Genomic DNA, 55757 nt, shown 5'->3' with positions numbered 1-55757 from the left:
AACTTCGTCGTCACCGGCAAGGCCAAGGCGGCGATCCGGCGCTATGTCCGCCAGGAGCAGCGCGACCAGTTCGCGGCGCTCGGCAAGGAGATGCTGGAGCGGCAGTTCCGCAGCGAGGGCTACGAGCTGACCGAGAAGGGCCTCGTCGGGGTCCTCAAGAAGCTCAAGCAGGACAGCGTCGCCGACCTGCAGGTCGCCGTCGGCCAGGGCAACCTGACCGCCCGCGAGGTGCTGGTCGCGGTCTATCCGGCCGCCAAGGAGGCCAAGCCCGGCAAGATCGTGCCGCTGGTCCGTGCGCGGCGCGGCAAGCGCAAGGACGGCGCGCTGCCGCTCAAGGGCCTGATCCCCGGCATGGCCGTGCATTTCGCCGCCTGCTGCCATCCGCTGCCGGGCGACCGCGTCGTCGGCATCGTGACCACCGGCAAGGGCGTCACGGTGCACACCATCGACTGCGACACCCTGGCCCAGTTCCAGGACCAGCCGGAGCGCTGGATCGACCTCTCCTGGTCCTCGAACGCCGGCGAGGAGCCCTTCACCGGCCGGCTCCACGTCGTCGTCGCCAACGAGCCGGGCAGCCTCGGCGCCCTGACCACGGTGATCGGCAAGCACGAGGCCAACATCTCGAACCTCAAGATCACCAACCGCTCGCTCGACTTCTTCGAGATCCTGATCGACCTCGAGGTCGAGGACCTGAAGCACCTGACCCACGTCATTGCAGCCCTCAGGGCGACGCCGGCAATCTCGTCGGTCGAACGCGCGCGGAGCTGAGCCGCCGGCGGTCCTCTCGGCCGCGGGACGGCTTGCCGGCCCGGCGCCCGCATCACAGAATGTGGCGGAGATGCTGTTCCGACGGGCGCGCCCCCTGCCTTTCCACCAGCGGCTGCTCGGCCTGATCTGGCCGCGCTCCGGCTTTCGCCGCACGGCCCGCTACGTCGCGCACCGCCTGGCGCGCCTGCCGGGCACGCCGCACCGCATCGCCGCCGGCTTCGCCTCGGGGGCGGCGATCTCCTTCACCCCGCTGGTCGGCTTCCATTTCCTGGGCGGCGCGCTGCTGGCCCTGGTGCTGCGCGGCAACCTGCTGGCCTCGGCGATCGGCACGGCGGTCGGCAACCCCTGGACCTTTCCCTTCATCTGGGCCTGGATCTACGGCCTCGGCCGCTGGATCCTGGGGCAGGCCGGCCACATGGAAGGCCTGCCGCGCGGCTTCTCGATCACGCACATCTTCGACAATTTCTGGGGTATCTTCCTGCCGATGATGGTCGGCGGCCTGCCGACGGCCCTCGTCGCCTGGTTCGTGTTCTACATCCCGGTGCGTCGCCTGGTGGCGGGCTACCAGGCGGCCCGGCGCCGGCGGCTGGCCAGGCGCGGCCGACAGCGTCACGCCGGCAAGCCGCGCCATCGCTCGGCGGCCGGCAACGCTCTGGAGGGCGAGACATGACGGTGACCTACGGCTCCGGGTTCTACGGTCAGGGCCCGGCGCGCCGGCTGCGTCTCGGCGTCAACATCGACCACGTTGCGACGATCCGCAACGCGCGCGGCGGCGGCCATCCGGACCCGGTGCGCGCGGCACGCCTGGCCGCGACCGCCGGCGCCGACGGCATCACCGCGCACCTGCGCGAGGACCGGCGCCACATGACCGACCGGGACATCGAGCGCCTGGTCGCGGAGATCGAGCTGCCGCTCAACCTGGAGATGGCGGCGACCCCCGAGATGCTGGCGATCGCTCTCCGCCACCGGCCGCATGCCGCCTGCATCGTGCCCGAGCGGCGCAGCGAGGTGACCACCGAGGGCGGCCTGGACGCCACCGGCGGCCGCGCCGAGCTGCTGCCGGTCGTCGGCCGGCTGGCCGCCGCCGGCGTCCGCGTCTCCCTGTTCGTCGATCCCGAGCCGCACCAGCTCGAGGCGGCGGTCGCGCTCGGCGCGCCGGTCGTCGAGCTGCATACCGGGGCCTACTGCGAGGCCTGGCTGGAGGCGGGGGGCGGCGCCGCGGTCGAGCGCGAGCTGGCACGCCTGCGCCGGGCGGCGGCGGCGGCCGAGGGCCTGGGCCTGGAGTGCCATGCCGGCCACGGCCTGACCTTCGAGACCGTGCCGCCGGTCGCGGCGATCGCGACGATCGTCGAGCTCAACATCGGCCACTTCCTGATCGGCGAGGCGATCTTCGGCGGCCTCGACAGCACGATCCGGCGCATGCGCGCGGTCATGGACAAGGCGCGCGCCGAGGCCGGCGGCGCGCTCGGGGCCTGATGGCCGGCCGGGCGGGCCCCGATCGGGCGTGCGACCCACCGACGCAGCGGCCCGGTGCGGGGCCGCGGCACGCGACCGATAGGGCAGGGTGGGCCCCGGCCCGGCGCCGCCGGCCGGCGGCCGTCGGGCGGTCAGGGGCGGGCGGCCCGATCTGGGCGGTTCCTTCACAGGCGCAATGACGCTATATCCGCGGCGCGATGCGGTTTTGACCCACGGCCGATTCGGCCGGGGCCGGGCAGCGGTCCGATCGGCAGTGGAAACGAGGCTATGACGGAAGAAAAGCAAGGGGGTACGTTCGGCGAGACGGTCAGGACGGTGGTCTATGCCGTCCTGATAGCGATCGTGCTGCGCACCTTCGCCTACGAGCCCTTCTCGATCCCCTCCGGCTCGATGCTGCCGACGCTCAAGATCGGCGACTACCTCTTCGTCTCGAAGTTCTCCTACGGCTACAGCCACTTCTCGCTGCCCTGGGGCTGGCCGCCGTTCAAGGGCCGCGTGCTCGGCTCCGACCAGCCGGTGCAGCGCGGCGACGTCGCGGTCTTCATCCTGCCGAGCGACGGCAAGACCGACTACATCAAGCGCATCATCGGCCTGCCCGGCGACACCATCCAGGTCAAGGAAGGCCGGCTCTACATCAACGGCAAGATCGTCGACCGCCAGCTGGTCAAGCAGGACATCCACTCGGACGCCGGCGGCTTCCCGCAGACCGTCACCGAATACCAGGAGACGCTGCCGAACGGCGTCAAGCACATGATCTGGGAGCGCGACGACCGCTCGATGCTCGACAACACGCCGGTCTTCACCGTGCCCCCGGACCACTACTTCGCGATGGGTGACAACCGCGACAACAGCGCCGACAGCCGCACGCCGCAGGTCGGCTACGTGCCGAAGGAGAACCTGATCGGTCGCGCCGAATTCCTGTTCTTCTCGGTCGACGGCAGCGCCCACTTCTGGGAGATCTGGAAGTGGCCGACGGCGATCCGCTGGGACCGCCTGTTCCATGGGATCGGATAGCATCGCGCAGCCGCGCAGCCTGCCGCCCGGCCTGGCCGCCCTCGCCGAGCGGCTCGGCCATGCCTTCGCCGAGCCGGACCTGCTGATCGAGGCGCTGACCCACTCCAGCCGCGGCGGCCGCCGCTCCTACGAGCGGCTCGAGTTCCTCGGCGACCGGGTCGTCGGCTTGGTCGTCGCCGAGCGGCTGCTGGTGCACTTCCCCGACGAGCCCGAGGGCGCCCTGGCCAAGCGCCACGCCATGCTGGTGCGCGGCGAGACCCTGGCGAGCATCGCCCAGGCGCTCGACCTCGGCCCGCTGATCAAGGTCTCGCCCGGCGAGGCCGAGAGCGGGGGCCAGAAGAACCCGGCGATCCTGGCCGACGTCTGCGAGGCGACGGTCGGCGCGCTCTACCTGGACGGCGGCCTGGAGCCCGTGCGGCAGGTGCTGCTGCCGCTGATCGACCCCCTGATCGAGGCGGCGACCGAGCCGCCCCAGGACAACAAGACCCGCCTTCAGGAATGGGCCCAGGGTCGCGGCCTGCCGCTGCCGCGCTACGAGGGCGTCGGGCGCAGCGGCCCCGACCACGAGCCGCGCTTCCTCGTCTCCGTCGAGGTCGAGGGCCTGCCGCCGGCGCGCGGCGAGGGCCGCTCCAAGCGCGCCGCCGAGCAGGAGGCCGCCGGCGCCCTGCTGGCCCGCGTCGCCGGCGCCGAGCCATGACCGCCGAAGCCCCCGAGCCGGCCGGCGAGCGCCCCGGCGGCCGCTGCGCCGTCGTCGCCCTGGTCGGTGCGCCCAACGCCGGCAAGTCGACGCTGCTCAACCGGGCGGTCGGCGCGAAGGTCTCGATCGTCACCCACAAGGTCCAGACCACCCGCACCCGGGTCCGCGGCATCGCCATCGCCGGCGACAGCCAGCTGGTCTTCGTCGACACGCCCGGCATCTTCACTGGCGCCAAGCGGCGCCTGGAGCGCGCCATGGTCGCGGCGGCCTGGCACGGCGTCGAGGATGCCGACCTGGTGGTGCTGCTGCACGACGCCCAGAAGGCGCATCTCGACGACGAGACGCGCTCGATCCTCGAGGGGCTGGCCCAGCGCGGACGGCGCGTCGTGCTGGCGCTCAACAAGATCGACGCGATCAAGCGCGAGACGCTGCTCGGCCTCGCCGCCGAGTTCGAGCAGGCGGCCCGCTTCGAGCGCATCTTCATGATCTCGGCACGCGACGGCGACGGCGTCGACGACCTGCTGGCCTGGCTCGCCACCCAGGCGCCCGAGGGCCCCTGGCTCTATCCCGAGGACCAGCTCTCCGACCTGCCGCAGCGGCTGATCGCGGCGGAGATCGTGCGCGAGAAGCTGTTCCTGGCGCTGCACCAGGAGCTGCCCTACTCGCTGACCGTCGAGACCGACAGCTGGGAGGCCTTCAAGGACGGCTCGGTCAAGATCCAGATGACCGTCTACGTCCAGCGCGAGCAGCAGAAGCGCATCGCCGTCGGCCAGGGCGGCCGCACCATCCGCCTGGTCCGCGAGCAGGCCCAGCGCGAGCTGGAGGAGATGCTGGAGACCCGCGTCCACCTGTTCCTCTACGTCAAGGTGCGCGAGCGCTGGCTCGACGACCCGGCGCGCTACCGCGACTGGGGCCTCGATTTCGACGGCTGACAGCGACGCGGGCTTTGCCAGGAGCCGCCTCGACCCCACCTTGAGCGCCATGCAGAGCCGAACCGTCCGCGCCCGCCACCCCGCCCTGCGCGACGACATCGCCGATCTCTCGACCCGCCGGCCGCTGCCGGGCCCGGGGCTGGAGCATCTCGACCCCTTCCTGTTCCTCAACCATCACGGCCCGCAGGTCTATCCGCCGGGCAACCGCGGCCTGCCCTTCGGGCCGCACCCGCACCGCGGCTTCGAGACCGTGACCTTCATCCTCGACGGCGAGCTGGCGCACCTCGACTCGGGCGGGCCGGAGGGGAGCGTCCGGGAGAGCGTCATCCGGGCCGGCGGGGTGCAGTGGATGACCGCCGGCCGCGGCCTGGTCCACGCCGAGCTCTCGCCCGAGGACTTCAAGCGCCGCGGCGGGCCGCTGGAGATCCTGCAGCTCTGGGTCAACCTGCCGGCGCGGCTCAAGATGACCGAGCCGCGCTACGTCGGCCTGCAGCGCGAGGACATTCCCGCGATCGCGGCGGACGAGGGCCGGGTCGGGCTCGACCTGATCGCCGGCGCGTGGGACGGCCGGACGGGGCCCGTCGAGCCGCTGACCGACCTCTGGATGGCGACCCTGCGCTTCGCGCCCGGCGGGCGGATCGCCCTGCCGATCGCCCGTGGCCGGACGATCTTCCTCTATCTCGTGCGCGGCGCCCTCGCGGTCGGCGGGCAGGAGGTGGCGCCCGGCCATCTGGTGGAGCTCGAGGACGACGGCGACGGGCTGGCGCTCGCGGCGCCGGGCGAGGCCGTGGCGCTGCTCGGCCACGGCGCGCCCTTCGGCGAGCCGATCGTCGCGCACGGGCCCTTCGTCATGAACAGTCCCGCGGAGATCCGCCAGGCGATCCTCGACTACCAGGCCGGCCGGCTCGGCGGGCTCGCCTGAGCCGCCGCAGGGGGCTACCCTCGACGCCATGCTGACCTGGAGCGACGAGGCCTTCGTCCTGGCGGCACGGCCGCACGGCGAGAGCTCGGCGGTCGTGCAGCTGCTGACCCGCGACCATGGCCGCCACGCCGGCCTGGTCAAGGGCGGGCAGGGGCGGCGCCAGCGGCCGGTGCTGCAGCCCGGCAACCGGGTCGCCGTCAGCTGGAGCGCGCGGCTCGCCGACCATCTCGGCAACCTGACCCTGGAGCTCGAGGCGGCCAACGCGGCGCACTGGCTCGACGACGCCGGGCGCCTCTCGGCGCTCGCCTCGGCGGCCGCGGTCTCCGAGGTGGCGCTGCCCGAGCGCGAGCCGCATCCGGCCTGCTTCGAGGCCTTCCAGGCGCTGGTCGAGTCGCTCGGCGGCGCGCACTGGGCCGAGGTCTACGTGCAGTGGGAGCTGCTGCTGCTGCGCGAGCTCGGCTTCGGCCTGGACCTCTCGAGCTGCGCCGCGACCGGCGGCAACGACCAGCTGGCCTACGTCAGCCCGCGCAGCGGCCGGGCCGTCTCGCTGGCCGCGGCCGAGCCCTACCGCGACCGCCTGCTGGCCCTGCCCGGATTCCTGGCCGGGCGGGGCGGCGGCGGGCCGGTCGAGATCGCCCAGGGCCTGAGGCTGACCGGCCACTTCCTGGAGCGCCACGTCTTCCATCCGCGCGACCGCGCCCTGCCCGCGGCGCGCCAGCGCCTGACCCAGCGCTTCCCGGCGCCGCTGGACGCCGCCGGGCCGGCCGGCGTCGCGTGATCGGCCGCGCTTGACCGCACGCAACGCCGGCGCGACAAACCGGGCAATGAACTCATCGCATCCGACAGGCGCGGGGCCGCGCCGGATCGTCGTGGTCGGCGCCGGCATCGTCGGCGTCTGCTGCGGGCTGTGGCTGCAGCGCGACGGCCACCAGGTGACGCTGCTCGACCGCCAGGGGCCGGGCGAGGGCGCCTCCTTCGGCAACGCCTCAATCTTCGCCACCGAGTCGGTGCTGCCGGTCGCCATGCCCGGCATCGTCGGCCGGGTGCCGCGCATGCTCGCCGACCCGCTCGGGCCACTGGCGATCCGCTGGGGCTACCTGCCGCGCCTCGCGCCCTGGCTGCTGCGCTTCCTCGCCGCCAGCCGGACCTCGCGGGTCGAGGCGATCTCCGAGGCCCTGGCGGCACTGCTCGACGGCTGCCTCGACGACTACGAGCCGCTGCTCGCCGAGGCCGGCCTCGCCGACACGGTGGTGCGGCGCGGCTGGATCGGCGCGCACCTCGATCCCGCCAAGCTGGCCGGGGCGCGGCCCTCGGTCGCCCTGCAGCGCGCCCACGGCGTCGAGGTCGAGGAGCTGGGCGCGGCGGCGCTGCGCCAGCTGGAGCCGGCGCTGAGCCGCGCGCTCGCCGGCGGCTTCTACTACCCCGAGGTCGCCCACAGCCTGGATCCCTACGCCATGGTCGTCGGGCTCGCCCGCCGCTTCGTCGAGGACGGCGGCGAGATCGCGCGCGTCGAGGCGCGCGGCCTGGCGGTCGAGGAGGGCCGCGTCGTCGCGGTCAGGACGGCCGCCGGCGACAGACGCTGCGATGCCCTGGTCGTGGCGGCGGGCGCCTGGTCGCGCGGCCTGGCCGCCCAGGCCGGCGCCCCTGTGCCGCTCGACACCGAGCGCGGCTACCATCTGACGATCCCCGAGCCGGGCGTGACGCTCAACCGGCCGATCTACTCGACCGAGTTCGGCATGGCCTGCACGCCGCTCGCGACCGGCCTCAGGCTCGGCGGCACGGTCGAGCTGGGCGGCCTGGAGGCGCCGCCGGACTGGCGCCGCGCCGAGGTGCTGGCCGCGCGCGGCCGCAAGCTGTTCCCGGGCCTGTCGGTCGAGGGGGCCAGCCGCTGGATGGGCTTCCGCCCCTCGATGCCGGACTCCCTGCCGGTGATCGGCGCCAGCCCGAAGCTGCCGAACGCCTTCCTCGCCTTCGGCCACGGCCACCTCGGCCTGACGCTCGGCGCCCGCACCGGCCGCCTGGTCGCCGACCTCGTCGCGGGCCGCCGGCCGGTCGTCGATCTCACGCCCTACCGGCCCGGGCGGTTCTGAGGGGCGGGTCCCGGCCTCTTTCGTCATCCCCTTCGCGGGAATGATGGGGAGAAGGATGCGCCAGACATTGTAGGCTGGGCCACGGCCCGCTACCATATCTGGGCAGTCTGGAGGTTTCCTGTATGAGCCCGAACGTTCCCGCCGAGGCCGGCGAGGTGCGCGATGTCCGTCTGGTCGAGGCGCTGAGCGAGCGCTACCTCGCCTACGCGCTCTCGACCATCATGAGCCGCTCGCTGCCCGACGTGCGCGACGGCCTGAAGCCGGTGCACCGCCGGCTGCTCTTCGCCATGCGCCAGCTGCGCCTCGACCCCGACGGCGGCTTCAAGAAGTCGGCGCGCGTCGTCGGCGACGTCATCGGCAAGTTCCACCCGCACGGCGACCAGTCGATCTACGACGCCCTGGTGCGCCTCGCCCAGGAGTTCTCGCTGCGCTATCCGCTGATCGACGGCCAGGGCAACTTCGGCAACGTCGACGGCGATAACGCCGCGGCCATGCGCTACACCGAGGCGCGCCTGACCGCGGTCGCCGCGCGCCTGCTGGAGGGCATCGACGAGGACACGGTCGACTTCCGCCCGACCTACGACGGCGAGTCCGAGGAGCCGATCGTGCTGCCGGGCGCCTTCCCGAACCTGCTGGCCAACGGTGCCCAGGGCATCGCGGTCGGCATGGCGACGGCGATCCCGCCGCACAACGTCGCCGAGCTGGCCGACGCCCTGATCCACCTGCTGAAGCACCCGAGCGCGACGATCGAGAAGCTGGTCGAGCTGGTGCCCGGCCCGGACTTCCCGACCGGCGGCGTGCTGGTCGAGAGCCGCCAGAACATCCTCGAGGCCTACCGCACCGGCAAGGGCGCCTTCCGCCTGCGCGCGCGCTGGGAGGTCGAGACGATCAAGGGCGGCGGCTACCGCATCATCGTCACCGAGGTGCCCTATCAGGTCGCCAAGGCGCGGCTGATCGAGAAGATCGCCGAGCTGCTGAACGCCCGCAAGCTGGCCCTGCTGGGCGACATCCGCGACGAATCGGCGGCCGACATCCGCCTGGTGCTGGAGCCGAAGAGCCGCAACGTCGAGGCGGCGGTCCTGATGGAATCGCTGTTCCGCCAGACCGACCTCGAGGTGCGGATTCCGCTCAACCTCAACGTCCTCGACGCCTCCAACACGCCGAAGGTCATGGACCTGCGCCAGGCGCTCTTCGCCTTCCTGGAGCACCGCCACGAGGTCCTGGTCCGGCGCACCCGGCACCGCCTCGGCAAGATCGCCCAGCGCCTGGAGGTGCTGAGCGGCTACATCATCGCCTTCCTCAACCTCGACGAGGTGATCCGCATCATCCGCGAGGAGGACGAGCCGAAGGCCGAGCTGATCCGGGCCTTCGAGCTGACCGACAACCAGGCCGAGGCGATCCTCAACATGCGCCTGCGCAGCCTGCGCAAGCTCGAGGAGATGGAGCTCAGGCGCGAGCACGAGGCGCTGACCGCCGAGCAGGCCGACCTGACCGACCTGCTGGGCGACGAGGAGCGCCGCCGGCTGACCCTGGTCGCCGAGATGCAGCAGCTCAAGAAGGACTTCGCGCCCTCGACGCCGCTCGGCAAGCGGCGCACCGAGCTGGGCGACGTGCCGAGCGACGTCGTGGTGCCCCTGGAGGCGGTCATCGAGCGCGAGCCGATCACCGTGCTGCTCTCGGCCAAGGGCTGGATCCGCGCGCTCAAGGGCCATCTCGACGACGTCTCCGAGGCCAAGCACAAGGAAGGCGACAAGGGCCGCTTCTCCCTCAAGGCCCAGACCACCGACAAGCTGCTGATCTTCGCCACCAACGGCCGCTTCTACACCCTGGGCTGCGACAAGCTGCCGGGCGGCCGCGGCTTCGGCGAGCCGCTGCGCCTGTCGATCGATCTGCCGAACGACCAGGAGATCGTCGAGCTGCTGGTCTATCGCGGAGAGGAGGCCAGGCTGCTGGTCGCCTCCTCCGACGGCCGCGGCTTCGTCGTGCCCGAGAGCGAGATCGTCGCGCAGACCAAGAACGGCAAGCAGGTGCTGAACCTGGCGCCCGGCGCCGAGGCGGCGGTCTGCCGGCCGATCGCCGAGGGCGACGACCAGGTCGCGGTGATCGGCGAGAACCGCAAGCTGCTGGTCTTCCCGCTCGAGCAGCTGGCCGAGATGACGCGCGGCCGCGGCACGACGCTGCAGAAGTACCGCGACGGCGGCCTCGCCGACGCCAAGACCTTCCGCCTCGCCGAGGGCCTGACCTGGGCCGCCGGCCCGGGTCGGGTGCGCACCGAGACCGAGCTGACCGACTGGCTCGGGACCCGCGCCCAGGCCGGCCGCCTCGCCATGCGCGGCTTCGCCGCCTCCGGCAAGTTCGGCTGAGCCTCCGGGCCGGCGCCGCCCGGCGGCCGCGCGACGTCGCGCCGTCGGGCCTCGCGGCCAAATGAGCTGACGAAGTGGCGCAAAGACCCTATCTTTGAGTGTGTCGCAGGTCGTCGCTTCCGCACGGCCGGCCGCCGCGCTGGAAGCGCCCGACTTGGCCGACGGCCCCTCGAGCTCAAGGAGAGAGGTGCTGACATGGCCACGGAAAACCACATCCGGAACCCGCTGGAATGGGTTCTCTATCAGTTCGGCGGCGACGCCGGGGCCGGCCACGGGGCCCCGCCGATCGCCGACCGCGAGGCGGCACGCCTCACCGTCGCGCGGATCGGCGCCGCCGACCTGCGCGAGGCTCTGCGCAAGGGCTTCATCGACTTCGCGGCGAACCGCTCCGACGTCCTGCTGCTCTGCCTGATCTATCCCTTCGCCGGCATCGCGCTGGCCTACGCCGCCACCGGCCAGGGGCTGGTGCCGATGATCTTTCCGCTGATCTCCGGCTTCGCGCTGCTCGGCCCGATCGCCGGCATCGGCCTCTACGAGATGAGCCGCCGGCGCGAGCAGGGCCATCCGGTCAACGCCGGCACGCCGCTCGGGGTGCTGCACTCGCCGGCCTTCGGGCGCATCGTCACGCTGGCCCTGCTGCTCTTCGCGGTCTTCCTCGCCTGGCTGGTCGCGGCCTACGTGATCTACCTGCTGACCCTCGGCCCGGAGCCGCCGGCCTCGATCCGCGGCTTCGCCGGCGACACGCTGACCACGGCTGCCGGCTGGGCGATGATCGTCGTCGGGCTCGGCATCGGCGGGCTCTTCGCGGTGCTGGCGCTGGCGGTCGGCGCCTTCTCCTTCCCGCTGCTGCTCGACCGCAACGTCACGGTCTGGCTGGCCATGGAGATGTCGGTGCAGGCGGTGCTGCGCAATCCCGGCACCCTGGCGCTCTGGGGCCTGATCGTGGCGGCCGGGCTGCTGCTCGGCTCGATCCCGCTGCTCGCCGGGCTGATCGTCGTGCTGCCGGTGCTCGGCCACGCGACCTGGCACCTCTACCGCCGGGTCCTGCCGCGCTGAGCGCTGCGGACCGCTTCGGCCAAAGAGAAACGGCCCGCTCTTCCGAGCGGGCCGTTCTTCGTTGTGCTGCCGGGCGCCTCAGTTGCCGAAGACCACCGTCGGCAGCCAGGTCGCGAGCTGGGGGAAGACCGCCAGGATGAAGAGGGCGGCGATCTGGATCAGCACGAAGGGCACGACGCCCTTGTAGATCTGCAGCGTCGTGATCTCCGGCGGGGCGACGCCGCGCAGGTAGAACAGCGCGAAGCCGAAGGGCGGCGTCAGGAACGAGGTCTGCAGGTTCATCGCGATCAGCACGCCGAGCCAGACCGGGTCGATGCCGTAGCGGAACAGCGCCGGCGCGACCAGGGGGACCACGACGAAGGTGATCTCGATGAAGTCCAGGAAGAAGCCGAGGAAGAACATCACCAGCATGACCACCAGGATGGCGCCCCAGGCGCCGCCCGGCATGCCGGTCAGGAAGTCGTGGACCATCGCCTCGCCGCCGAGGCCGCGGAACACCAGGCTGAAGGCGGCCGCGCCGATCAGGATCACGAAGACCATGGCCGAGACGTTCGCCGTGCCGACCATGACCTCCTTGAGCACGCCGCAGCGCCAGACCCGCCAGAGGCTCATCAGGATGCCGTAGAGGATGCCGACGCAGAGCAGGGCGGCGACGACGATCCAGATCATGTCGCTGGTCGGGATCGCGTCGCGGGTCACGCGCAGGTCGACGAAGGCGGTCAGGATCAGCACGCCGACCAGGCACAGGCCGGCGCCGTAGATCGACCAGCCGTGGCGCTCGTCGAGGCGCAGGCCGGCCAGCATGAGGGCGCCGATCGCGCCGACGCCGGCCGCCTCGGTCGGGCTGGCGATGCCGGCCAGGATCGAGCCGAGCACGGCGACGATCAGGATGACCGGCGGCACCAGGGCATGGGCGACCTGGGCGATGATCTGGGCGCGGCTCTTGCCCTCGCGTGTCAGGTCCGGCGGCAGCGCCGGCGAGGTCTCCGGCCGCATGAAGGCGATGAACAGCTGGTAGACGATGTAGAGCCCGACCAGGGTCAGGCCGGGCAGCAGCGCGCCGGCGAAGAGGTCACCGACCGAGACGGTGCGCGGCGAGAAGTTGCCCATCGACAGCTGGGTCTGCTGGTAGGCGTTGGAGATGACGTCGCCGAGCAGAACCAGGACGATCGAGGGCGGGATGATCTGGCCCAGCGTGCCGGCGGCGCAGATCGAGCCGCAGGCCAGCTTCGGGTCGTAGCCGTTGCGCAGCATGGTCGGCAGGGACAGCAGGCCCATGGTGACGACCGTGGCGCCGACGATGCCGGTCGAGGCGGCCAGCAGCATGCCGACGATCGAGACCGAGATGCCGAGGCCGCCGCGCAGCGTGCCGAACATCCGGCCCATGTTCTCGAGCAGCTCCTCGGCGACCTTGGAGCGCTCCAGCATCACGCCCATGAACACGAAGAGCGGCACCGCGATCAGCACCTCGTTGGTCATGGTGCCGAAGATGCGCTGCGGCACGGCGCTGAAGAACGACAGGTCGAAGTGGCCGAGCAGCCAGCCGACGCCGCCGAACAGGATGGCGACGCCGCCCAGCGAGAAGGCGACCGGGAAGCCCATCAGCAGCACGACGCAGGCTGCCAGGAACATCAGAAGATCGAGACCGCCATGTTGCATCAGTGGGCACCCCCCGTCGCCGGGCCCGCGTCTTCGCGCAGGCCGGCCAGCACCAGCATCGAGCGGAAGGCGAGGGCGATGCCCTGCAGCACGACCAGCACGACGAAGATCAGCATCGAGGTCTTCAGCAGGAAGATGCCCGGGATGCCGCTGGTCTCGCGCGAGCCCTCCAGGATCTGCCAGGAGCTGACCACGTAGGGCAGGCTGTAGGCCCAGATCAGGCAGCAGACCGGGATCAGCAGCGCGAAGACCCCGAAGATGTCGACCACCGCCTTCCGGCGGGCCGGCGCGCTCCGGTAGAAGATGTCGACGCGCACGTGCCCGCCCTGCATCAGGGTGTAGCCGGCGACGATCATGAACAGGAAGCCGTGGGCGTAGATCAGCGACTCCTGGGTCATGATCGAACCGATGCCGAAGACGTAGCGCATCAGCACCAGGATGAACTGGACCAGCACCATGAAGAGCGTCAGCCAGGCGACGCCGAGGCCGATGCGCGTGTTGATCCAGTCGATCGCGTCCGCGGTCCCTTCCAGCCCGGCCGCGACGGGCACGATCAGCAGGGCCGCGGCCAGGGTCAGCCAGCCGCCGAGGCCGATCGTGCCGAGCAGCGGCAGGCCGAACCAGATGTGCGCGGACAGGAACAGCAGGAAGCCGGTCACGCCGGCCAGGGTCGCCGCGCCGCGTGCCGCGCAGCGCCGGCCGAGCAGGACGAAGGCCGGCGTCGCCAGCGCGGCCAGCGGCAGCAGCAGCACCAGCAGCGGATAGATGTAGAACAGGTAGTGGGTCCAGAAGGCGTGCTTCTCCTCCTGGGCGCGCGCCAGCTCGGCCTTGCGGTCCACGATCTGCTGGGCCGCGCGCTCGGCCGCCTGGGTCCAGCGTTTCGCGTCGCGCTTGGCGCGCGAGTCGTCCGGCTTGGCCTCGAGCTCGGCCTGGGCCGCGGCGGCCTTCTGCCTGGCTTCCTCGGCCTTCTGCTCGGCCTTGCCGACCTCGTCGTGCCGGCGCTGGAGCTCGGCCTGCACCGTCGCCACCGCGCCGGCATGGCTCTCGCCGACCGCGTCGAAGCTGAGGCCCAGGACGCCGAGGCCGGTGTAGCTCTCGGGCGCCGCGTCGCCGCGCTGCCAGCTGGTCCAGGGCAGGAAGAAGCAGACCAGCACCACGACGGCCAGTGCCACCGTCGCCTTGGTCCGCCAGCCGCCGCCGCCGGTGTCGTTTTCGCTCACCATGATGACCCACCCGGGGACGGCTGCCGCACCGTCCAGCTCCCTGTCGTCCGGCCCCGGCGGGCGCGGACCTTGTGGTTCGTCGCGCGGTGGGGCCGGGCCCTGCCGCTATGGCGATCGGCCCGCGGGGGTCGATTCCCGCGGGCCGATGCCGTCTTCACGAGCCTGTCGCGGCTCAGCTCATGGCCGCTTCGCGCTTGTTGGCGTAGCCCTGGTTGGCCAGCCTGGTCCAGCTCATCGACTTGTCGCGGGCGTCGAGGAAGGAGTTGTAGATCCGGTCGACCAGGTCGCTCTCGGTCGCCATCTCGCCGAGCACCTCCTCCGAGGCCTTGGCGAAGGCCTTGTAGATCTCGTCCGAGAACTCGCGCAGCTGGACGCCGTGCTGCTCGATCAGCTGCTTGAGCGAGTCGCCGTTGCGGGCGTTGAACTCGGCCATCATGGCGTTGTTCTCGGCCAGGCAGCAGTCGGTGATCAGCCCCTGGTCGGCCTTGCTGAAGGAGTCCCAGACGCCCTTGTTCCAGGTGCACTCCAGCATGGAGCCCGGCTCGTGGTAGCCCGGCCAGTAGTAGAACTTGGCGACGCGGTAGAAGCCGAAGGCCATGTCGTTCCACGGGCCGACCCACTCGGTGGCGTCGATCGCGCCCGACTGCAGGGCCGGGAAGATCTCGCCGCCCGGCAGCGCGACCACGGCGGCGCCGAGCTTGCGCAGCACCTCGCCGCCGGCACCCGGCATGCGGAACTTGAGGCCCTTGAAGTCCTCGACCGACTTGATCTCCTTGCGGAACCAGCCGCCCATCTGGACGCCGGTGTTGCCGCAGGGCAGCGGCTTCAGGTTGAACTTGGCGCCCAGCTCGTCCCACAGCTCCTGGCCGCCGCCGAACTGGATCCAGGCGTCCATCTCGGGCTGCAGCAGGCCCATCGGCACCGCGGTGAAGAAGTTGAAGCCCTTCGACTTGCCCTGCCAGTAGTAGGCGGCGGCGTGCATGCAGTCGGCGGTGCCGCTGGACACGGCGTCGAACGACTCGAAGGGCGGGACCAGCTCGCCGGCGGCATAGACCTTGACCGTGATGCGGCCCTCGGTCGCGGCCGTGATGCGGTCGGCCGCGCGCTGCGCGCCGGTGCCCAGGCCCGGGAAATTCTTCGGCCAGGTCGTGACCATCTTGAGTTCCCGCTTGCCCTGCGCGATAGCAGGCTTCGCGAGGGTGCTGGCCGCTGCGGCGGCGACGCCGGCGGTGGCGGCGCCGGTCAGAAATGCGCGACGCTTCATGGATTTGTCCTCCCCATCTGTCTGGTATCCCCAGTCGCGAGGCCGCCGGTCTGCGAATCAGGCCAGCGACAATGGCCGCGAAGATAGAGGCCTTCTCGAAGTACCGCAACGGTTCGCCGGAGAGGTGTGCCGGCGGACCGCGGCGGGCCCGGCCGGGGCAGCGGCGGCGCAGGCACGGGGTCGGGGGGCTCAGGGTTCCAGCCGCTGCCAGCTGCCGGAGATCAGGCCCTCCAGCGGTCGGAAGCGCGCCTTGTAGGACATCTTCGGGCTCTCGGCGATCCAGTAGCCCAGGTAGACGTAGGGCAGGGCGCGGCGCCGCGACTCCTCGATCAGAGCGAGTACGCAGTACTTGCCGAGGCTGCGCGGCTCCGCCTCAGGCTCGAAGAAGCTGTAGACGGCGCTGGCGCCGTCCTCCAGCCAGTCGATCAGGCAGGCGGCGACCAGCTGCCGCTCCGGCGTGCGCAGCTCCATGACGGTGCTGGCGAGGCTGGTGTCCTCGACCATCGCCCGGTAGTCGGCGAAGGTCATGCCGGCCATCTCGCCGTCGGCGTGGCGCGTGCCGAGGTAGCGGCTGAACAGGGCGTACTGCTCGGCGGTCGCCGAGGGCGGGCGCAGGCTGACGGTCAGGTCTTCGTTGCGCCGGGCGATGCGGCGCAACGACTGGCCGGGCGCGAACTCCGGCACGGCGATGCGCACCGGCACGCAGGCGCTGCAGCCGCTGCAGGCCGGCCGGTAGGCGAAATGGTGGCTGCGCCGGAAGCCGGCGCGCGACAGCCGGCTGTAGAAGCGGCCGGCGTTGCGGCCGTAGACCTCGGTGACCAGCTTGCGCTCCCAGCGCCCCGGCAGGTAGGGGCAGGGCGTGTCGGGCAGGACGTGGAAGATCTGGTGCGGCCGCGGCAGCGGCTGGCCTTCGCTCGACAGCGCGACCAGCCCGTCGCGCGGCGAGGCGACCCGATCGGCTGGTCCTTCGTTCGGCATGGGCGCCTCTTCGCGGTCGATCCGGCCGGGCCGTCCGGCAGCGCCGATCCCGGACCCTTGCGGACGGGCCCCGGGATCAACCCTGGCTCTGCGCGGCCGTCAAGACGGGCGGTTCCGCCGCCTGGTAGCCAAAGAAGTCCCGACCGATCAGCCAGCCGACGTCGCTCATCTGCAGCTGGATCCAGTCGAGAAACTCGTGCAGCCCCTGGGCGAGGACCCGCTCGACCGGCTCATTGTCGAGCACGGCGCGGACTTCGTCCAGTCGTTCCAGAGCCGCGCTGCCGCCCTTCAGGCCGTAGCGCGAGCGCAGCGTCGTCAGGCGCTCGTTGACCTCGTCGACGCAGGCCGCGACCGAGCGCGGGAAGCGCCGGTTGAACAGCAGGAAGTCGGCGACGCGGGCGACCGTCATGCCGCTCGGATGGATGCGCCGGAAGGCGTGGTAGCCGGCCGCCGAGCGCAGCACCGCGTTCCACTGGCTGAGATCGAGCGGCGAGCCGACGGCGGCGACGCTGGGCAGCAGCAGGTGGTACTTCACGTCGAGCAGCCGGGTCGTCTGGTCGGCGCGCTCGATCGCCCTGCCCATCTCGTAGAAGTACCAGCCTTCGTCCCGGTAGAAGGTGCCCTCGGTGATGCCGGTGTGGGCCTGGCAGCTCTCCTTGATCCAGGCCAGCAGCCGGGCGACCCGCTCCTCGGCGATGTCCTCGTCGCGCAGCGCCCGCATGCGGTTGAAGAAGGTGTTGAGGTTGACCCACATCTCGGTCGAGATCAGCGGCCTCAGCGTCCGGGCGTTCTCGCGCGCGGCGCGCACCGCGGAGAGGATCGAGCCGGGGTGCTGGTCGTCGAGCAGGTAGAACCTCAGCACGGTCTCGGCCGTGGCCTCGCCGTAGCGTTCGTCGAAGTCCTCCGCGTCGGCGTAGAGCGCGACGATCGAGGCCCAGTTCTGGCCGCCCTGGCTGTCCCGGCTGAAGGTCTCGTTGACGTCGAGCACGCGCGCCGTGTTCTCGGAGCGCTCGACGTAGCGGGCCAGCCAGTAGATCGCCTCGGCATAGCGCGACAAGAGGCCGGTCATCGGCTCAGCCCTCCAGCACCCAGGTGTCCTTCGAGCCGCCGCCCTGGCTCGAGTTCACGATCAGCGAGCCGCGCCGCAGCGCGACGCGGGTCAGGCCGCCCGGCAGCACCCAGGTCGAGCGGCCGGTCACCGCGAAGGGCCTGAGGTCGACGTGGCGCGGCTCGATGCCGCGGTCGGTCAGGGTCGGGCAGACCGACAGGCGGATCATCGGCTGGCTGATGTAGTTGGCCGGGTCGGCGAGCAGCTGCTCGCGGCAGATCTCGAGCTCCTCCTCGCTGGCCCGCGGGCCGACGGTGATGCCGTAGCCGCCGGCCTCGCCGACCGGCTTCACGACCAGCTCCTCGAGGTGCTCCAGGGTGTAGGACAGCGCTGCGGACTCCCGGCAGATGTGGGTCTCGACGTTGCGCAGGATCGGCTCCTCGCTGAGGTAGTAGCCGATCAGCCGCGGCAGATAGGCGTAGACCGCCTTGTCGTCGGCGACGCCGGTGCCGACGGCGTTGGCCAGGCTGACGTTGCCCTTGGCGTAGGCGCGCATCAGGCCGGGCGTGCCGAGCATCGAGTCCTTGTTGAAGACCTCGGGGTCCAGGAAGTCGTCGTTGATGCGGCGGTAGATGACGTCGACGCGCTTCAGCCCGTCGATGGTGCGCATGAACACGCGGTCGCGCGCGTCGACCTCCAGGTCGCGGCCCTCGACCAGCGGCACGCCCATCTCGCGGGCCAGGAAGATATGCTCGAAGTAGGCCGAGTTGTAGGTGCCGGGCGACAGCAGCACGACCTGGGGGCTCGGCACCTCGGCGGGCGCGATCTCGATCAGGGCGTCGTGCAGCTTGCCGCCGTAGTTCGACACCGGCTTGATGCCGACGCCGGCCATGAGGTCGGGAAAGGCCCGCTGCATCAGGTGCCGGTTCTCGACCACGTAGGACACGCCCGAGGGCGTGCGGGCGTTGTCCTCCAGCACCTGGAAGCCGCCCTCGCCGTCGCGCACCAGGTCCGTGCCGTTGATGTGCACGTAGGTCCCGCCCGGCACGTCGAGGCCCTGCATCTCCTTGCGGTAGTTGGCGTTGCCGAGCACCAGCTCGGCCGGCACGATGCCGTCCTTGAGCGCCTTCTGGTCGTGATAGACGTCCCACAGGAAGGCGTTGAGGGCGGCGACCCGCTGCTTGACGCCGCGCTCGATGACGTCCCAGTCGCCGGCGGTCAGGATGCGCGGGATCACGTCGAAGGGCAGGATCCGGTCGATCGCGTCCTTCTGGCTGTAGACCGTGAAGGTGATGCCGAAGTTGTAGAGCTCGCGCTCGGCGTCGGCGGCGCGCTGGCGCAGCCGTTCCAGATCCATCGACGTCAGCCGTGCCCTGACCCTGGCCCCGTAGTCGCTGCGCCGGCTCGCCGCCTCCAGCTCGCAGAAGTAACCGTCGGGATCGTATCCGGAAAACAGATTGGCGTCGGCGGGACCGTCCATCATCTCTCCCCGATCGCGGCGGGCCGCTGCTGCAGCGCACCAATTTGCGCCAGCATAGGGCAAGCCTGGGCCAACGCAAAACCCGTCGGACGGGATGCGGCGCTCCTGTCGGGCCTGACGGCCCGAGCGGGGTCAGCGACGGATCTTGCTGGCGAAGTGGGCGCTGCGCACCAGCAGCACGCCCGAGAAGAAGTCGTGCATGGTGCGGCCGCGCTCGTTGAACAGCGCGACCAGCAGCACCAGGCCGCCGGTCGGCGGCACGCTGACCAGGAAGAGGGCGGTGCGCACCACCGCCTGCAGCAGCGTCGGCAGGCTGCCGTCCGGCGCGCGGCCCTCCAGGTCGAACATCGCCATGCCGGGGCTGGCGCCCCAGTACGCCAGGAACAGCGAATGGTAGGCGAGCGGCAGCAGCGCGATCCCCAGGAAGCCGATCGGCAGCAGCAGGCCGAAGGACAGCAGGCCGAAGACGAAGACCACGACATAGCCGGCGACGGTCAGCAGGCCGAGGATCGCGAGGTCGACCAGATAGGCGAAGATCCGGCGCCCGACGATGCCCTCGTAGAGCAAGGCGTCGTCGAACAGGAAGGAGACGAAGCCCTTGCCGAGGTGCGGCAGCTTCAGGCCGGCGAGCAGCTCGTCGGTGCTGCGCCGCGGATCGCGTCGAGGATCGTCCCGATAGGCCATGGCCGGCAGATGGGGGCCGTCGCGGTCCGGCGCAAGCGGCAATCGCTCCCGTCCCGGGGGCTAGCGGGTCGCCACCGAGGTCCCGCTCTTCGCCGGCGCGGCCGCCTCGCCGCGCGGCGTCACGACGCTGCGGCCGTCGTCCGAGGGCAGGGCGGGGACCGGAGCCGCGGCCGGCGGCGGCGCTGCGCCCGTCGCCGGATCGGCGGCGGCCGGCGCGTGGGGCGACGGCAGCGCGGCCGGTGCCGCGTCGGCGGCCGGAGCCTGGCTCGGCGCCGCGCCTTGCAGCGCGGGGGCCGCCGCGGAGGGCACGGCCTCCGGGGCGTCGGCGTGCTCGGCCCCGGGGGCGGCCTCTGGAGTGGGCCCGGGGGCGGAGGGGGCCGTCCCGCTCGGGGCCGAGGCGACCATCGGCTGGTTGAGCAGCACGATCGAGATTCGCCGGTTCTGCGGCGCGGTCGGGTCGTCCTTGACCAGCGGCTCGGTGTCGGCCTTGCCGACGACGTCGGCGATGCGCGAGGCATCCAGGCCGGCGTCGATCAGGGCCCGGCGGCTCGCCAGGGCGCGGTCGCTCGACAGCTCCCAGTTGCTGTAGCCGCCGTCGCCCCGGTAGGGCACCGAGTCGGTGTGGCCCTTGATGGCGATCTTGTTCGGCAGCTTGGCCAGGGTCTTGGCGATCAGGGCGAAGAGCTTCTTGGTCTTCTCCTCCGGCATCGCGCTGCCGCGCTGGAACATCGAGGTCTTCTGCTGGTCGACGATCTGCAGGCGCATGCCCTCGGCGGTGCGGTCGACGACCAGGCTCTTCGCCAGGTCGGCGAGCTCCGGCTCGGAGGAGACCGCCTGGCGCAGCTGCTGGACCGCCGCCTTGAAGTCCTGCTCGGCTTTCCGCTCGGCGAGCTTGGCGAGCTGCTCCCTGGACAGCTTCTGGCCGTCCTGGTTCTTCTCGTCGGGGCCGGTGTCGGCCTTCTCGCCCTCCCCGACGTTGGCCTTCTCGCCGTTTCCGGCGCCGGGCTTGTCGCTGTTGGCCAGCGCGCGCTCCTGCTGGCCCGGCGCCACGTCGGCGAGGCGGCCCTTGTCGTCGACCCCGCGCTCCTCGCCGTCGCTCGGGTCCTTGGCTGTGGGCGTCTCCTCGCCGTCGGTCGGCTGGTCGGTCGTGTCGGACGAGCTGAAGTCGTCGGCCGGCAGGGTCATGGTGATGCCGAAGGGCGTCTTGTCGCTGACCATGGCGCCGTCGGAGGTGATGGTCTCGCCGCCGAGCAGGCCGCCGGAGCCGCTCGAGCTCTCCCGCGCGACGCTGACCGGCGAGAAGTAGTCGGCGATGCCCTTCTTCTGCTCGTCGGATGCCGTGCTGAGCAGCCAGAGCAGCAGGAAGAAGGCCATCATCGCCGTCACGAAGTCGGCATAGGCGACCTTCCACGCGCCGCCATGGTGCGCGTGGCCGCCGTGCCCCTTCCTCCGTTTCCGGATTACGACCGGTTGGTTGTCGCCTTCCGCCATCTGCCGCCGTGCCCGGTCCGAGACCAGTCGGCACAGTGGCGCTTTGCGGTTAAGAAGAGGTTAGGTGGCGGCCGGAAGTCAGTTACAAAAGACATTTTCCATTTTTGCGCGCAGGGGCTCGGCTCCGGCTCGCGCAAGGGCACGGTCAGGCGAGGGCCTGCTCCAGGTCGGCGATCAGGTCCTCGCCGTCCTCGACGCCGACCGAGAGGCGCACCAGCCCGTCCGAGATGCCCAGCTCGGCGCGCTTGTCCGGCGGAATCGAGGCGTGGGTCATGATCGCCGGATGCTCGATCAGGCTCTCGACCCCGCCCAGCGATTCGGCCAGGGAGAAGACCTCGACCCGCTCCAGGAAGCGCCGAGCCTGGTCCAGGCCGCCCTTCAGCACGGCGGTCACGACGCCGCCGCCGCCGCGCATCTGGCGCTTCGCCAAAGCGTGCTGGGGATGGCTCGGCAGGCCGGGATAGCGGACCAGCTCGACCTTGGGGTGGCGCTCCAGCCACTCGGCGATCGCCTGCGCGTTGGCGCAGTGCCGCTCCAGGCGCAGGTGCAGGGTCTTCAGGCCGCGCAGCGCCAGGAAGGCGTCGAAGGGTCCCTGGACCGCGCCGACCGCGTTGATCAGGAAGGTCAGCTGCTCTCTGAGCTCGGCGTTCTCGCCGACGACCAGGATGCCACCGACCATGTCGCTGTGGCCGTTCAGGAACTTGGTCGCCGAGTGCATGACCAGGTCGCAGCCGAGCTCGAGCGGCCGCTGCACCCAGGGGCTGGCGAAGGTGTTGTCGGCGCAGGTCGGCACGCCGTGCTTCCGGCCGATCGCGGCGACCGCCTCCAGGTCGACCAGCTTGAGCATCGGGTTGGTCGGCGTCTCGATCCAGATCAGCCGGGTCTCGGGCCGGATCGCCGTCTCCAGGGCGGCGGTGTCGGAGAGGTCGACGAAGGAGAAGTCGAGGCCGGCCGAGCGTCGGCGGACCCGCTCGAACAGGCGGTAGGTGCCGCCGTAGACGTCGTCCATGGCGATCACGTGGCTGCCGCTCGGCAGCGAATCGAGCAGCGTCGCCGTCGCCGCCAGGCCGCTGGCGAAGGCGAAGCCGGCGCTGCCGCTCTCCAGGTCGGCGATGCAGGCCTCGTAGGCCTGGCGCGTCGGGTTGTGGGTGCGGCTGTACTCGTAGCCCTTGTGCACGCCCGGGCTCCGCTGGACGTAGGTCGAGCTGGCGTAGATCGGCGTCATGATCGCGCCGGTCGTCGGGTCCGGGCGCTGGCCGGCGTGGATCGCCCGCGTGCCGAAGCCCGGACGGTTGGTGGGGCGGCTGCTGTCTGGCATTCCTGGTCTACTTCAGCTTGCGGCGGAGATGGTTAAGCAGGTCGATCCGGGTGATCAGGCCCTGGAAGCGGCCGTGCTCCATGACGATCGCGACGTGGTCGCGGGCGAAGATCGGCAGCAGGTCGCGGATCGCGGCGTCCGGCTCGACGGTCTCCAGGCGCTCGACCATGGCGGTCGAGACGGGATCGTGGAAGCGGCGCTCGTCCTCGACGACGTGCAGCAGCAGGTCGGACTCGTCGAGCAGGCCGACGACGGTGCCGGCCTTGTCCATCACCGGCAGCTGCGAGACGTCGTAGAGCTTCATGCGGCCGTAGGCGGCGAGCAGCGTGTCGTCGGGCGCGGTGGTCACGGTCGCACGCTCGTCGTGCTTGCGGCCGATCAGGTCGCGCAGGTCGCCGCGCTGCGGCCGCTCAATGAAGCCCTGATCGATCATCCAGTAGTCGTTGTACATCTTCGACAGGTACTTGTTGCCGCTGTCGCAGACGAAGGTGACGACCCGCTTCGGGCCGGTCTGCTCCCGGCAGTAGCGCAGGGCGGCGGCGAGCAGCGTGCCGGACGAGGAGCCGGCCAGGATGCCCTCCTTGCGCAGCAGCTCCCGCGCGGTCAGCAGGGCCTCGCGGTCCGGGATCGTGTAGGCCTTGTGGACGTGGCTGAAGTCGGCGACCGGCGGCACGAAGTCCTCGCCGATGCCCTCGACGACCCAGGAGCCGACGTGGTCGGCCGGCTTGCCGGTCTCGATCAGCTCGGCCAGCACCGAGCCCTCGGGGTCGGCCAGCACCATCTCGACCTCCGGCGCGGCCTTCTGGAAGAAGTGCGCCAGGCCGGTGATCGTCCCGGCCGAGCCGACGCCGCAGACCAGGGCGTCGAGGCGCCGGCCCATCTGCTCCCAGATCTCCGGCCCCGTGGTCTTCTCGTGGGCCTCGGGGTTGGCCGGGTTGCCGAACTGGTTGGCGTAGAAGGCGCCTTCCTCGGCGGCGATGCGCTCGGCCATGTCCTGGTAGTACTCGGGGTGGCCCTTGCCGACGTCCGAGCGGGTCAGGCGCACCTCGGCGCCCAGCGCCTTCAGGTGGAAGATCTTCTCCTGCGCCATCTTGTCGGGCACGACGATGATCAGGCGGTAGCCCTTCTGCGCCGCGACCAGGGCGAGGCCGAGGCCGGTGTTGCCGGCGGTCGCCTCGACAATCGTGCCGCCCGGCTTCAGCCGGCCGTCGCGCTCGGCCGCCTCGATCATCGACTTGCCGATGCGGTCCTTGATCGAGCCGCCGGGGTTCTGGCTCTCGAGCTTGAGGAACAGCTCGCAGGGGCCGGTCTCCAGGTTCGCGACGCGAACCAGCGGCGTGCGGCCGATCATCTCCAGGGCGTTGGCGTAGACGGGGCCGGAATCGGAGCCGGAGTCGGTAGCTGGGGCCATGGTCGTCCTCGGCGGCGCGGGAGCGGGGGCTGCCCCCGAGATGGGGCTTCGACCCATCGGCGCACAAGCCCGGCGACGGATCAAGGGGCCGCAGGCGTTGAAGGACTGTCATCCGCCGTCGCCGGCCCAGCCGGCCGCGGCCGATGGCCGGAAGCCTGCCGGGTGCCCGGCACCGCCCGGTCGGCAGGACGGAGGAAACGTCATGCGATCGATGATCCTCGCCGCCGTCGCGGCGACCACCCTGATAGCCGGCACCCTGTCGGCCGAGGCCAACGACTGGCGCCGGCGCGCCTATCCCGGGGTCGTGATCGTCCCGGGCATCACCCTGCAGTTCGGCCAGACCTACGTCGTCCCGGCGCCGCGTTATGGCCACGAACGGCGTTACTACTGGTACGGCGAGCGCCGCTGGCACGACCGCGGCCACCACTACGGCTGGCACCGTCGCGACCGCTGGGACGACGACCGCCATCGCGGTTGGCACCGCGACCACTAGGAGAAGAGCAAATGCCCCGTACCCTCTCGCTTGCCGCCGTCGCCGCCCTGCTGGCGGTAGGGCTGACGACGCTCGCCGCCCCCGATGCCCGGGCCGATTCCTGGCGGTACCGCCACTACGGCTGGCACGACGGCTGGCACCATCACGACGGCGTCCGTTTCGGCACGACGATCATCTACGGCGCGCCGCTCTACCCGGCGCCGCCGCCGCGCGTGATCTATGTGCAGCCGGCGCCGCTGGTCGTCGAGTCGCCGGGCTACGCGAACCCGGGCTATGCCGTGCCGCAGTACGACGAGCCCCGGTACGGCGAACCCCAGTACGGCGAGCCGAGCGGCGGCTCGTCCTACCTGCGGGCCGACTCGGGACGCTACTGCCGCGAGGTCAACAAGGTCGTGACGATCGGCGGCCACCGCCAGAACGCCTGGGGCAAGGCCTGCCTGCAGCCCGACGGCTCCTGGGAATTCGTCGGCGACTGAGCCGAGGTGAGCGGGGAGCGGCCTGGCCGCTCCCCGGCTGCGTCATCCTGCCAGGATCGCGACGCCGTATTCCCGCGCCGCGTCGTGGAGCCAGCGCCAGGCGTAGTCGGCGAAGCTGCGCCGCACCGTGACCTCGAAGGCCGGCTCTTCCGAACGCTTCCAGACCAGCACGTCGATCTTGCTCAGCAGCGACTGGGCGCAGCGCCCGGCCGGGAAGGCCGCGGCGTCGAAGTCGAGCGGGCAGCCCTTCTGCAGGGTCTCGGCGGCCTTCGGCCCGGCGATCCGGATCGTGGCGTACTGCTGGCCGACCTCGACGACCGAGGCGAAGACGCCCTCGAGCGCCGCCAGCAGCCGGGCGCGCAGCGCCGGCCCGTCGGATCCGCCGACGACCAGCCACTCGCCGGGGCCGAGCGCCAGCGCCGACAGCTCGCCGGCGGTCGCGACCGCGCCGACCTCGGCCGGCAGGGCGCAGCCCAGGGCCTGCTCGGCGCCGGCGGCGAAGCCGGCGTCGTCGAGCCGGCCGCGCAGGTTGACCGCTGCGCGGTAGGGGGCTTCCGCCAGGCCGACGCCCTGCCCGGCGTCGCGCGTCGCGACGGCCCGGGCAGCGAGGCCGAGGTGGGCGAGGGCGGAGTGGTGCTCGAGGATCTCAGGCACGCAGGCGGTCTCCTTCCTTGTCGAAGAACAGCGGCTCGACGACCGTGCAGGGGACGGTCTTGCCGCCCTCCAGCGGGCAGAGCACCGTCTTGCCGAGGCGCGCCCGCCCGCCCTTGACCAGGGCGAGGGCGATCGAGCGCTCGCAGTTCGGGCTCCAGTAGCTCGAGGTGACGTGGCCGATCATCGGCACGGGGGTGGCGTCCCTCATGGCCTCGACCAGGGCGCCGCCCTCGGGCAGCACGACCTTCGGGTCCTGGGTCAGCAGGCCGACCAGCTGCTTGCGGCCGGAATCGGCCATGTCGCTGCGCGACAGCGAGCGCCGGCCGATGAAGTCCTTCTTCTTCGAGACGATCCAGTCCATGCCGAGGTCGAGCGGCGTCACCGAGCCGTCGGTCTCCTGGCCGACGATGATGAAGCCCTTCTCGGCGCGCAGCACGTGCATCGCCTCGGTGCCGTAGGGCGTGATGCCGTACTTCTCGCCGTGGCGGTAGAGCGCCTGCCAGACGGACAGGCCGTGGCCGGCCGGCACGTTGATCTCGTAGGAGAGCTCGCCGGTGAAGGAGATGCGGAAGATCCGCGCCGGCACGCCGGCGACGCTGCCCTCCTGCCAGGACATGTGCGGGAAGGCCTCGGTCGAGAGGTCGAGGTCGCAGAGCTCGGCCAGCAGCTTGCGGGCGTTCGGGCCGGACAGCGTCATGGTCGCGAACTGCTCGGTGACCGAGGTCAGGAAGACCTCGAGGTCCGGCCACTCGGTCTGCAGCCACTCCTCCAGATGGGCCAGGACCGGGGCGGCGTTGCCGGTCGTCGTGGTCATCAGGAAGCGGTCCTCGGCGAGCCGGCTGGTGACGCCGTCGTCCATCACCATGCCGTCCTCCTTGAGCATCAGGCCGTAGCGGCAGCGCCCGACCTCCAGCTTGCTCCAGGCATTGGTGTAGACGCGGTTCAGCAGCTCGGCGGCGTCCGGCCCGACGATCTCGATCTTGCCGAGGGTCGTCGCGTCCATGATGCCGACGGTCTCGCGGGTCGCCGCGACCTCGCGGGCGACGGCCCTGTGCAGGTCCTCCCCCGCCTTGGGGTAGTACCAGGCCCGGCGCCACTGGCCGACGTCCTCGAAGAGCGCGCCGTTGCGCTCGTGCCAGGAGTGGATCGGCGTGGTGCGCACGGGATCGAGCAGCGCGTCCACGTCGCGCCCGGCGAAGGCGCCGAAGGAGACCGGCGTGTAGGGCGCGCGGTAGGTCGTGACGCCGACCTCCGGCAGCGGCAGGCCCAGGCGCTCGGCGACGATGCCGATGGCGTTGAGGTTGCCGAGCTTGCCCTGGTCGGTGCCCATGCCGGTCGTGGTGTAGCGCTTGACGTGCTCGATCGAACGGTAGCCCTCGCGCAGCGCCAGCAGCAGGTCGGCGGCGGTGACGTCGTTCTGCTGGTCGACGAAGTGCTTGCCGCCCTGGCCGAGCGGCTTGTCCGAGGGCACGCAGTAGAGCTGGCGCATCGGCAGGAAGTCGCGGTCCTCGGCCTGCGTCTTCTTCCGGGAAGCCTTGGCCTCCAGGCCGAGGGCCCCGGCGGCCTCGCGGCCGGCCGCCTCGCCGCCGGCGAGGCAGGAGGCCAGGCCGAAGGCGCCGGCCGCCGAGCCGATCACGGCCTGGCCCTTCTGCATCGACCTGTCGGGCAGGTAGCAGGCGTGGGCCTCGTCCCAGGCGAGGCTGCCCTTGGCCTGGCAGTGCAGGTGCACCGTCGGGCTCCAGCCGGCCGAGCTGACCAGCAGGTCGCAGGCGATCTCCTGGCCGGACCCGCGCACGCCCTTGCCGTCGGCATCGAGCGGCGCGGCGCGCAGCCTGGCGATGCGCTTGTCGCCCTCGGTGCCGGTCACCGCGTGGCCGGCGAGGATCCTCAGGCCGGCGGCCTTGGCCGCCTCGCTGAGCGGCCCCTCGGCCGCGGCGCGCAGGTCGACGACGGCGTTGACGCGCACGCCGACGGCCTTGAGGTCGAGGGCCGTCGCGTAGCCGGAGTCGTTGCCGGTGAAGACCACCGCCTCGCTGCCGGCCCTGACGCCCCAGCGGTTGAGGTAGCTGCGCGCGGCCGAGGCCAGCAGGATGCCGGGCCGGTCGTTGTCGCGGAACACCAGCGGCCGCTCGATCGCGCCGGTCGCGAAGATCGCCTGCTTCGTGCGCAGCTTCCACAGGCGGTGGCGCGGCAGGCCCTCCGGCCGGTCGGCCGGGGCCAGGTGGTCGGTGACGCGCTCGTGCAGGGCGAAGAAATTGTGGTCGTAGGCGGCGAAGCAGATCGTCCGGGTCAGGATGCGGACCCGGTCGCTGGCGCGCAGCTCGGCCTCGGCCTCGGCGACCCACTCCAGGGCCGGGCGGCCGTCGATCTTCGCCGTGCGGTCGGAGAGCAGGTCGCCGCCGAGCAGGAAGTCCTGCTCGGCCACGACGACGCGGGCACCGGCGCGGGCCGCCGTCAGGGCCGCGGAGAGCCCGGCCGGGCCGGCGCCGACGACCAGCAGGTCGCAGTGCGCGAAGGTCTTGTCGTAGTGGTCGGGGTCGGGCTTCGAGGGCGCGAGGCCCAGGCCGGCGGCCTGGCGGATCGCCTTCTCGTAGGTCTCCCAGGCCGCCGCCGGCCACATGAAGGTCTTGTAGTAGAAGCCGGCCGGCAGGAAGCGCGACAGCAGGTTGTTCACGCCGCCGACGTCGAACTCCAGGCTCGGCCAGCGGTTCTGCGAGCTGACCCCGAGGCCGTCGAACAGCTCCAGCTGGGTCGCCCGCACGTTCGGTTCGGTGCGCGGGTCGCGGCCGACCTGCACCAGGGCGTTGGGCTCCTCGGCACCGGCGGTCACGATGCCGCGCGGCCGGTGGTACTTGAAGGAGCGGCCGACCAGGTGGACGCCGTTGGCGAGCAGGGCGGAAGCCAGGGTGTCGCCCGGGTGGCCGGTGAGCTCCCGGTCGTCGAAGCGGAAGGTCAGGCTGCGCGAGCGGTCGATGCGGCCGCCCTCGGACAGGCGGAACGGCTGGCTCGAACGGGCGGCGGCCGGCGCGGACTGGGCCATGGTCGTTTCCTGCTTGAACGGGGTGTCAGACGTAGGTCTTGCGCTCGAGCGCCGGCGGCTCGGCGCCCATCGGATAGACCGCCAGGATCTCGTAGGTGACGGTGTCGCGCGCGACGTTGAACCAGCGCCGGCAGCCGTGGCTGTGCACCCAGCGCTCCAGGATCACGCCCTTGGTGTTGTCGCGCAGGAACAGGTAGTCGGCCCACTCGGCGTCGCTGAGGGCCTCGGGGGCCTTCGGGCGCTCGATGTGCGCCTCGTGGCCGTAGGAGAACTCCAGCTCGGCGCGCGGGCCGCAGTGCGGGCAGTCGATGAGAAGCATGGGACCGGCTCTCCGAGGGGGTCAGTGGGCGACGGCGGCGGCGCCGTGCTCGTCGATCAGGTAGCCGCTGGTGAAGCGGTCGAGCGCGAAGGGCGCGGCCAGGGGGTGCGGGTTGTCGTTGGCCACGGTGTGGGCGAAGACCCAGCCCGAGCCCGGCGTCGCCTTGAAGCCGCCGGTGCCCCAGCCGCAGTTGAAGTAGAGGCCCTGGACCGGGGTCTTGGAGATGATCGGGCTGGCGTCCGGGCAGGTGTCGACGATGCCGCCCCACTGGCGCAGCATGCGCATGCGCCGGAAGATCGGGAACAGCTCGCAGATCGCCGCCAGGGTCTCCTCGGTGACCGGCAGGGAGCCGCGCTGGCCGTAGCCGACGTACTTGTCGACGCCGGCGCCGATGACCAGCTCGCCCTTGTCCGACTGACTGACATAGGCGTGCACGGCGTTCGACATGACGACGCAGTCGATGACCGGCTTGACCGGCTCGGAGACCAGGGCCTGCAGCGGCAGCGAGTGGACCGGCAGGCGGAAGCCGGCGAGGCCGGCCATGACGCTGGAGTGGCCGGCCGTCACCACCGCGACCTTCTTCGCCTCGATGTAGCCCCGGCCCGTCTCGACGCCCTGGATCCGGCCGTTCGAGATGCGGAAGCCGGTGACCGGGCAGTTCTGGATGATGTCGACGCCGCGGGCATCGGCGCCGCGGGCGTAGCCCCAGGCGACCGCGTCGTGGCGCGCCGTGCCGCCGCGGCGCTGCAGCGAGGCACCGAGCACCGGATAGCGGCCGCCCTGGCGCAGGTCGATGATCGGGCAGAACTCCTTGACGCCCCGGGCGTCGAGGAACTCCGAATCGACGCCGTTCAGGCGGTTCGAATGGATGCGCCGCTGCAGCTCGCGCAGGTCGTGCTGGTTGTGCGCCAGGTTCATCACGCCGCGCTGCGAGAACATGACGTTGTAGTTGAGGTCCTGGCTGAGGCCTTCCCAGAGCTTGAGCGCGTGCTCGTAGAGCGCCGCGGACTCGTCCCACAGGTAGTTCGAGCGGACGATCGTGGTGTTGCGCCCGGTGTTGCCGCCGCCCAGCCAGCCGCGCTCGATCACCGCGACGTTGGTGATGCCGTGCTCCTTGGCCAGGTAGTAGGCGGTCGCGAGGCCGTGGCCGCCGCCGCCGACGACGACCACGTCGTAGGAGGCTTTCGGCTCCGGCGAGCGCCAGGCCTCGGGCCAGTTCTCGTGATAGCCGAGGGCGTTGCGGGCGAGGGAGAAGAAGGAGTAGCGCGCCTGCATCGGGGACACCGGAAAAGCTGGGGTTGAGCGACCGGCGGGATGCCGGGAACGTCGCGCCTGAGCCAAGCGACGCAGCGCCGCGACAGGCCTCGCGCAGGCCCGTATCAGCACCGCTCGGGCGGGCCTGGGGCTCTCCAGGCGACGCCCAGAAGTTTTCATTTCGCGACACAAGCGACTATGCAACAGTATCGCCACCTTCCGCTCGATTGTCGTGCAGGGTCCATCGGTTCGTCGTCATGCTAGGAAAGCCTCCGCGGGAGTTGCCCCAGGCGATCGGCTTCGTGCTGCTGCCGCGCTATTCCATGATCGCCTTCGTTTCCGCCGTCGAGGCGATGCGCCAGGCCAACCGCCTGGCCGGCAAGCAGCTCTACAGCTGGCCGCTCTATTCCCTCGACGGGCAGCCGGTGACCGCCTCCAACGGCATCGAGATCGCGGTCGACGGCGACCTCGACGCGGCCGCCAGGCTGGGCACCGTCGCCCTGGTCTCCGGCATCGACGTGCAGAAGCTCGAGGACCGGCGCCTGACCTCCTGGCTGCGCCGCATGGACCGGCAGGGCGCCGACCTCGGCGCGATCTGCACGGCGCCCTACCTGCTCGCCAAGGCCGGCATGCTGGACGGCTACAACTGCACGATCCACTGGGAGAACCTGGCCGGCTTCCTGGAGGAGTACCCCGACCTCGAGGTCACCAACGAGCTGTTCGAGATCGACCGCAACCGCTTCACCTGCGCCGGCGGCACGGCCTCGCTCGACCTGATGCTCAACGTCATCGCCGGTCAGCACGGCCACGAGCTGGCCGCTCAGGTCGCCGACCAGTTCATGCACGAGCGGATCCGCGACCAGCACGACCACCAGCGCATGAGCCTCCCGGCGCGCCTCGGCGTGCGCCATCCCAAGCTGCTGTCGGTCATCGACAAGATGGAGAAGGCGCTGGAGGAGCCCTTGCCGCGCAGCCGCCTGGCGCGCGAGGCGGGTCTCTCGACCCGCCAGCTCGAGCGGCTGTTCCGCAAGTACCTGCACCGCTCGCCGGCGCGCTACTACCTTGAGCTCCGGCTCAACCGGGCGCGCCTGCTGCTGCTGCAGACCAACATGTCGGTGATCGACGTGGCGCTGGCCTGCGGCTTCGTCTCGGCCTCGCACTTCTCCAAGTGCTACCGCGACTTCTTCGGCCGCACGCCGCGCAAGGAGCGCGGCCTGCCCGGCTCCAACAACGCCGACATCGACCTGGAGACGGCCGAGACGCCGCTGCGCCAGGTCGGGGGCATGAGCTGAGCCCGTGACCGGGGGCGAGCCGGAGTACGAGTACGGCGACGACCTCGTCGGCTCCCTGGCGATCATCTGGGGCGAGGGCTTCCTGTCGCCGGGCGGGCCGGAGGAGGTCGCGCGCCTGCTCGAGGGCACCGACCTGACCGGCGCCACGGTGCTCGACATCGGCTGCGGCGTCGGCGGCGTCGACCTGGTGCTGGCCCGCGACTACCACGCCGGCAAGGTCGTCGGCATCGACATCGAGCCGCCGCTGGTCGAGAAGGCCAGGGCTCTGGCCGAGAAGTACGGCCTGTCCGACCGCATCGAGCTGCGCGCGGTCGAGCCGGGACCGCTGCCCTTCGCCGACGCCTCCTTCGACGCGGTCTTCAGCAAGGACTCGCTGATCCACATCGCCGACAAGGACGCGCTCTTCGCCGAGGTCTTCCGCGTCTGCCGGGCGGGCGGCCTGTTCGTCGCCTCGGACTGGCTGCGCAACAGTGACGACCCGCCGTCGCCCGAGATGGCGCGCTACATCGAGTCCGAGGGCCTGAGCTTCGGCATGGCCTCGCCGGAACGCTACCGCCGGGCGCTCGAGCGCGCCGGCTTCGTCGGGATCGAGCTGGTCAACCGCAATCCCTGGTACCGCGAGGTCGCGCGCCGCGAGCTGGCCGCCCTGGAGGGCGAGCTCGGCGACCGCTTGGCCAGGGCCGTCAGCCCCGAGATGCGCGACAAGAACGTCGCGATCTGGCGCAACATGCAGGTCGTGCTCGACAGCGGCGAGCACTGCCCGACCCACATTAAGGCGAAGAGGCCCTGAGGGGGCGGCCGAGCCCGGCTTTCGCCCCGCCCCTCTGGTCGTTCCTCCTCTCGCTCGTCGTCCCACCTGTCTTTCGTCGTCCTCCGCCCCCCTTTCCATCATCCCCGCGAAAGCGGGGATCCAGAGAGCAGGGCGGTCTGCACGGACGGTCGACCGTCCGTGCCCGCGGCCCTTTCCTCTGGATCCCCGCTTTCGCGGGGATGACGACTGAGAGAAGCGGGGATGACGGAAAGAGGAGCGGGGCCGCGCGGAACGGCGCCCACCCTACTCGTGCCTGAGCGCCTCGATCGGGTCGAGGCGGGCGGCGCGGCGGGCCGGGAAGAAGCCGAAGCCGACGCCGACCGCGGCCGAGAAGGCGAAGGCCAGGGCGACGATGCCGGGCTCCAGCACGAAGGGCACGCCGAGCAGGCCCGAGGCGAGGCCGGCGAGGCCGAGGCCGAGGGCGATGCCGATCAGCCCGCCGAACAGCGACAGCACCACGGCCTCGACCAGGAACTGCAGCAGCACCTGACGCTCCTGGGCGCCGATCGCCAGGCGGATGCCGATCTCGCGGGTCCGTTCGGTGACCGAGACCAGCATGATGTTCATGATGCCGATGCCGCCGACCAGCAGGCTGACCGCGGCGACCGCGCCGAGCAGGCCGGTCAGCACGGTCGTCGTCGCGGTCATGGTCTGGACGATCTCGGCCATGTCGCGGACCTGGAAGTCGTCGTCCTCCCTGGCCGAGATGTGCCGGCGCTCGCGCATCAGCAGGGTGACGTCGCGCTTGACCTTGGCGGTGTCGACGCCGTCCTGGGCCGAGAGGTAGATCGAGGGAATGTCGGTGTCGCCGATCAGGCGGCGCTGCACGGCGCGGATCGGCATGATCACCGTGTCGTCCTGGTCCTGGCCGAAGCTCGACTGGCCCTTGGCCTCGAGCAGCCCGATCACCTCGCAGGAGACGTTCTTGAGGCGGATCCGGGCGCCCAGCGGGTCGGCGCGGCCGAACAGCTCCTGGCGCACCGTCTGGCCGATCAGGCAGACCGCCTTGCCGGAGCGCAGTTCGCCCTCCAGGAAGCTGCGGCCCTCGGTCAGCGTCCAGTCGCGGGCGACCAGGAAGGCGTTGGTCGTGCCGGTGACCGTGGTGTTCCAGTTCTCGTTGCCGTAGATCGCCGTCGCCGCGGCGCTGACCACCGGCGCCACCGCCAGCAGCCCGCCGATCTGCTCCTGGATCGCCGCGACGTCGCGGCTGGTGAAGTCCGGCGCGTCGGAGCGCGTCGGCCCGAAGCCCTGGCCGGGGCGCAGGAACAGCAGGTTGGTGCCGAGCGCCGAGATCTCGGACTCGACCTTGGCCGTGGTGCCGTTGCCGATCGTCACCATGGCGATCACCGCGCCGACGCCGATGACCACGCCGAGCACCGTCAGGAAGGAGCGCAGGGCGTTGCGCAGGATCGCCTGCAGGGCGAGGCGCAGCGTCTCCCAGATCATTGCGCGGCCTCCTTCTCGGGCCCGTCGGACTCGATCCGGCCGTCGAGGAAGCGGACGATGCGGCCGGCGTAGGCGGCCATCTCCTGCTCGTGGGTGACCATGACGATGGTGATGCCGTCGCGGCGGTTGAGCTCGGCCAGCAGCTCCATGATCTCGCGGCTGCGCGCCGTGTCGAGGTTGCCGGTCGGCTCGTCGGCCAGCACCACGTCGGGGCGCGTGACGATCGCCCGGGCGATCGCGACGCGCTGCTGCTGGCCGCCGCTGAGCTCGCTCGGCTGGTGCAGCTCGCGGCCCTGCAGGCCGACCTTGGCCAGGGCCTCCAGGGCGAGGGCGCGCCGCTCGCCGAGCGGCGCGCCGCGGTAGATCAGCGGCAGCTCGACGTTCTCCAGGGCCGAGGTGCGGGCCAGCAGGTTGAAGCCCTGGAACACGAAGCCGATGAAATGGCGGCGCAGCAGGGCGCGCTGGTCGCGCGTCAGGCTGCCGACCTCGACGCCCTTGAACAGGTAGGCGCCGCGGCTCGGGGTGTCGAGGCAGCCCAGGATGTTCATCGCCGTCGACTTGCCCGAGCCGCTCGGCCCCATGATCGCGACGAACTCGCCGGCGGCGATCGCCAGGTCGACGCCGTCGAGCGCGCGGACCTCGGCGCTGCCGCGGCCGTAGGTCCGCGTGACCTGCCTGAGCTCGATGAGCGGGGAAGGCTGCGGGGCGGCGCCGGCCATGGCCGTGCCTACCCGGCCGCCACGGAGTCGACAACCACGGCGTCGCCGGGCCGGAGCGCGCCGTCCAGCACCTCGGTCCAGCTGCCGTCGCTGGCGCCGATGCGCACCGCCACGGCCTGCAGCGTGCCGTCGCGCCGGACCCAGATCTGCCGTTCGCCGCCGGCCCCGGTCTCGATCTTCGGCACGGCGACGCTCTGCGGCGGATGCGGCAGGATCCGCTGCACCAGGCTGCGCGTCGCCTCGGCCTTCTGCTGCTGCGGCGGCGCGAAGCGCAGGGCGGCGTTGGGGATCAGCAGGGCGTCGTCGACCTGCTGCACGACGATCTCGGCGGTCGCGGTCATGCCCGGACGCAGCAGCAGGGCCGCATTGTCGAAGCTCAGCACGGCCGTATAGGTCACGACGCCCTCGACGGTCTTGGGGGCGAAGCGCAGCTCGGTCAGGGCGGCGTCGAATGCCCGGTCCTGGTAGGCCTCGACCGTGAAGCTCGCGTGCTGGCCCTCGCGCACCTTGCCGACGTCGGCCTCGTCGACGTCGGCCTCGATCTGCATCGAGCCCAGGTTCTCGGCCAGGGTGAAGAGCACCGGCGCCTGCAGCGACGAGGCGACGGTCTGTCCCGGCTCGACGTTGCGCTTGAGCACGACGCCGTCGATCGGCGAGCGGATCGCCGCCTTGCCGAGGTTGGTCTCGTCGATCTGCAGCTGCGCCTCGGCGACCTCGACGTCGGCCTGGGCGACCAGCAGCCCGGCCTGGGCGCGCTCGTAGCCGGCGCGCGCCGCATCCAGCGCGGCCTCGCTGGAATAGCGCTTCTCGGCCAGCGGCTTGGTGCGGTCGTAGTCCCGCTTGGTCTCGGCCAGCGTCGCCCGGGCCTGGGTGACGGCGGCCCGCTTGGCGTCGAGGGTCGCGCGCGAGTGGGCGACCTCGGCCTGCAGCTTGTCGGTGTCGAGCTCGGCCAGGACCTGGCCGGCGGTCACCCGGTCGTTGTAGTCGACCAGCACCTTGCGGACGATGCCGGACAGCTCGCTGGAGATCTCGACCTCGTTGGTCGGCTCGACGGTGCCGGTCGCGGTGATCGTGACGGTCAGCGGCCCGCGCTTCGCCGCCTCGGTGACGTAGCGCAGCGTCTCCGCCGGCCGGTTGCCGCCGAGCGCCAGCCACAGGCCGCCGAGCAGCGCCAGGACCAGCAGGCCGGCGAGCCACAGCCGGCTGCGGCGCAGCCAGCCGCCGCGCGCCCGGCCGAGCCCGAGCTTCTCCGCGACGTCCGTCGAGGGGCTCTGGGGTCGCTCGATCGATCCGCCTTCCGCCATGGCAGTTGCTTTGGCATGGCTGCGGGTCGCAGGCCTTGCGTTAGGTCAAGGGCGGGTGAGGAGGCGCAGCGGTCGCCGCGCTCAGACCCGGCGCCAGGGCGCCTGGGCGAAGACCCGCTCGACCAGCGGCAGGAAGGTCTCCAGGGGCTCGTCGTCGAACGCCGGGTCGAAGCAGTTCTGGTCGTAGAGCGCGCAGAACTCGGCGCAGTCGTCGAACCACGGGTGGCCGCGGAAGCGCTCGCGCTCGTTGCGGTCCTGGCCGTAGTGGTGGAAGTAGTAGTAGCCCTGGAAGATGCCGTGGTGCTGGACGATCCACCAGGCCCGCTCGCCGACGTAGGGCCGCAGCACCGCGGCGGCGAAGTCGGAGTGGTTGTCGGGTGCCACGACGTCGCCGATGTCGTGCAGCAGGGCCATGACCACGTAGTCGTCCTCGCGCCCGTCGCGCAGGGCGCGGGTCGCCGACTGCAGGGAGTGGCGGTAGCGGTCGATCTTGTAGCCCATGGTCGGCCCGCGCATGCGCTCCAGCAGGGCGATCGCCTCGCCGCCGATGCGGCCGCGGTTGTGCTCCTTCTCGACGCGGTCGAGCAGGGCGTAGTCCTCCGCCGTGCCGTCTTCCATGCGGATGAAGCTGACCTGGTCCATGGGCTCTCCTCGGGCTGCGAGACGCGGCGAGTCTAGTCCTGCGGCGCCTGCGAAGGCCAGAGCGTGGTACCCGAGGTCCGCTACCCCGCCCGGCGCCGCCGCCGTCGGCCGCCGTTCTCGCCGTCGCCGACCGGCTCCGGCAGGCGCGGCTCGGGCAGGGCCACGACCTTGGCGAGCTCGGGGTAGGCGGCGGTCTTGTGGGGCAGGGCCATGGCCTCGACGAAGTGCTCCTGGAACTTCGGCTCGACCGCGGTCTCGACCTTCTCGACGCGCTTGACAATCTGCTGGATCTCGTCGCGCGCCTTCTGGTTCAGGAGTGCGATGCGCGCGCCGGTGCCGGCGGCGTTGCCGGCGGCCGAGACCATGGCGAGGTCGCAGTCCGGGATCATGCCCAGCACCATCGCGTACTTCGGCTCGATGTGGCTGCCGAAGGCGCCGGCCAGCTGGATGCGGTCGACCGTCTCGACGCCGAAGCGGTCCATCAGCAGGCGCGTGCCGGCGTAGAGCGCGGCCTTGGCGAGCTGGATCGCGCGCACGTCGTTCTGGGTCACGACGATGCGCGGGTCGTCGGGGTCGGCCGGCTCGTGGACCAGGTAGCGGAAGGTCCGGCCGTCGGCCTCGATGCGCGGGCTCCTCGCGGCGAGGCTGCCGTCGATCGTGCCGTCGGTCAGGATGACCCCGGCCAGGAACATCTCGGCCAGCACCTCGATGATGCCCGAGCCGCAGATGCCGGTGACGCCGGTCTTGCGCGTCTCCTCGACGAAGCCCGCCTCGTTGCTCCAGAGGTCGCAGCCGATCACCTTGAAGCGCGGCTCCAGGGTCCCGGGATCGATGCGCACCCGCTCGATGGCGCCGGGCGCGGCGCGCTGGCCCGAGGAGATCTGCGCGCCCTCGAAGGCCGGCCCGGTCGGCGAGGAGCAGGCGAGCAGCCGCTGCCGGTTGCCGAGCACGATCTCGGCGTTGGTGCCGACGTCGACGACCAGGCTGATCTCGTCGCGCAGGTGCGGCTGCTCGGACAGGATGACGCCGGCGGTGTCGGCGCCGACGTGGCCGGCGATGCAGGGCAGCACGTAGACCCGGGCGTCGCTCTCCAGCTCCAGGCCGAGCTCGCTGGCCCAGAGGGTCATGCCGGAGTTCATGGCCAGCGCGAAGGGCGCGCCGCCGAGCTCGGTCGGGTCGATGCCGAGCAGCAGGTGGTGCATGATCGGATTGCCGACGACCACGGCGTTGAGAATGTCGACGACGTCGATGCCGGCCTCGTCGGCGACCGTGTGGAACAGCTCGTTGAGGCCGGCGCGCACGGCCTCGGTCAGCTCGGCCTCGCCGCCGGGGTTCATCATGACGTAGCTGACCCGGCTCATCAGATCCTCGCCGAAGCGGATCTGCGGGTTCATCAGGCCGCCGGAGGCGACGACCTCGCCGGTCGAGAGGTCGCAGAGGTGGGCGGCGATGGTCGTCGAGCCGACGTCGACGGCGACGCCGTAGACCTTGTCGCGGAAGCCGGCGTAGACGTGGGTCAGCACCTGGCCGCGATGGATCGCGGCGGTGACCTTCCACTGGCCCTGGCGCAGGGTCTTCTGCAGGCCCTGGACGACGCGCAGGTCCCAGTCCAGGTCGCCCAGGCCCCACTGCTTCTCGAGGGCGGCCAGCAGCCGCTCCAGGTCGCCGGTCGGCTTGTGCATGTCCGGCTCCTCGACCTCGACGTAGTGGAGGCGGATGGCCGGGTCGAGCTCGATGTTGCGCACCTCGGCGCGCTTGCGGACGACCTGCTTGTGGACCTGGCTGTCGGCCGGGACGTCGATCACCGCGTCGGCCAGCAGCTGCGCCTGGCAGGACAGGCGCCGGCCGGGCTTCATGCCCTTCTTGGCCTGGTAGCGCGCCTCGACCTCGTTCCAGGCCGTGACGTGGTCCTGGGCGCTGCGGATGCCGTGCTTGGCGAACTCGCCCTGGCCGACGACGACCTGGCAGCGGCCGCAGATGCCGCGGCCGCCGCAGACCGAATCGACGTCGACGCCGAGCGCGCGCGCGGCCTTGAGCAGCGGGGTGCCGACCGGGAAGCGCCCGCGCTTGCCCGACGGGGTGAAGACGACCAGCGCGTCCTGGGGGCTGTCGCTCATCGAGCCGCCGGCCATCGACCCGTGCCGGCGGGCGTCAGACCGCCCGGCGCCGGCGGCGTTCGCCGCGGGCGCTCGCGGCGCTTTCCGCGGCGGAGCCTTCCGGTGCCGGCTCGCGGTACTTGCGGATCCAGCGCCCGCAGTTGGCGTCGACGCCGTTCAGCACGTTGGCCGCCATGACGCCGGCCATCTCCTCGTCGTGCAGCGGGTTGAGGATCGCCGAGGTCATGCCGGCGCCGGCGGCCATCGCCAGGAAGGCCTGGTTGAGGGCGTGGCGGTTGGGCAGGCCGAAGGAGATGTTCGAGGCGCCGCAGGTCGTGTTGACGCCGAGCTCGTCGCGCAGCCGGCGGACCAGGGCGAAGACCTGGCGGCCGGCGGTGCCCATGGCGCCGATCGGCATGACCAGCGGGTCGACGACGACGTCCTCCTTGGGGATGCCGTGGTCCTGGGCGCGCTCGACGATCTTCTTGGCGACCTCGAAGCGCACGTCCGGGTCCTCCGAGATGCCGGTCTCGTCGTTGGAGATCGCGACGACGGCGGCGCCGTACTTCTTGATCAGCGGCAGCACCTGCTCCAGGCGCTCCTCCTCGCCGGTCACCGAGTTGACCAGCGCCTTGCCCTGGTAGACCGAGAGGCCGCTCTCCAGGGCCGCGACGATCGAGGAGTCGATTGACAGCGGCACGTCGGTCAGCGACTGCACCAGCTTGATCGTCTCGGCCAGGATCGCCGGCTCGTCGGCCAGCGGGATGCCGGCGTTGACGTCGAGCATGGCCGCGCCCGCTGCGACCTGGGCCAGGGCGTCGCGCTCGACCGTCGAGTAGTCGCCGGCCGCCATCTCGGCGGCCAGCTTCTTGCGGCCCGTCGGGTTGATGCGCTCGCCGATCACGCAGAACGGCTGGTCGAAGCCGATGATCACGGTCTTCTTGTGCGAGGAAACGACGGTGCGCGACATGGCGGGGCTCCTCTGGGCCGGCCGGGGGCTGAGCCGGCCGGCGGTGTGTGCTGCGGCGCATCTTGTCGGAGCGGCCGGCCGGCACTTTCGATGGTGCGACAGGTAAAGGCTGAAATGCGCTAAGCGCGACGGTGACGGCGCGATTCGGCTGCCGACATCGCCCTGCGCTGGCTCGCCCGTCGTCTCCGCTGGCGCGCCGAGGCAGGCCTGCGGATCCGCCTTCCCGGCCGGGTGCCCGCATGGCAGCCCGGCGCGGGCGGCGTTTGACGCTCGCTGCCGCCCGGCCTTCCTTTCCGGCCATGGCCGATGGCGGGCTCTCCCCCTCGGGCGCGACGACGCCGGCGCCCTTCACGCTGCGCGGCGCCCTGCTCGGCGCGCGCGACGCGCTGCCCTATGCGCCCTCGGCCTTCGTCATCGGCATCGCCTTCGGGCTCGCGGCGCGCAGCGCGGGCCTCAGCCTCGTCGAGGCCGTGCTGATGAGCGGCATCGTCTTCGCCGGCTCGGCGCAGCTGCTGGTGCTGTCGATCTGGTCGACGCCGCCGGCGGTCCTCGCCCTGGTCTTCGCGACCCTGGCGATCAACTCGCGCTTCCTGCTGATGGGCGCGACGCTCCGGCCCTGGTTCTCACGCCTGCCGCGTCGCGTCGCCTATCCGCTGCTCTATTTCCTGGTCGACGCCGGCTGGCTCTTGGCGCTGCGCGCCCGCGAGCAGGGCCGCGACGACGCCGCGCAGCTGCTCGGCAGCGGCCTCGTCTTCTGGGTCGGCTGGGTCGTGGCGACGGCGATCGGCTGGTCGGGCGGTTCCGCGCTGGGCGATCCCCGGCGCCTCGGCCTGGACTTCATCATGGTCGCCTTCTTCGCGGCGATCCTCGGCGCGACCTGGAAGGGGGCGCAGGACCTCTGGTCCTGGGGCACGGCCGCCGCGGTGTCGCTGCTCGGCGCCGGGCTGCTGCCGGGCGCCTGGTACGTGCTGCTCGGCGGGCTCGCCGGCAGCCTGGTCGGGGCCTGGCGCCATGGGCGCTGACACGGCGACCGGCGCCTGGGGCGCCGAGCCGGTCAACCTCGCGGTGATCCTGGCGATGGGGCTCGCGACCTACGCGACGCGCGCCGGCGGCTTCCTGATGATGCGCTGGCTGCCCCAGGGCGGCCGGGTCGAGGCCTGGCTGAAGGCCGTGCCGGGCGCGGTGCTGATGTCGATCGTCGCGCCGGCCCTGCTGACCCACGGCCTGCCCGGCGGCCTCGCCATCCTGGCGACCCTGCTGGTCATGCGCGCGACCCGGCAGGACCTGCTGGCCGTCGCCGCCGGCGTCGTGACGGTCGCGGTCGCACGCCAGCTCGGCCTGTAGCCGCCGCCTACTCGATCGGGCGGGTGACCTCGAAGCCCTTGTCGGCCTTCTTCAGCTCGAAGGCGCCGTCGACCACGGCGTAGGACCAGTTGGCGGACTTCTTCAGGCCGCCGAGCGGGTACATGTGCACGCCGGCGATGCCGCAGTTCGGGTCGGTCGCGGCATAGCGGGCGAGGTCCAGCACCAGCTTGTCGGGCGCGTTGACGGTCATCAGCTTGGCGACGTTGCGGGCCTGGCGGACCAGGAAGTTCATCGAGGCGCCGATGCCGCAGTTGCGGGCGTGGTTGAGCAGGGTCTTGAGGGTCGCCAGGCCGGGCACGCCGATCTTGATCGGCAGGCGGTTGCCCTCGGCCTGGATCGCCCGGTCCCAGGCGATGATCGGCGCCGACTCGAAGCAGAACTGCGTCGCGACGTAGAGCGCCGCGCCGGTCCGCTCGGCGAAGGCGTTCTTCCACAGCAGGGCGGCGGTGACGTCCTCCTCGCGGATGTCCGGGCTGCCCTCGGGGTGCCCGGCGACGCCGATCTTCCGGATGCCGTGCTGGTCGAACAGCCCGGTCTCCATCAGCGCCATCGAGGAGTCGAAGGGCCCGAGCGGCTGCGGCACGGCGCCGCCGAGCGCCACCACGTGCTCGACCCCGGCCTCGCCGACGACCCGCTTCAGGCCCTCGCTGAAAGCATCGAACGAGGGGAAGGAGCGGGCGGCGAAGTGCGGCGCCGGCTCGAAGCCCTCGCCGCGCAGGCGCAGGCAGGTCGCCACCGTGTCGGCGAAGTCGGTGCCGGGCAGGAAGGTCACGGCGACCGTCGTGCCGGGGCGCAGCAGCTGGCGGTAGTCGGGCGTCTTGGCCGCCGTGCCGGGCGTCGTCTCGACCGTGAAGCCGGTCATGAAGTCGACGATCTGCTGCTTCGTGTCGGCCGGCGTGATTGCGCTCATCCGTTCCGTCTCCAGCACCGACATGGCCCGTGTCTCCGTTGGTCCGCCGCTCGGGCGCCCGTGGTTCAGTCGCTTTCCGCGCCGCCGCTTTCGACCAGGGCCCGCAGGCGCTGGTCGTCGTAGGCGGCCTCGATCTCGGCGGCGACGCGCGCCGCCTCGGCCTCCAGGTCCTCGCCGCAGTCCTGCGGCGCGCCGCGCCGCCAGTGCTCCAGGTAGCTGTCGGTATCGCGCAGCTTGCCGCGCATCGCGGCGCGGTCGATGGCTTCCTGGAAGCGCTCGGGGAGCAGCACCTTGGCCTGCTTGCGGCCGGCCTTGGCGGTGACCTGCGAGGGAATGTCTCGCCAGAAGACGGTGACGATCTGCGCCATGGACGGCTTCCTCTAGCTGGATTGCGGCGTCGTGCCTGGGGTCATTCGTCCGGTGCGGCGGCAGCGGCGAGGAAGCCACCGAGCTCGCCGAGCCCGACCCGCTCGTGGCGGTAGGCCAGCTTCAGCCGCCCGGCCGCGGTGCGGGCCGTCGCCTCGAGGGCCGGGTCGTCGAGCTGCGACAGGTAGACCAGGGTCGTGTAGTTGCCGAAATAGTCGCCCAGCAGCTGCGGAAAGCGGTCCAGGCCGAGGCCCTGCCAGATCAGCCGCTCGAAGTGCCGGGCCAGGTAGTCGGTCAGGTAGAAGCAGGCCGGGTCCGCCTCGGCCCAGGCCGCGAAGCGGGCGTTGCCGCTATAGAAGGCGTAGCAGTGCGGCCCCTCGATCCGGCTCGCGCCCTCTTCGGCCAGCACCTGGTCGAGCAGGCCGCCGGTGCCGCAGTCGCCATAGGCGACCAGCACCCGCTCGATGCCTTCGGCGCGGGCCGCCCGGATCTTGGCGCGCACGCCCTCGGGGATCTTCTGCGGCGTGTTGTGCCAGATCGCCGGCAGGCAGGTGACGTCGAGCGGGGTGCCCGGCGGCAGCGCGCGCAGGGCCTCGACCACCTCGCGTGCCAGCGCGCCGCAGGCGATGACCCGGGTCCGGGGAATGGCGGAAGCGCTGTCGGCCATGCGTTGGCCCCCGGCTCCTGTGAGCCCTCACGCTTCATGGTTCGACAGGCTCACCATGACGCGACGGATGGAGTTGCTCAGGCTTCCAAGGAGGGCTTCATCCTGAGCCTGTCGAAGGGTGAAGCCCGCCGCGCGGGCCTCAGGCCCGCGCGCCGAGCTGGTTGTGCTTGCGCGCCAGCATCGTCTTGGCGGTCTCGACGGCGACCGCGGCGTCGCGGCAGTAGGCGTCGGCGCCGATGGCGTTGGCGAAGGCCTCGTTGAGCGGCGCGCCGCCGACCAGCACGATGTAGTCGTCGCGGATGCCCAGCTCCTTCATCGTCTCGATGACGACCTTCATGTAGGGCATGGTCGTGGTCAGCAGGGCCGACATGCCGAGGATGTCCGGCTGGTGCTCCTTGAGCGCGTCCAGGTACTTCTCGACCGCGTTGTTGATGCCCAGGTCGATGACCTCGAAGCCGGCGCCCTCCATCATCATCGACACCAGGTTCTTGCCGATGTCGTGGATGTCGCCCTTGACCGTGCCGATGACCATCTTGCCCTGCTTGGGCGCGCCGGTCTCGGCGAGCAGCGGGCGCAGGATGAACATGCCGCCCTTCATGGCGTTGGCGGCCATCAGCACCTCGGGCACGAAGAGGATGCCGTCGCGGAAGTCGATGCCGACGATGCGCATGCCCTCGACCAGCGCCTCGGTCAGCACCCGGTAGGGCGTCCAGCCGCGCTCCAGCAGGATGTTGACGCCCTCCTCGATCTCCTCCTTGAGGCCGTCGTAGAGGTCGTCGTGCATCTGGGCGACCAGCTCCCCGTCGTCGAGGCTCCGCAGGTCGAGATCGTCGTCGCTGTCGCTCATGCCCGGCTTCCTTGAGGGCCCCGTCGGGGGCGCATGCATCTAGCGAGAAGGCCGGCCTGTCTGGCCGGCCTTCCAACCGTTCTCTCCCAGCATGATTTGGGCAAGGCCGGGCGGACAACTTCGGCGCCCGCGACCAAGCCTTGCCGGAATGCGACAGGGTCGCAGAATGCGCCCCCGGGCGCGTCCCCCGCTACTGCGCCGCCTGCGCCTCCCGGCGCAGCGCGGCGCTCGCAGTGGCGTCGGCCGAGCCGTCGGTCGCGAGCGCGACGCCGTAAAGGTCGCGGGCCTGCTCGGCCGTGTAGTAGCCGCGCCTGACGTCGCGGGCGACCAGGGCCGGATCGCGGCGGAAGGGGTCGCCGTAGCCGCCGCCGCCCGGCGTCGAGACCTCGACCCGGTCGCCGGCCCTGACCGGGATGCCCTGGTCCTTCGACAGGTGGAGCGGCTCGTAGAGCTGCCCGTCGCGGTGCACCCGGACCATGTTGACCGCGCCGTCGCGGCCGCCGAGCGCGCCCTGCGGCCCGACCCGGCCGTGGTCCATGACGAAGGAGGCCCGGGCCTCGCCGCGGCGGATCCGGACGGTGTAGTCGACCCCGAAGCCGCCGCGCCGCTGGCCGGCGCCGCCGGAGCCCTCGCGCAGGGCGTACTTCTCGAACAGCACGGGATAGAGCTGCTCGACGACCTCGATCGGCGGGGTCTTGGAGATGCCGATGGTCGAGCAGCCGTTGGTCAGGCCGTCGTGGTCGGCGTTGCCGCCGTAGCCGCCGCCGGAGATCTGGTACATGACGTAGGCGCGGCCGCGCGCCGGGTCCCAGCCGCCGAGCGCGAAGTTGCCGCTGGAGCCGGCCGGGGCGGCCGTCACCCGGTCGGGGATCGCCTGGACCAGCGCCGCGAAGACCGCCTCGGCGATGCGCTGCGAGACCTCGGCGGCACAGCCCGACACGGGCCGCGGATAGTGCGCGTAGAGGAAGGTGCCGTCGGGATCGGCGACGTTGAGCGGCACGAAGGTGCCGGCGTTGATCGGCACCTCCGGGAAGATGTGCTTCATGGCGAGGTAGATCGACGAGCGGGTCGTCGCGATCACCGAGTTCATCGGCCCGAGGCAGGGCGGCGAGGAGCGCGACAGGTCGAAGTCGAGCTCGCTGCCTTTCTTGGTCACGGTGAGGCGGATGAACAGCGGCTCGTCGACGACGCCGTCGGAATCGACCACCGCCTCGCCCTGGTAGCTGCCGTCGGGAATGGTCTCGATCTTGGCGCGCATCTGCTGCTCGGCGCGCGCCTTCAGCTCCGCGATCGCCTGCTTCACGGTGTCGGCGCCGTAGCGCTCGATCATCGCGGCGAGGCGCCGCTTGCCGACGGTCAGCGCCGCGGCCTGGGCCTTGATGTCGCCGATGCGCTGGTCGGCGATGCGGATGTTCGAGGTGATGATCGCGTAGATCTCGCGGTCGAGCTCGCCCTTCTTGAACAGCTTGACCGGCGGCAGGCGCAGGCCCTCCTGCTCGACCTCGGTGGCGTTGGCCGAGAAGCCGCCGGGCACCGCGCCGCCGATGTCGGGCCAGTGGCCGGTGTTGGCCAGCCAGGCGAAGAGCTCGCCCTCGTGGAAGAAGGGCGCGACGAAGCGCACGTCCATCAGGTGCGTGCCGCCGAGGTAGGGGTCGTTGACGATGTAGACGTCGCCCTCCTCGGGCGCCGCCGTCTCGCCCTCGCGGATCTTCTGCAGCACCGCCATGGTCGAGTACTGCATGGTGCCGACGAAGACCGGCAGGCCGAGGTCGCCCTGGGCGATCAGCTCGCCGGTCGTCGCGTGGTAGATGCCGTCGGAGCGGTCGTTGGCCTCGGCGATGACCGGCGAGAAGGCGGCCCGGCTGAAGGCCAGGTCCATCTCGTTGCAGACCTGCTGCAGGCCGTTCTGGATGACGGTCAGGGTGACGGGATCGAGCGCGGTCATCGGGGCGAAGGGTCCTCGGGATCGGTCTTGGGGTGCGGCGCCATCCTAGGCGGTTCACGGCCGGCTTGTCGAAGCCGTCCACCGCGCAGCGCCGTCATTCCCCTCCCGGCTGTCCGGGGCGGATGTCGATGCCCTCAAGAATGGTGTAGCCTGCCCGGCAGGGAGATCGGGGAGCGGGGCGATGGCTCAGGCCGCGACAGGTCAACTCCACAGGTTCGGGGACTGGCTCCGGGCGCTGCTGCTGCTCGGCGTGCTGCTCGCGCTCGGCGGCTGCGCCGTCCAGCTGGCGCCGCCCTACGACCCGCAGATCGAGCAGCGGCTGGTCGCGCTCGACACCGAGACCCAGGCCTTCTTCGAACGGATGGAGCTGGGCGACGCCCGGCAGCGGACCTACGCCGCCAACAAGGACTTCTACGTCGAGCTGCTGGCCGGCCTGCAGACCGTGCGCGTCCTTGCGCTGACCCGTCCGCAGCCGCAGGGCTGGCTGGCCGGGCTGGGCGGCGTCGCCGCCAGGACGGTCGAGCAGCTGAACAAGGCGGCGGACGAGCGCGAAGCCAAGGCGAAGGACGACAAGACCCTGGCGAACATCTCGGCGGACATCCTCAAGGCCATGATCCAGAGCGTGCGGATCATGCAGTCCGACCAGCAGGCGGCGCCCTTCGAGGACGGCGACATCAAGACCTACCGGACCCTGCTGGGCCAGCAGTTCACCAGCCTGCTGCGCTACGAGCGCTACCTGAAGGGCGGCTGAGGCCGCGGGAGGAGCTGAATGGCCGCCATCGATCCGACCCAGCTGCTGAGCCAGATGGTCGACGCCTTCCTGGGCAAGCTCGGCCAGGGCGCCGGCGCGATCCGCCAGGAGGTCGAGCAGAACCTCTCGGCGGTGGCCACGGAGTCCGAGGCCATCGCCGAGCGCCTCGCCAAGGGCGAGATCGACGCGGCGCGCGCCTCCCGGCAGCTGCGCGTCGCCGGCCTGACCGCCGAGATCGCGCTGCTCTCGGCCATCGGCATCGCCGAGAAGGCCCTGCAGGACGCGATCAACGCGGCCCTCGACGTCGCGCGCCAGGCGGTCGGGATCGCGCTATGATCGGCGGCCGCTAACGCCCGACCTGCACGATGATGTTGCCGTAGACGTCGATCTCGATGTGGTCGCCGGGCTCGACGACCAGGGTGGTGTCGAGCTGCTGGACGATCGCGGGGCCAGCGAAGAGCGCGGCGAAGGGCAGGGCCTCGCGGGCATAGACCGGCGTCTCCTGCCAGCCGCCCCCGTTCGCCCCTGCCGCGAACCAGACCGGCCGGCGCCCGATCAGCGCCGCCTCGATCGTGGTCTCGCGCTTCTCGGCCGGCAGCAGGGCCTCGATGGCGACCGAGGGGCGGCGGCCGATCACCGCGGTGTGCAGGTTGACCAGCACCGGCCGGATCTCCGGCAGCTCGACGGCGAAGCGCTGCCAGTAGGCCTTGGCGAAAGCCTCGTGCAGCACCTCCCTGGTCACCTCCGGGCCGTCCAGGGCGACGGTCAGCAGGTGGGTCTGGCCGAGGAACTGCATGTCGGCGAAGTGCAGCGCGCGCGTCTCCTCGACCGCGACGCCCTCGCGCTCGATGGTCGCCAGGCCCTCGGCGGTCTGCTCGGCGAAGACGGCGTGGACCTCGGCCATCTCGACGGCCGGCAGCGGCTTGTTGAGCGTGCGCACGTAGTCGTGGCGCAGGTCGGCGACGATGCAGCCGAGCGCGTTGGTGATGCCGGGGCGTGCCGGGATCAGCACCTTGGGGATCGCGAGCTCGCGGGCCAGGGCCGTGGCGTGCAGCGGGCCCGCGCCGCCGAAGGCGAAGAGCGCGAAGTCGCGCGGGTCGTGGCCGCGGCTGAGCGAGACCATGCGGATCGCGCCGGCCATCTTGTCGTTGGCGATGCGCAGCACGGCGGCGGCCGCCTCGTCCGGCGCGAGCCCCAGGCGGCTGCCGATCTCGCGCTCGAAGGCGGCCTTCAGGTCGTCGAGCGACACCGGGCTCTCGACCGAGAGCAGGCGGCCGGGATCGAGGCGCCCGAGCAGCAGGTTGGCGTCGGTGATGGTCGGGCGGGTGCCGCCGCGACCGTAGCAGATCGGCCCGGGCGTCGCGCCGGCGCTCTCCGGCCCGACCTGCAGCAGGCCGGCCTCGTCGACCGAGGCCAGCGAGCCGCCGCCGGCGCCGATCGTGTGGACGTCGACCATCGGCACGTGGATCGGCAGGCCGTACTCCAGCTCGAGCTCGGAGGAGACCTGCGGCACGCCCTCGCGGATCAGCCCGACGTCGGTCGAGGTGCCGCCCATGTCGTAGGTAATCAGGTTGCCGACGCCGCAGGCGCGCGCGGTGAAGGCGGCGGCCATGACGCCCGAGGCCGGGCCGCTCATCACGGTCTTGACGGCCTCCTCGGCGGCGATCGCCGCGGCGACCGTGCCGCCGTTGCCCTGCATCAGCAGCAGGTCACGCTTGTAGCCGCGCTGCGTCAGCTCGCCGGTCAGGCGCTTCAGGTAGCGGTCGAGCACCGGCTGGACGGCGGCGTTGATCGCGGCCGTGGTGCCGCGCTCGTACTCGCGGAACTCCGACAGAATGGCGTGGCCCAGCGTGACGTAGTCGTTTGGCCAGATCTGCCGCGCGATCTCGCCGGCCCGGCGCTCGTGCTCGGGATGGCGGTAGGAATGCAGGAAGTGGACGACCAGGGCCTCGCAGCCGGCGTCCAGCAGCCGCCTGCAGGCGGCCGCGACCGCGGCCTCGTCGAGCGGGATCAGCACCTCGCCGTCGGCGTCGACCCGCTCGGCGACCTCCAGGCGCAGCTCGCGCGGGATCAGCGGCTCGAAGCCGCCGGTCATGCCGTAGGGCTGCGGCCGCGTGCGACGGCCGAGCTCCAGCACGTCGCGGAAGCCGGCGGTGGTGATCAGGCCGACCTTGGCGACCTTGCGTTCCAAGAGGGCGTTGGTCGTGGTCGTCGTGCCGTGGACCAGCTCGGCGACGGCCGGGAGCTCGGCGCCGGCCGCCTCCAGCGCGGCCAGCACGCCGAAGGCCTGGTTCTCGACCGTCGTCGGCACCTTGGCGACGCCGAGCCGCGGCGGCCCCTCGGCGCCCCGCTCCATCAGGATCAGGTCCGTGAAGGTTCCTCCGACATCGACGCCAACAACGACCGCGCTCATGGTGTTCCTTTGGTGGGGGTGGTGCTGGTGGGGACGGCGTGCACCTCTCCCTCCCACGCTCCGCGCGGGCCCCTCCCTCTCCCCGGAGCGGAGAGGGAAAAACGGCCCCTCTCCGCTTCAGGGGAGAGGGAGGGGCCCGCGGCCGTCAGGCCGTGGGAGGGTGAGGTGTGCGGACTCGACGTCATGCTCATCCGTCAGACCGTCAGGTAGGCCTGCCGCACGGCCTCGTCGGCCATCAGCTCGGCCATCGTGCCCTGGTAGCGGATGCGGCCGCCCTCGATGACGTAGGCGCGGTCGGCCAGCGCCCGGGCGAAGTAGAGGTTCTGCTCGCTCAGGAGGACCGTCATGCCCTCGTCCTTCAGGGCGGCGATGGTCACGGCCATCTGCTCGACGATGACCGGCGCCAGGCCCTCGGAGGGCTCGTCGAGCAGGATCGCGCGCGGGTTGCCCATCAGGGTGCGGGCGATGGTCAGCATCTGCTGCTCGCCGCCGGACATCCGTCCGCCCGGCCGGTCGCGCATCTCGGCGAGGTTGGGGAACAGCGCGAAGAGCTTCTCCGGCGTCCAGGCCGGCGCGCCCTCGCGCGGCGGCTGGCGGCCGACCTCCAGGTTTTCCATGACCGTCAGGTCGGTGAAGATGCGCCGCTCCTCGGGCACGTAGCCGAGGCCGGCCTGGGCGATGCGGTAGGGCGCGAGACGGGCGATGTCGCGGCCGTCGAAGCGGCGCTCGCCCCTGGTGTCGGCGAGCAGGCCGACGATCGCCTTCAGCGTCGTCGACTTGCCGGCGCCGTTGCGGCCGAGCAGGGCGACGACCTCGCCGCGGCCGACCTCGAGGGCGACCTCGAAGAGGATGTGGGCGCGGCCGTAGAAGGCCTCGAGCCCGGAGACGGAGAGCAGGGCGCTCACGGCCGGGCCTCCCCCCGGGTGCCCTGCCTCGCCTCGATCTGGCGCAGCGCCGCCTCGGCGCCGGCGCCGCCCAGGTAGATGCGCTGGACCTCCGGGTTGTCGCGCACCTCGGCCGGCGTGCCCTCGGCGACCATGCGGCCGCGGTCGAGCACCAGCAGGCGGTCGGCATGGGCGAAGACCACGTCCATGTCGTGCTCGGTGAACAGCACCGAGATGCCGCTCTCGCGCACGATGCCGGCGGTCAGGGCCATCAGCTCGACCCGCTCGCGCGGCGCCATGCCGGCGGTCGGCTCGTCCATCAGCAGCAGCTTCGGCCGGTGCGCCAGGGCGACCGCCAGCTCGACCCGCTTGATGTCGCCGTAGGCGAGCTGGCCGCACTGCCGGTCCGCCTGGCCGGCCATGCCGACCCGATCCAGCACCGCCAGGGCCTCCTCGCGGTAGAGCCGGCGCGCCGGCGGCAGCAGGGCGCGGATGCGCCGGCGATGCGACAGGAAGGCCATCTGCACGTTCTCGGCGACGGTCATCGAGCCGAAGGCGGCGGCGACCTGGAAGGTGCGGCCGACGCCGAGCCGCCAGATCCGCCGCGGCGGCTCGCCGGTGATGTCGCGGCCGGCCAGGCGGACCGCGCCGCGGTCGGGCCGGAGCTGGCCGCCGACCATGTTGAAGCAGGTCGACTTGCCGGCGCCGTTCGGGCCGATGATCGCGAACAGCCGCCCCGCCTCGACCGAGAAGCTCGCGGCCTCGACGGCGACCAGGCCGCCGAAGGTCTTGTGCAGCCCCTCGACCTCCAGCACTGCCGTCATGCCGATGCTCCGCGGCGCTCGATCAGGTCGCGCAGGAAGCCGGCGAGGCCCTGGGGGAAGGCGACGACGAGCAGCAGGATGACCAGGCCGACCAGCGCCCGCCAGTAGTCGGTCAGCGGCAGCACGTAGGCTTCCAGCAGGTGGAAGGCGGCGGCGCCGAGCAGCGGGCCGGTCAGGGTCTGGATGCCGCCGAGCAGCACCATGACCAGGCCGTCGACCGAGGTCGGGATCGAGAGCGCGCCGGGATCGACGTTGCCCTTGGAGAAGACGAAGACGCCGCCGGCGATGCCGGCGCAGGTGCCGGCCAGGGCGAAGCCCAGCCACTGGTGGCGCTTGACGTCGATGCCGATGGCGTCGCAGCGCAGCGGCGAATCGCGGCCGGCGCGCAGGGTGTAGCCGAAGGGCGCGAAGGAGGCGCGCCAGAGGAAGGCGGTCGCCGCACCGCAGAGCAGCAGGGTCAGGTAGTAGTAGACCGTGACGTTGCTGGCCCAGGCGCTCGGCCAGATGCCGATCATGCCGTTGTCGCCGCCGGTCAGCTCGACCCACTGGAAGGCGGTCGACCAGGCGATCTGGGCGAAGGCGAGGGTCAGCATGGCGAGGTAGACGCCCGAGAGGCGCACGACGAACCAGCCGAAGGCCAGGGCGCCGAGGCCGGCGAGCAGGGGCGCTGCGACCAGCGCCGGCAGCATCGCGAGGCCGAGCTGCTTGACCGCCAGCGCCGCGCCGTAGGCGCCGAGGCCGAAGTAGGCGGCGTGGCCGAAGGAGACCATGCCGCCGGCGCCCATGATGAAGTTCAGCGAGAAGGCGAAGAGCGCGAAGACGAAGACCTCGAGCGCCAGCTTCTCGGCATAGTCCCCGAGCACCAGCGGCAGCAGCAGCAGCACGACGATCAGCGCCGCGGCGGCGAGCTGGCCCGGCGTGCCGAGCGGCCGCAGCGGCCGGTCGCCGGCGAAGCCGTGCCCGGTCGCCGCCTCCGGCCGGCCGAGCAGGCCCCAGGGCCGCCAGACCAGCACCAGGGCCATGACCAGGAAGGGCAGGACCAGGGTCACCTCCGGGAAGACCAGGATGCCGAAGGCCTGCAGCTCGGCGATGATCAGCGCCGCCAGGAAGGCGCCGAGCACCGAGCCCATGCCGCCGACCACCGTGACCACGAAGGCCTCGGCGATGACGTGGATGTCCATGAAGGGGTTGGCCGGCTCGACCGGCAGCTGCAGGGCGCCGGCGAGCCCGGCGAGCAGGCCGCCGAGGAACAGCACGCCGGTGAACAGGATCGCCTGGTTGACGCCGAGCGCACCGACCATCTCGCGGTCCTGGGTCGCGGCGCGCACCAGCGTGCCCCAGCGGGTCCGGTTGAACAGCAGCCAGAGCGCGCCGAGCACCAGCGGCCCGGCGGCGATCAGCACCAGCTGGTACTCGGGAAAGCGGAAGCCGAGGATCGTGACGAAGGAGGTGAAGCCCGGCGCGCGCGGCCCGAACAGCTCCTCCGGGCCCCAGACCGCCGGCACCAGGTCCTGGACGATCAGCACGACGCCGAAGGTCGCGAGCAGCTGGAACAGCTCGTGGGAGCGGTAGATCCGGCGCAGCAGGACCAGCTCGACCAGCACCGCGAACAGGCCGACCCCGACGGCGGCCAGCGGGATCGCCAGCCAGAAGCCGACGGCGTCGCCGAGCGCCGGCATCATGTGGTCGGCCAGGGTGAAGGCGAAGTAGGCGCCCAGCATGTAGAAGCTGCCGTGCGCGAAGTTCACGATCCGCGTGACGCCGAAGATGATCGACAGGCCGCAGGCGATCAGGAACAGGTTGGACGCGCTGGCGAGCCCGTTCAGGAACTGGATCAGAAGGAAGGCGGGATCGGTCATCGGGTGTCCGAGCGGGAGGCGCCCTGAGCGCTCGGACCGTCGTAGCAGGCTGGAAGCTGCCGCTTGTCTGGCGCGATCCCGTCCTCATCCGTCATCCCCGCGAAAGCGGGGATCCAGAGAAAGAAGCCGTCGGCACGGACGTCCGCCTGTCCGTGCAGGTGTCGTCGTCCTCTGGATCCCCGCTTTCGCGGGGATGACGAGAGAGGGGAGGGGGCGCGTTTCATGGATGCCTTTTCAGGGGCCAAGCGGACAGGGCACGGGCTTGCCGACCCTCACGCTCCACCCTTCGACAGGCTCAGGGTGAAGCATTCGGGTCGGCAATGGCGAAAGGCGACTGGGGCCTCAGTCGGCCGGCCGCTCGGCCTTCACCTCGGCCGGGCTGTGCATGTAGTCGGCGCCGTCGGCGTAGTGCCAGTCGACCATCTTGCCGTGGCCGTCCTCGACGGCGAGCTTGCCGACGAAGGCGCCCATGGTCGACTGGTGGTCGATCTTGCGGAAGGAGATCGGGCCGATCGGCGTCTCGACCTTCAGGCCCTCCAGCGTGTCGACCAGCTTCTCGGTGTCGGTCGAGCCGGCCTTGTCGAGCAGCGCCTTGACCGTGTAGCCGATCGAGTAGCCGAGCAGCGAGGCGAGCCGGGGCGTGTCGTTGTACTTCTTCTGGTAGGCCGCGACGAAGGCCTTGTGCTCGGGCGTGTCGATCTGCTCCCAGGGATAGCCGGTGACGATCCAGCCTGTCGGCGCCTCGCCCTTCATCGGGGCCAGGTACTCGGGCTCGCCGGTCAGCAGGCTCAGCACCGGCCGGCCGTCGAACAGGCCGCGCAGCGTGCCCTCGCGGACCAGCTTGGCCTGGTCGCCGGCGAAGGTCGCGTTGAAGATGCCTTCCGGCTTGGCGGCCAGCAGGGCCTGCACCGTGGCGCCGGCGTCGATCTTGCCGAGCGCGGGGTACTGCTCGACCACGACCTTGGCGCCGGGATCCATCTCGGCGAGCAGCTTCTTGAAGTTCGAGGCCGCCGACTGGCCGTACTCGTAGTTGGGTGCCACGATGCCCCAGGTCCTGGCGCCGGAGTTCTTGCCCGCCTCGACCAGCATCTTGGTCTGCATGTAGGTGTTCGGCCGCATGCGGAAGGTGTAGCGGTTGCCCTTGCTCATCGTGACCGCGTCGGTCAGCGGCTCGGCGGCGATGAACAGCACCTTCTTCTGCTTGGCGTAGTCGCCGACCGCCAGGCCGACGTTGGAGAAGAAGGTGCCGAACAGGAAGGCGACCTTCTCGTTGGTCACCAGCTCGTCGGCGACGCGCACCGCGTCGGCCGTGGTGCCGCCGTCGTCGCGGCTGACCACCTCGATCTGCCGGCCGCCCATGACGCCGCCCTTGGCGTTGATCTCGTCGATCGCCAGCTGCCAGCCGTTGCGGTAGGGATCGGCGAAGGCGGCGATCTTCGAATAGGCGAACAGCTCGCCGACCTTGACCGGCTCGGCGGCGCGCGCGCCGTGCGGGCCGGAGGTCGCGGCCAGCGCCAGCGCGGCCGTCCCGGCGATCAGAAAGGACCTTCTCAGCATCTTCCTTGCTCCCCTGTCTGCTTCCCTATGGTGGCTCCCGGGCCGGCGCCCGGCCGACCCCGCGTCTCGATCGGCCCGCTAGCGCTGGCCGTCTTCTCCCTTGATCTCGCTGGCCTTCAGGCCGCCGACCCGGGCGTTGACGCGCGGGCCGGAGGTCATGGCCAGAATGTAGACGATTTCGCCGGCCCGCGGGGCATCGGCGACGCGCACCTCGATCGCGGTGAAGTGGCTGCGCACGTAGGCGGCGTTGACATGGTGCACCGGGATGTCGATCGCCGTGCCCAGGGTGCCGACCTTCTTGGCCGAGGGCACGATGGCCTTGCTGTCGCCCAGCACCTCGCGCATCGACCAGCCGCCCGGCACGTGCCAGAGCGCGCCGTGCTCCAGCTCGCCGTCCGGGCCGACGATCGAACCCTTGCCGTAGCCCTCGATCTCCTTCGGCGCCTTGCCCATGGCCGCGACCAGGCGCTGCGCCATCTCCAGGCCGACCGGCTTCAGCGCCTCCATCATCGGCAGGATGTCCTCGACGTAGCGTCCGGCGTAGGGGTTCTTCATGACGCAGGCGACCGTGCCGCGGATCAGCGGCGTCGCGGCGGGCGGGCCGAACTCGTGGCGCTCCTCCTCGACCTGGGTGACGATCTTGCGGATCTGGATCAGCTCCATCAGGCGGGCTCCCGGGTTTGGCCTATGGGTCCGTGCGGCACGGCGCGATGCTTGCCGCGCAGGGTGATCAGGGCGGCCTCGATCAGGCCGGCCCGGCGCATCGTCCCGGCCAGGGCGGCGCCGGCGGCCAGCGCCCGCTCCAGCTCGTGCGGCGCCAGCGGGCCGAGCCCGACGACGACCGGCAGCGCGCCGAGGTCGCTGTCCGGGACCAGCTCGCAAGCCGGCCGGCGGCGCACCGCCGGATGATCCTCCAGGTCGACCGCATTGCCGATCAGCGTCGCGGCGGCATCGGCCTCGGCCGCGGTCCGCGCCAGCACGGTGACGGAGTCGGCGATGCCGCGCGACAGGCTGCGGCCCTGGCGGCCGCTGGTCGCGGCGCCGCGGACCGGGCTGTCGGCGGCGATGCGGGCCAGGCCTCTCGGCGCCCCCGTGGCCAGGGTCTCGGCGAGGTCGGTGACCAGGCCGAGCTCGAGGACGGCGCCCGGCGCCAGGTGGCAGGCGACGTCGCCGCCGTCGTTGACCCAGGCCTTGGTCAGGCTGCGGCCTTCGGTCATGGCGGCCAGCACGAAGTCGGCGACGGCCCCTGCGACCGCCGCCATCGGCGTCACCCAGAGCGCCGCGTGCGGCAGGCAGGCGGCGGCCATGGCGCGCGCGACGGGATGGCGGAAGGAGGAGAGCCAGGCGGTTGCGTCGCCGTTCTCCTCGAGGACTCCCTCTCCACCCCTTCGGGGGGGAGAGGGGCGGGGAGAGGTGGGGTGCTGAGGGAGGGGCGGGGCGCCGGCGTCGAGGTCGGGATCCCCCACCTCTCCCCACCCTCTCCCCCCCGAAGGGGCGGAGAGGGAGTCGTGACGGGGGGATGAGACGGAGCCGGAGACCGGCACCGGCGCCGTCAGCAGCGGCAGCTCGGCCACCAGGGCGGGCAGCAGGCCGTGGAAGGCGCGTTCGGCCTGGCGGTAGGCCGCCTCGGTCTCGGCCGGCTCGCCCTCGGCGCCGATCACCAGGTCGATCGGGCCGTCCTGCAGGTGCAGGCGGTTGCCGGGCAGCAGGCGCCCGGCGACGGGCTCCGCAAGGACGCTCACCGGCGCGGCTCCAGCGGCCAGGGGTTGTCCGCGCGCCAGGGCGCGGCGCGCGCCGAGTCCTGCTCCGCCGCCAGCACCTCGCTCAGCGCGACGACGGCACCGGCGTGGCCGCCCAGGGCCTCGAAGTCGGCGCGGCTCATGGTGAACTCGATCGGCGCGACGATCGCCGGGGTCGGCACGTAGCCGAAGGCCTTCTCCGGCATGCGGGTCACGTCGACCATCACCGTGATGCCGCCG

At 71.7% G+C, this 55757-nt stretch carries 52 protein-coding genes (2 of these 52 only partly in view); 19 read left to right on the top strand and 33 right to left on the bottom strand.

Going from position 1 to position 55757, the window contains the following annotated elements; translation table 11 throughout:
• The 11 genes from B9O00_RS10605 to B9O00_RS10555 all read left to right on the top strand — a co-directional run.
• On the top strand, positions 1–768 hold the 3' portion of the coding sequence (locus B9O00_RS10605) for a RelA/SpoT family protein (protein ID WP_089229601.1). Its footprint begins 1389 nt before the window's first position; only the last 768 of its 2157 coding nucleotides appear in the window; its start codon lies beyond the left edge, outside the window; it ends in the stop codon at positions 766–768.
• 70 nt (positions 769–838) lie between these two features.
• Positions 839–1438 (top strand): DUF2062 domain-containing protein, encoded by a 600-nt coding sequence (locus B9O00_RS10600; RefSeq protein ID WP_085122635.1) that lies wholly within the window; start codon positions 839–841, stop codon positions 1436–1438.
• The gene (locus B9O00_RS10595) at positions 1435–2244 is read left to right on the top strand and encodes a pyridoxine 5'-phosphate synthase (protein WP_085122634.1); all 810 of its coding nucleotides are present in this window, start codon (positions 1435–1437) and stop codon (positions 2242–2244) included. The genes B9O00_RS10600 and B9O00_RS10595 overlap by 4 nt, the downstream gene beginning before the upstream one ends.
• Positions 2245–2511: 267 nt before the next feature.
• Entirely contained in the window at positions 2512–3258 is a 747-nt protein-coding gene (gene lepB, locus B9O00_RS10590; RefSeq protein ID WP_085122633.1) for a signal peptidase I, read from the top strand.
• Positions 3245–3955, top strand: coding sequence for a ribonuclease III (gene rnc, locus B9O00_RS10585; RefSeq protein ID WP_085122632.1), 711 nt, complete (start codon positions 3245–3247; stop codon positions 3953–3955). Before lepB ends, rnc begins: the two co-directional genes overlap by 14 nt.
• Positions 3952–4887, top strand: coding sequence for a GTPase Era (gene era / locus B9O00_RS10580; RefSeq protein WP_085122631.1), 936 nt, complete (start codon positions 3952–3954; stop codon positions 4885–4887). The genes rnc and era overlap by 4 nt, the downstream gene beginning before the upstream one ends.
• A gap of 49 nt (positions 4888–4936) precedes the next feature.
• On the top strand, positions 4937–5809 hold the full coding sequence (locus B9O00_RS10575) for a pirin family protein (RefSeq protein ID WP_085122630.1): 873 nt from the start codon (positions 4937–4939) through the stop codon (positions 5807–5809).
• A gap of 28 nt (positions 5810–5837) precedes the next feature.
• Positions 5838–6587: a DNA repair protein RecO gene (gene recO, locus B9O00_RS10570; protein WP_200808465.1), complete on the top strand. Its 750-nt coding sequence runs from the start codon at positions 5838–5840 to the stop codon at positions 6585–6587.
• A gap of 46 nt (positions 6588–6633) precedes the next feature.
• Complete coding sequence (locus B9O00_RS10565) at positions 6634–7899, top strand: NAD(P)/FAD-dependent oxidoreductase (RefSeq protein WP_085122629.1); 1266 nt, start codon at positions 6634–6636, stop codon at positions 7897–7899.
• Between the two features lie 122 nt (positions 7900–8021).
• Entirely contained in the window at positions 8022–10262 is a 2241-nt protein-coding gene (parC, locus tag B9O00_RS10560) for a DNA topoisomerase IV subunit A (protein ID WP_085122628.1), read from the top strand.
• Positions 10263–10457: 195 nt separating this feature from the next.
• A complete protein-coding gene (locus B9O00_RS10555) occupies positions 10458–11318 on the top strand; it encodes a DUF2189 domain-containing protein (protein ID WP_085122627.1) in 861 nt (286 codons plus the stop codon).
• 78 nt (positions 11319–11396) lie between these two features.
• Here the strand turns inward: B9O00_RS10555 and B9O00_RS10550 are convergent, their stop codons facing one another.
• From B9O00_RS10550 to B9O00_RS10505, 10 genes are all read right to left on the bottom strand, one after another.
• Complete coding sequence (locus B9O00_RS10550; RefSeq protein ID WP_235017092.1) at positions 11397–12950, bottom strand: TRAP transporter large permease; 1554 nt, start codon at positions 12948–12950, stop codon at positions 11397–11399.
• A gap of 26 nt (positions 12951–12976) precedes the next feature.
• Entirely contained in the window at positions 12977–14200 is a 1224-nt protein-coding gene (locus B9O00_RS33755) for a TRAP transporter small permease subunit (RefSeq protein ID WP_235017091.1), read from the bottom strand.
• Positions 14201–14372: 172 nt separating this feature from the next.
• Positions 14373–15464, bottom strand: coding sequence for a TRAP transporter substrate-binding protein (locus B9O00_RS10540; protein ID WP_085122625.1), 1092 nt, complete (start codon positions 15462–15464; stop codon positions 14373–14375).
• Positions 15465–15653: 189 nt separating this feature from the next.
• Positions 15654–16442 carry an arginyltransferase gene (locus B9O00_RS10535; protein WP_085122624.1) on the bottom strand — a complete coding sequence of 263 codons (789 nt, stop codon included), beginning with the start codon at positions 16440–16442 and terminating at the stop codon, positions 15654–15656.
• A gap of 76 nt (positions 16443–16518) precedes the next feature.
• Positions 16519–17511 (bottom strand): alpha-E domain-containing protein, encoded by a 993-nt coding sequence (locus B9O00_RS10530; RefSeq protein ID WP_085122623.1) that lies wholly within the window; start codon positions 17509–17511, stop codon positions 16519–16521.
• 4 nt (positions 17512–17515) lie between these two features.
• On the bottom strand, positions 17516–18970 hold the full coding sequence (locus B9O00_RS10525) for a circularly permuted type 2 ATP-grasp protein (RefSeq protein WP_085122706.1): 1455 nt from the start codon (positions 18968–18970) through the stop codon (positions 17516–17518).
• Between the two features lie 132 nt (positions 18971–19102).
• On the bottom strand, positions 19103–19696 hold the full coding sequence (locus tag B9O00_RS10520) for an RDD family protein (protein WP_085122622.1): 594 nt from the start codon (positions 19694–19696) through the stop codon (positions 19103–19105).
• Between the two features lie 18 nt (positions 19697–19714).
• On the bottom strand, positions 19715–21145 hold the full coding sequence (locus tag B9O00_RS10515) for a flagellar motor protein MotB (RefSeq protein ID WP_085122621.1): 1431 nt from the start codon (positions 21143–21145) through the stop codon (positions 19715–19717).
• Between the two features lie 145 nt (positions 21146–21290).
• Positions 21291–22463, bottom strand: a complete 1173-nt coding sequence (locus tag B9O00_RS10510) for a trans-sulfuration enzyme family protein (protein ID WP_085122620.1) — start codon at positions 22461–22463, stop codon at positions 21291–21293.
• A 7-nt stretch (positions 22464–22470) separates the two neighbouring features.
• On the bottom strand, positions 22471–23874 hold the full coding sequence (locus B9O00_RS10505) for a pyridoxal-phosphate dependent enzyme (RefSeq protein WP_085122619.1): 1404 nt from the start codon (positions 23872–23874) through the stop codon (positions 22471–22473).
• Positions 23875–24076: 202 nt separating this feature from the next.
• Between B9O00_RS10505 and B9O00_RS10500 the strand changes: the two genes are divergently transcribed.
• Positions 24077–24367: a hypothetical protein gene (locus tag B9O00_RS10500; protein WP_085122618.1), complete on the top strand. Its 291-nt coding sequence runs from the start codon at positions 24077–24079 to the stop codon at positions 24365–24367.
• A gap of 11 nt (positions 24368–24378) precedes the next feature.
• A complete protein-coding gene (locus B9O00_RS10495) occupies positions 24379–24843 on the top strand; it encodes a hypothetical protein (protein ID WP_085122617.1) in 465 nt (154 codons plus the stop codon).
• A 42-nt stretch (positions 24844–24885) separates the two neighbouring features.
• Here B9O00_RS10495 and B9O00_RS10490 read toward each other — a convergent pair whose 3' ends face one another.
• The 4 genes from B9O00_RS10490 to B9O00_RS10475 are packed head-to-tail and all read right to left on the bottom strand — an operon-like array spanning position 24886 to position 30131.
• Entirely contained in the window at positions 24886–25497 is a 612-nt protein-coding gene (locus B9O00_RS10490) for a sarcosine oxidase subunit gamma (RefSeq protein ID WP_085122616.1), read from the bottom strand.
• A complete protein-coding gene (locus B9O00_RS10485; protein WP_085122615.1) occupies positions 25490–28537 on the bottom strand; it encodes a sarcosine oxidase subunit alpha family protein in 3048 nt (1015 codons plus the stop codon). The genes B9O00_RS10490 and B9O00_RS10485 overlap by 8 nt, the downstream gene beginning before the upstream one ends.
• Positions 28538–28562: 25 nt before the next feature.
• Positions 28563–28856 (bottom strand): sarcosine oxidase subunit delta, encoded by a 294-nt coding sequence (locus B9O00_RS10480; protein ID WP_085122614.1) that lies wholly within the window; start codon positions 28854–28856, stop codon positions 28563–28565.
• Positions 28857–28877: 21 nt separating this feature from the next.
• The gene (locus B9O00_RS10475; RefSeq protein WP_085122613.1) at positions 28878–30131 is read right to left on the bottom strand and encodes a sarcosine oxidase subunit beta family protein; all 1254 of its coding nucleotides are present in this window, start codon (positions 30129–30131) and stop codon (positions 28878–28880) included.
• A 260-nt stretch (positions 30132–30391) separates the two neighbouring features.
• Between B9O00_RS10475 and B9O00_RS10470 the strand changes: the two genes are divergently transcribed.
• Together B9O00_RS10470 and B9O00_RS10465 are read left to right on the top strand one after the other, a co-directional pair.
• Positions 30392–31402, top strand: a complete 1011-nt coding sequence (locus B9O00_RS10470) for a GlxA family transcriptional regulator (RefSeq protein ID WP_235017089.1) — start codon at positions 30392–30394, stop codon at positions 31400–31402.
• A 4-nt stretch (positions 31403–31406) separates the two neighbouring features.
• Entirely contained in the window at positions 31407–32192 is a 786-nt protein-coding gene (locus tag B9O00_RS10465; protein WP_085122610.1) for a methyltransferase domain-containing protein, read from the top strand.
• A gap of 264 nt (positions 32193–32456) precedes the next feature.
• Here the strand turns inward: B9O00_RS10465 and B9O00_RS10460 are convergent, their stop codons facing one another.
• The 6 genes from B9O00_RS10460 to B9O00_RS10435 all read right to left on the bottom strand — a co-directional run bounded on the left by B9O00_RS10460 (position 32457) and on the right by B9O00_RS10435 (position 39390).
• Positions 32457–33659 (bottom strand): ABC transporter permease, encoded by a 1203-nt coding sequence (locus B9O00_RS10460; protein ID WP_085122608.1) that lies wholly within the window; start codon positions 33657–33659, stop codon positions 32457–32459.
• Positions 33656–34378 (bottom strand): ABC transporter ATP-binding protein, encoded by a 723-nt coding sequence (locus B9O00_RS10455; protein WP_085122606.1) that lies wholly within the window; start codon positions 34376–34378, stop codon positions 33656–33658. Before B9O00_RS10455 ends, B9O00_RS10460 begins: the two co-directional genes overlap by 4 nt.
• Before the next feature lie 8 nt (positions 34379–34386).
• Complete coding sequence (locus B9O00_RS10450) at positions 34387–35682, bottom strand: efflux RND transporter periplasmic adaptor subunit (RefSeq protein WP_089229583.1); 1296 nt, start codon at positions 35680–35682, stop codon at positions 34387–34389.
• Between the two features lie 81 nt (positions 35683–35763).
• The gene (locus B9O00_RS10445; protein WP_085122604.1) at positions 35764–36324 is read right to left on the bottom strand and encodes an HD domain-containing protein; all 561 of its coding nucleotides are present in this window, start codon (positions 36322–36324) and stop codon (positions 35764–35766) included.
• 80 nt (positions 36325–36404) lie between these two features.
• Entirely contained in the window at positions 36405–38441 is a 2037-nt protein-coding gene (locus B9O00_RS10440) for an ASKHA domain-containing protein (protein ID WP_089229602.1), read from the bottom strand.
• 34 nt (positions 38442–38475) lie between these two features.
• Positions 38476–39390, bottom strand: a complete 915-nt coding sequence (locus tag B9O00_RS10435) for a methyltetrahydrofolate cobalamin methyltransferase (protein WP_085122600.1) — start codon at positions 39388–39390, stop codon at positions 38476–38478.
• Between the two features lie 299 nt (positions 39391–39689).
• Here B9O00_RS10435 and B9O00_RS10430 point away from each other — a divergent pair, with 299 nt between their 5' ends.
• Both B9O00_RS10430 and B9O00_RS10425 read left to right on the top strand, forming a co-directional pair.
• Entirely contained in the window at positions 39690–40412 is a 723-nt protein-coding gene (locus tag B9O00_RS10430; RefSeq protein ID WP_159460177.1) for an AzlC family ABC transporter permease, read from the top strand.
• Complete coding sequence (locus B9O00_RS10425) at positions 40402–40734, top strand: AzlD family protein (RefSeq protein ID WP_085122596.1); 333 nt, start codon at positions 40402–40404, stop codon at positions 40732–40734. Before B9O00_RS10430 ends, B9O00_RS10425 begins: the two co-directional genes overlap by 11 nt.
• Positions 40735–40741: 7 nt before the next feature.
• Here B9O00_RS10425 and B9O00_RS10420 read toward each other — a convergent pair whose 3' ends face one another.
• The 5 genes from B9O00_RS10420 to B9O00_RS10400 form a co-directional block, all read right to left on the bottom strand.
• A complete protein-coding gene (locus tag B9O00_RS10420) occupies positions 40742–41665 on the bottom strand; it encodes a methylenetetrahydrofolate reductase (RefSeq protein ID WP_085122704.1) in 924 nt (307 codons plus the stop codon).
• A 65-nt stretch (positions 41666–41730) separates the two neighbouring features.
• Positions 41731–42033: a virulence factor gene (locus B9O00_RS10415; RefSeq protein ID WP_085122594.1), complete on the bottom strand. Its 303-nt coding sequence runs from the start codon at positions 42031–42033 to the stop codon at positions 41731–41733.
• Positions 42034–42074: 41 nt separating this feature from the next.
• Entirely contained in the window at positions 42075–42698 is a 624-nt protein-coding gene (locus B9O00_RS10410; RefSeq protein ID WP_085122592.1) for a DUF1638 domain-containing protein, read from the bottom strand.
• Positions 42699–42837: 139 nt separating this feature from the next.
• Positions 42838–43545 carry a corrinoid protein gene (locus B9O00_RS10405; protein ID WP_085122591.1) on the bottom strand — a complete coding sequence of 236 codons (708 nt, stop codon included), beginning with the start codon at positions 43543–43545 and terminating at the stop codon, positions 42838–42840.
• A 190-nt stretch (positions 43546–43735) separates the two neighbouring features.
• Positions 43736–45490: a hydantoinase B/oxoprolinase family protein gene (locus B9O00_RS10400; RefSeq protein WP_085122590.1), complete on the bottom strand. Its 1755-nt coding sequence runs from the start codon at positions 45488–45490 to the stop codon at positions 43736–43738.
• Positions 45491–45671: 181 nt separating this feature from the next.
• Here B9O00_RS10400 and B9O00_RS10395 point away from each other — a divergent pair, with 181 nt between their 5' ends.
• A complete protein-coding gene (locus B9O00_RS10395) occupies positions 45672–46241 on the top strand; it encodes a hypothetical protein (protein WP_085122588.1) in 570 nt (189 codons plus the stop codon).
• Positions 46242–46259: 18 nt separating this feature from the next.
• A complete protein-coding gene (locus B9O00_RS10390) occupies positions 46260–46577 on the top strand; it encodes a hypothetical protein (protein ID WP_085122586.1) in 318 nt (105 codons plus the stop codon).
• Positions 46578–46587: 10 nt separating this feature from the next.
• Here B9O00_RS10390 and B9O00_RS10385 read toward each other — a convergent pair whose 3' ends face one another.
• From B9O00_RS10385 to B9O00_RS10350, 8 genes are all read right to left on the bottom strand, one after another.
• A complete protein-coding gene (locus tag B9O00_RS10385) occupies positions 46588–48654 on the bottom strand; it encodes a hydantoinase/oxoprolinase family protein (protein WP_085122584.1) in 2067 nt (688 codons plus the stop codon).
• A gap of 194 nt (positions 48655–48848) precedes the next feature.
• A complete protein-coding gene (locus tag B9O00_RS10380) occupies positions 48849–49550 on the bottom strand; it encodes an ABC transporter ATP-binding protein (RefSeq protein ID WP_085122703.1) in 702 nt (233 codons plus the stop codon).
• 5 nt (positions 49551–49555) lie between these two features.
• The gene (locus B9O00_RS10375; RefSeq protein ID WP_085122583.1) at positions 49556–50362 is read right to left on the bottom strand and encodes an ABC transporter ATP-binding protein; all 807 of its coding nucleotides are present in this window, start codon (positions 50360–50362) and stop codon (positions 49556–49558) included.
• Positions 50359–52221 carry an ABC transporter permease gene (locus B9O00_RS10370; RefSeq protein WP_085122581.1) on the bottom strand — a complete coding sequence of 621 codons (1863 nt, stop codon included), beginning with the start codon at positions 52219–52221 and terminating at the stop codon, positions 50359–50361. Before B9O00_RS10370 ends, B9O00_RS10375 begins: the two co-directional genes overlap by 4 nt.
• Before the next feature lie 342 nt (positions 52222–52563).
• Positions 52564–53778 carry an ABC transporter substrate-binding protein gene (locus B9O00_RS10365; protein ID WP_085122580.1) on the bottom strand — a complete coding sequence of 405 codons (1215 nt, stop codon included), beginning with the start codon at positions 53776–53778 and terminating at the stop codon, positions 52564–52566.
• Between the two features lie 78 nt (positions 53779–53856).
• Positions 53857–54441, bottom strand: a complete 585-nt coding sequence (locus B9O00_RS10360) for an amino acid synthesis family protein (RefSeq protein ID WP_085122578.1) — start codon at positions 54439–54441, stop codon at positions 53857–53859.
• The gene (locus B9O00_RS10355) at positions 54441–55520 is read right to left on the bottom strand and encodes a UPF0280 family protein (protein WP_085122576.1); all 1080 of its coding nucleotides are present in this window, start codon (positions 55518–55520) and stop codon (positions 54441–54443) included. Before B9O00_RS10355 ends, B9O00_RS10360 begins: the two co-directional genes overlap by 1 nt.
• Positions 55517–55757, bottom strand: partial view of a 6-hydroxynicotinate reductase gene (locus tag B9O00_RS10350; protein WP_085122574.1) — the 3' end only. The gene runs 1271 nt beyond the window's last position; only the last 241 of its 1512 coding nucleotides appear in the window; its start codon lies beyond the right edge, outside the window; the stop codon is at positions 55517–55519. Before B9O00_RS10350 ends, B9O00_RS10355 begins: the two co-directional genes overlap by 4 nt.

Origin of the sequence: Tistlia consotensis USBA 355, assembly GCF_900177295.1 — a bacterium.
Taxonomy (GTDB): domain Bacteria; phylum Pseudomonadota; class Alphaproteobacteria; order Kiloniellales; family DSM-21159; genus Tistlia; species Tistlia consotensis.
Note: the sequence above shows the minus strand (reverse complement) of the source record. Positions and strands in the feature narration are given on the sequence as shown.

Bases quoted from the DNA above. Each gene is read 5' to 3' on its own strand.
- B9O00_RS10600 (WP_085122635.1), top strand. From the start codon at position 839: ATGCTGTTCCGACGGGCGCGCCCCCTGCCTTTCCACCAGCGGCTGCTC.
- B9O00_RS10595 (WP_085122634.1), top strand. From the start codon at position 1,435: ATGACGGTGACCTACGGCTCCGGGTTCTACGGTCAGGGCCCGGCGCGC.
- lepB (WP_085122633.1), top strand. From the start codon at position 2,512: ATGACGGAAGAAAAGCAAGGGGGTACGTTCGGCGAGACGGTCAGGACG.
- rnc (WP_085122632.1), top strand. From the start codon at position 3,245: ATGGGATCGGATAGCATCGCGCAGCCGCGCAGCCTGCCGCCCGGCCTG.
- era (WP_085122631.1), top strand. From the start codon at position 3,952: ATGACCGCCGAAGCCCCCGAGCCGGCCGGCGAGCGCCCCGGCGGCCGC.
- B9O00_RS10575 (WP_085122630.1), top strand. From the start codon at position 4,937: ATGCAGAGCCGAACCGTCCGCGCCCGCCACCCCGCCCTGCGCGACGAC.
- recO (WP_200808465.1), top strand. From the start codon at position 5,838: ATGCTGACCTGGAGCGACGAGGCCTTCGTCCTGGCGGCACGGCCGCAC.
- B9O00_RS10565 (WP_085122629.1), top strand. From the start codon at position 6,634: ATGAACTCATCGCATCCGACAGGCGCGGGGCCGCGCCGGATCGTCGTG.
- parC (WP_085122628.1), top strand. From the start codon at position 8,022: ATGAGCCCGAACGTTCCCGCCGAGGCCGGCGAGGTGCGCGATGTCCGT.
- B9O00_RS10555 (WP_085122627.1), top strand. From the start codon at position 10,458: ATGGCCACGGAAAACCACATCCGGAACCCGCTGGAATGGGTTCTCTAT.
- B9O00_RS10550 (WP_235017092.1), bottom strand. From the start codon at position 12,950: ATGTTCCTGGCAGCCTGCGTCGTGCTGCTGATGGGCTTCCCGGTCGCC.
- B9O00_RS33755 (WP_235017091.1), bottom strand. From the start codon at position 14,200: ATGGTGAGCGAAAACGACACCGGCGGCGGCGGCTGGCGGACCAAGGCG.
- B9O00_RS10540 (WP_085122625.1), bottom strand. From the start codon at position 15,464: ATGAAGCGTCGCGCATTTCTGACCGGCGCCGCCACCGCCGGCGTCGCC.
- B9O00_RS10535 (WP_085122624.1), bottom strand. From the start codon at position 16,442: ATGCCGAACGAAGGACCAGCCGATCGGGTCGCCTCGCCGCGCGACGGG.
- B9O00_RS10530 (WP_085122623.1), bottom strand. From the start codon at position 17,511: ATGACCGGCCTCTTGTCGCGCTATGCCGAGGCGATCTACTGGCTGGCC.
- B9O00_RS10525 (WP_085122706.1), bottom strand. From the start codon at position 18,970: ATGGACGGTCCCGCCGACGCCAATCTGTTTTCCGGATACGATCCCGAC.
- B9O00_RS10515 (WP_085122621.1), bottom strand. From the start codon at position 21,145: ATGGCGGAAGGCGACAACCAACCGGTCGTAATCCGGAAACGGAGGAAG.
- B9O00_RS10510 (WP_085122620.1), bottom strand. From the start codon at position 22,463: ATGCCAGACAGCAGCCGCCCCACCAACCGTCCGGGCTTCGGCACGCGG.
- B9O00_RS10505 (WP_085122619.1), bottom strand. From the start codon at position 23,874: ATGGCCCCAGCTACCGACTCCGGCTCCGATTCCGGCCCCGTCTACGCC.
- B9O00_RS10500 (WP_085122618.1), top strand. From the start codon at position 24,077: ATGCGATCGATGATCCTCGCCGCCGTCGCGGCGACCACCCTGATAGCC.
- B9O00_RS10495 (WP_085122617.1), top strand. From the start codon at position 24,379: ATGCCCCGTACCCTCTCGCTTGCCGCCGTCGCCGCCCTGCTGGCGGTA.
- B9O00_RS10485 (WP_085122615.1), bottom strand. From the start codon at position 28,537: ATGGCCCAGTCCGCGCCGGCCGCCGCCCGTTCGAGCCAGCCGTTCCGC.
- B9O00_RS10480 (WP_085122614.1), bottom strand. From the start codon at position 28,856: ATGCTTCTCATCGACTGCCCGCACTGCGGCCCGCGCGCCGAGCTGGAG.
- B9O00_RS10475 (WP_085122613.1), bottom strand. From the start codon at position 30,131: ATGCAGGCGCGCTACTCCTTCTTCTCCCTCGCCCGCAACGCCCTCGGC.
- B9O00_RS10460 (WP_085122608.1), bottom strand. From the start codon at position 33,659: ATGATCTGGGAGACGCTGCGCCTCGCCCTGCAGGCGATCCTGCGCAAC.
- B9O00_RS10455 (WP_085122606.1), bottom strand. From the start codon at position 34,378: ATGGCCGGCGCCGCCCCGCAGCCTTCCCCGCTCATCGAGCTCAGGCAG.
- B9O00_RS10450 (WP_089229583.1), bottom strand. From the start codon at position 35,682: ATGGCGGAAGGCGGATCGATCGAGCGACCCCAGAGCCCCTCGACGGAC.
- B9O00_RS10445 (WP_085122604.1), bottom strand. From the start codon at position 36,324: ATGGACCAGGTCAGCTTCATCCGCATGGAAGACGGCACGGCGGAGGAC.
- B9O00_RS10440 (WP_089229602.1), bottom strand. From the start codon at position 38,441: ATGAGCGACAGCCCCCAGGACGCGCTGGTCGTCTTCACCCCGTCGGGC.
- B9O00_RS10435 (WP_085122600.1), bottom strand. From the start codon at position 39,390: ATGTCGCGCACCGTCGTTTCCTCGCACAAGAAGACCGTGATCATCGGC.
- B9O00_RS10430 (WP_159460177.1), top strand. From the start codon at position 39,690: ATGGCCGATGGCGGGCTCTCCCCCTCGGGCGCGACGACGCCGGCGCCC.
- B9O00_RS10425 (WP_085122596.1), top strand. From the start codon at position 40,402: ATGGGCGCTGACACGGCGACCGGCGCCTGGGGCGCCGAGCCGGTCAAC.
- B9O00_RS10420 (WP_085122704.1), bottom strand. From the start codon at position 41,665: ATGAGCGCAATCACGCCGGCCGACACGAAGCAGCAGATCGTCGACTTC.
- B9O00_RS10415 (WP_085122594.1), bottom strand. From the start codon at position 42,033: ATGGCGCAGATCGTCACCGTCTTCTGGCGAGACATTCCCTCGCAGGTC.
- B9O00_RS10410 (WP_085122592.1), bottom strand. From the start codon at position 42,698: ATGGCCGACAGCGCTTCCGCCATTCCCCGGACCCGGGTCATCGCCTGC.
- B9O00_RS10405 (WP_085122591.1), bottom strand. From the start codon at position 43,545: ATGAGCGACAGCGACGACGATCTCGACCTGCGGAGCCTCGACGACGGG.
- B9O00_RS10400 (WP_085122590.1), bottom strand. From the start codon at position 45,490: ATGACCGCGCTCGATCCCGTCACCCTGACCGTCATCCAGAACGGCCTG.
- B9O00_RS10395 (WP_085122588.1), top strand. From the start codon at position 45,672: ATGGCTCAGGCCGCGACAGGTCAACTCCACAGGTTCGGGGACTGGCTC.
- B9O00_RS10390 (WP_085122586.1), top strand. From the start codon at position 46,260: ATGGCCGCCATCGATCCGACCCAGCTGCTGAGCCAGATGGTCGACGCC.
- B9O00_RS10385 (WP_085122584.1), bottom strand. From the start codon at position 48,654: ATGAGCGCGGTCGTTGTTGGCGTCGATGTCGGAGGAACCTTCACGGAC.
- B9O00_RS10375 (WP_085122583.1), bottom strand. From the start codon at position 50,362: ATGACGGCAGTGCTGGAGGTCGAGGGGCTGCACAAGACCTTCGGCGGC.
- B9O00_RS10370 (WP_085122581.1), bottom strand. From the start codon at position 52,221: ATGACCGATCCCGCCTTCCTTCTGATCCAGTTCCTGAACGGGCTCGCC.
- B9O00_RS10365 (WP_085122580.1), bottom strand. From the start codon at position 53,778: ATGCTGAGAAGGTCCTTTCTGATCGCCGGGACGGCCGCGCTGGCGCTG.
- B9O00_RS10360 (WP_085122578.1), bottom strand. From the start codon at position 54,441: ATGGAGCTGATCCAGATCCGCAAGATCGTCACCCAGGTCGAGGAGGAG.